The organism is Pseudomonas sp. ZT5P21 (genome assembly GCF_054897785.1).
Map to the genome: position 1 here is coordinate 5,273,768 of NZ_CM142705.1, position 57,671 is coordinate 5,331,438.

Annotated in this window: 47 protein-coding genes and 1 pseudogene (2 of these 48 running past the window's edge); 23 read left to right on the forward strand and 25 right to left on the reverse strand. The window is 60.1% G+C overall.

Translation table 11 applies throughout. From position 1 onward, the window contains the following. The 5 genes from ACYZT9_RS24585 to rloA2 all read right to left on the reverse strand — a co-directional run. A protein-coding gene (locus ACYZT9_RS24585) for a hypothetical protein (protein WP_462007786.1) crosses the window boundary here: on the reverse strand, positions 1-19 show its beginning. 173 nt of this gene lie to the left of the window's left edge; only the first 19 of its 192 coding nucleotides appear in the window; its start codon is at positions 17-19; the stop codon falls past the left edge of the window. Beyond that, on the reverse strand, positions 16-1,386 hold the full coding sequence (gene creD / locus ACYZT9_RS24590; RefSeq protein ID WP_462007787.1) for a cell envelope integrity protein CreD: 1,371 nt from the start codon (positions 1,384-1,386) through the stop codon (positions 16-18). Before creD ends, ACYZT9_RS24585 begins: the two co-directional genes overlap by 4 nt. A gap of 204 nt (positions 1,387-1,590) precedes the next feature. Next, complete coding sequence (creC, locus tag ACYZT9_RS24595; RefSeq protein ID WP_462007788.1) at positions 1,591-3,009, reverse strand: two-component system sensor histidine kinase CreC; 1,419 nt, start codon at positions 3,007-3,009, stop codon at positions 1,591-1,593. Then, positions 3,009-3,689 carry a two-component system response regulator CreB gene (gene creB / locus ACYZT9_RS24600; RefSeq protein ID WP_462007789.1) on the reverse strand — a complete coding sequence of 227 codons (681 nt, stop codon included), beginning with the start codon at positions 3,687-3,689 and terminating at the stop codon, positions 3,009-3,011. Before creB ends, creC begins: the two co-directional genes overlap by 1 nt. Positions 3,690-3,763: 74 nt before the next feature. Beyond that, positions 3,764-4,270, reverse strand: coding sequence for a retropepsin-like aspartic peptidase RloA2 (gene rloA2, locus ACYZT9_RS24605; RefSeq protein ID WP_462007790.1), 507 nt, complete (start codon positions 4,268-4,270; stop codon positions 3,764-3,766). A 312-nt stretch (positions 4,271-4,582) separates the two neighbouring features. On the opposite strand from rloA2, the pseudogene ACYZT9_RS24610 reads away from it, so the two are divergent. Then, positions 4,583-5,469: pseudogene (locus ACYZT9_RS24610) on the forward strand (acyltransferase). 1 nt (position 5,470) lies between these two features. On the opposite strand, the gene ACYZT9_RS24615 reads toward ACYZT9_RS24610, so the two are convergent. The 9 genes from ACYZT9_RS24615 to ACYZT9_RS24655 form a co-directional block, all read right to left on the reverse strand. Then, the gene (locus tag ACYZT9_RS24615) at positions 5,471-6,019 is read right to left on the reverse strand and encodes a DUF2780 domain-containing protein (RefSeq protein ID WP_462007791.1); all 549 of its coding nucleotides are present in this window, start codon (positions 6,017-6,019) and stop codon (positions 5,471-5,473) included. 184 nt (positions 6,020-6,203) lie between these two features. Then, positions 6,204-7,403, reverse strand: a complete 1,200-nt coding sequence (gene fdhA, locus ACYZT9_RS24620) for a formaldehyde dehydrogenase, glutathione-independent (RefSeq protein ID WP_007947729.1) — start codon at positions 7,401-7,403, stop codon at positions 6,204-6,206. A gap of 205 nt (positions 7,404-7,608) precedes the next feature. After that, positions 7,609-8,466, reverse strand: a complete 858-nt coding sequence (purU, locus tag ACYZT9_RS24625; RefSeq protein WP_462007792.1) for a formyltetrahydrofolate deformylase — start codon at positions 8,464-8,466, stop codon at positions 7,609-7,611. Positions 8,467-8,669: 203 nt separating this feature from the next. Then, complete coding sequence (locus tag ACYZT9_RS24630) at positions 8,670-9,302, reverse strand: sarcosine oxidase subunit gamma (RefSeq protein WP_462007793.1); 633 nt, start codon at positions 9,300-9,302, stop codon at positions 8,670-8,672. Between the two features lie 209 nt (positions 9,303-9,511). Further along, complete coding sequence (locus ACYZT9_RS24635) at positions 9,512-12,529, reverse strand: sarcosine oxidase subunit alpha (RefSeq protein ID WP_462007794.1); 3,018 nt, start codon at positions 12,527-12,529, stop codon at positions 9,512-9,514. Continuing rightward, positions 12,526-12,855, reverse strand: coding sequence for a sarcosine oxidase subunit delta (locus ACYZT9_RS24640; RefSeq protein ID WP_253432999.1), 330 nt, complete (start codon positions 12,853-12,855; stop codon positions 12,526-12,528). Before ACYZT9_RS24640 ends, ACYZT9_RS24635 begins: the two co-directional genes overlap by 4 nt. 14 nt (positions 12,856-12,869) lie before the next feature. Beyond that, a complete protein-coding gene (locus ACYZT9_RS24645) occupies positions 12,870-14,120 on the reverse strand; it encodes a sarcosine oxidase subunit beta (RefSeq protein WP_427681094.1) in 1,251 nt (416 codons plus the stop codon). Between the two features lie 23 nt (positions 14,121-14,143). Beyond that, a complete protein-coding gene (gene glyA, locus ACYZT9_RS24650) occupies positions 14,144-15,397 on the reverse strand; it encodes a serine hydroxymethyltransferase (RefSeq protein WP_462007795.1) in 1,254 nt (417 codons plus the stop codon). A 303-nt stretch (positions 15,398-15,700) separates the two neighbouring features. Then, on the reverse strand, positions 15,701-16,411 hold the full coding sequence (locus ACYZT9_RS24655; RefSeq protein ID WP_462010282.1) for a TraX family protein: 711 nt from the start codon (positions 16,409-16,411) through the stop codon (positions 15,701-15,703). A gap of 133 nt (positions 16,412-16,544) precedes the next feature. Here ACYZT9_RS24655 and ACYZT9_RS24660 point away from each other — a divergent pair, with 133 nt between their 5' ends. Both ACYZT9_RS24660 and ACYZT9_RS24665 read left to right on the forward strand, forming a co-directional pair. Beyond that, positions 16,545-17,585 carry a threonine aldolase family protein gene (locus ACYZT9_RS24660; protein ID WP_462007796.1) on the forward strand — a complete coding sequence of 347 codons (1,041 nt, stop codon included), beginning with the start codon at positions 16,545-16,547 and terminating at the stop codon, positions 17,583-17,585. A 237-nt stretch (positions 17,586-17,822) separates the two neighbouring features. Further along, on the forward strand, positions 17,823-18,647 hold the full coding sequence (locus tag ACYZT9_RS24665; RefSeq protein ID WP_462007797.1) for an SDR family oxidoreductase: 825 nt from the start codon (positions 17,823-17,825) through the stop codon (positions 18,645-18,647). 118 nt (positions 18,648-18,765) lie between these two features. Here the strand turns inward: ACYZT9_RS24665 and gbcB are convergent, their stop codons facing one another. Continuing rightward, positions 18,766-19,866: a glycine-betaine demethylase subunit GbcB gene (gene gbcB, locus ACYZT9_RS24670; RefSeq protein WP_462007798.1), complete on the reverse strand. Its 1,101-nt coding sequence runs from the start codon at positions 19,864-19,866 to the stop codon at positions 18,766-18,768. Positions 19,867-20,147: 281 nt separating this feature from the next. Here gbcB and gbcA point away from each other — a divergent pair, with 281 nt between their 5' ends. Beyond that, positions 20,148-21,443 (forward strand): glycine-betaine demethylase subunit GbcA, encoded by a 1,296-nt coding sequence (gene gbcA, locus ACYZT9_RS24675; RefSeq protein ID WP_462007799.1) that lies wholly within the window; start codon positions 20,148-20,150, stop codon positions 21,441-21,443. Positions 21,444-22,398: 955 nt separating this feature from the next. Here the strand turns inward: gbcA and etfB are convergent. The 6 genes from etfB to ACYZT9_RS24705 form a co-directional block, all read right to left on the reverse strand. After that, the gene (etfB, locus tag ACYZT9_RS24680; protein WP_462007800.1) at positions 22,399-23,169 is read right to left on the reverse strand and encodes an electron transfer flavoprotein subunit beta; all 771 of its coding nucleotides are present in this window, start codon (positions 23,167-23,169) and stop codon (positions 22,399-22,401) included. A 15-nt stretch (positions 23,170-23,184) separates the two neighbouring features. Continuing rightward, positions 23,185-24,405 carry an electron transfer flavoprotein subunit alpha gene (gene etfA / locus ACYZT9_RS24685; protein WP_462007801.1) on the reverse strand — a complete coding sequence of 407 codons (1,221 nt, stop codon included), beginning with the start codon at positions 24,403-24,405 and terminating at the stop codon, positions 23,185-23,187. After that, entirely contained in the window at positions 24,405-26,354 is a 1,950-nt protein-coding gene (dgcB, locus tag ACYZT9_RS24690; RefSeq protein ID WP_462007802.1) for a dimethylglycine demethylation protein DgcB, read from the reverse strand. Before dgcB ends, etfA begins: the two co-directional genes overlap by 1 nt. A 208-nt stretch (positions 26,355-26,562) precedes the next feature. Then, positions 26,563-28,623: a dimethylglycine demethylation protein DgcA gene (gene dgcA, locus ACYZT9_RS24695; protein ID WP_415758822.1), complete on the reverse strand. Its 2,061-nt coding sequence runs from the start codon at positions 28,621-28,623 to the stop codon at positions 26,563-26,565. Positions 28,624-28,638: 15 nt separating this feature from the next. Continuing rightward, positions 28,639-29,169 carry a DUF5943 domain-containing protein gene (locus ACYZT9_RS24700; RefSeq protein ID WP_150765259.1) on the reverse strand — a complete coding sequence of 177 codons (531 nt, stop codon included), beginning with the start codon at positions 29,167-29,169 and terminating at the stop codon, positions 28,639-28,641. Positions 29,170-29,247: 78 nt separating this feature from the next. Beyond that, on the reverse strand, positions 29,248-30,225 hold the full coding sequence (locus ACYZT9_RS24705; RefSeq protein WP_008033250.1) for a dipeptidase: 978 nt from the start codon (positions 30,223-30,225) through the stop codon (positions 29,248-29,250). 235 nt (positions 30,226-30,460) lie between these two features. Between ACYZT9_RS24705 and ACYZT9_RS24710 the strand changes: the two genes are divergently transcribed. The 3 genes from ACYZT9_RS24710 (at position 30,461) to ACYZT9_RS24720 (ending at position 31,745) form a co-directional block, all read left to right on the forward strand. Then, complete coding sequence (locus ACYZT9_RS24710; RefSeq protein ID WP_462007803.1) at positions 30,461-30,862, forward strand: lysozyme inhibitor LprI family protein; 402 nt, start codon at positions 30,461-30,463, stop codon at positions 30,860-30,862. Positions 30,863-30,972: 110 nt separating this feature from the next. After that, positions 30,973-31,296: a helix-turn-helix domain-containing protein gene (locus ACYZT9_RS24715; RefSeq protein ID WP_462007804.1), complete on the forward strand. Its 324-nt coding sequence runs from the start codon at positions 30,973-30,975 to the stop codon at positions 31,294-31,296. Positions 31,297-31,328: 32 nt separating this feature from the next. After that, complete coding sequence (locus tag ACYZT9_RS24720) at positions 31,329-31,745, forward strand: DUF3010 family protein (RefSeq protein ID WP_462007805.1); 417 nt, start codon at positions 31,329-31,331, stop codon at positions 31,743-31,745. Between the two features lie 135 nt (positions 31,746-31,880). Here the strand turns inward: ACYZT9_RS24720 and ACYZT9_RS24725 are convergent, their stop codons facing one another. Then, positions 31,881-32,840, reverse strand: a complete 960-nt coding sequence (locus ACYZT9_RS24725; protein ID WP_462007806.1) for a GlxA family transcriptional regulator — start codon at positions 32,838-32,840, stop codon at positions 31,881-31,883. Between the two features lie 193 nt (positions 32,841-33,033). Between ACYZT9_RS24725 and choX the strand changes: the two genes are divergently transcribed. From choX to ACYZT9_RS24755, 6 genes are all read left to right on the forward strand, one after another. Next, positions 33,034-33,978 (forward strand): choline ABC transporter substrate-binding protein, encoded by a 945-nt coding sequence (choX, locus tag ACYZT9_RS24730; protein WP_462007807.1) that lies wholly within the window; start codon positions 33,034-33,036, stop codon positions 33,976-33,978. 84 nt (positions 33,979-34,062) lie between these two features. Next, positions 34,063-34,950, forward strand: a complete 888-nt coding sequence (locus tag ACYZT9_RS24735) for a beta-keto acid cleavage family enzyme (RefSeq protein WP_462007808.1) — start codon at positions 34,063-34,065, stop codon at positions 34,948-34,950. Positions 34,951-35,092: 142 nt separating this feature from the next. Further along, the gene (locus ACYZT9_RS24740; protein ID WP_462007809.1) at positions 35,093-36,058 is read left to right on the forward strand and encodes an L-carnitine dehydrogenase; all 966 of its coding nucleotides are present in this window, start codon (positions 35,093-35,095) and stop codon (positions 36,056-36,058) included. Positions 36,059-36,182: 124 nt separating this feature from the next. Beyond that, positions 36,183-36,659 (forward strand): thioesterase family protein, encoded by a 477-nt coding sequence (locus ACYZT9_RS24745; protein ID WP_462007810.1) that lies wholly within the window; start codon positions 36,183-36,185, stop codon positions 36,657-36,659. A gap of 13 nt (positions 36,660-36,672) precedes the next feature. After that, positions 36,673-37,836, forward strand: coding sequence for a gamma-butyrobetaine dioxygenase (locus ACYZT9_RS24750; RefSeq protein ID WP_462007811.1), 1,164 nt, complete (start codon positions 36,673-36,675; stop codon positions 37,834-37,836). Between the two features lie 396 nt (positions 37,837-38,232). Then, positions 38,233-38,496, forward strand: coding sequence for a hypothetical protein (locus ACYZT9_RS24755; RefSeq protein ID WP_462007812.1), 264 nt, complete (start codon positions 38,233-38,235; stop codon positions 38,494-38,496). 99 nt (positions 38,497-38,595) lie between these two features. Here the strand turns inward: ACYZT9_RS24755 and gbdR are convergent, their stop codons facing one another. Both gbdR and ACYZT9_RS24765 read right to left on the reverse strand, forming a co-directional pair. After that, positions 38,596-39,699 (reverse strand): choline metabolism transcriptional regulator GbdR, encoded by a 1,104-nt coding sequence (gene gbdR / locus ACYZT9_RS24760; RefSeq protein WP_017341204.1) that lies wholly within the window; start codon positions 39,697-39,699, stop codon positions 38,596-38,598. Between the two features lie 553 nt (positions 39,700-40,252). Beyond that, positions 40,253-41,629, reverse strand: coding sequence for an L-serine ammonia-lyase (locus ACYZT9_RS24765; protein ID WP_462007813.1), 1,377 nt, complete (start codon positions 41,627-41,629; stop codon positions 40,253-40,255). Positions 41,630-42,064: 435 nt separating this feature from the next. Here ACYZT9_RS24765 and ACYZT9_RS24770 point away from each other — a divergent pair, with 435 nt between their 5' ends. The 3 genes from ACYZT9_RS24770 to choV all read left to right on the forward strand — a co-directional run bounded on the left by ACYZT9_RS24770 (position 42,065) and on the right by choV (position 45,113). Then, positions 42,065-43,015, forward strand: a complete 951-nt coding sequence (locus tag ACYZT9_RS24770; protein WP_462007814.1) for a choline ABC transporter substrate-binding protein — start codon at positions 42,065-42,067, stop codon at positions 43,013-43,015. Between the two features lie 77 nt (positions 43,016-43,092). Continuing rightward, positions 43,093-43,938 (forward strand): choline ABC transporter permease subunit, encoded by an 846-nt coding sequence (gene choW, locus ACYZT9_RS24775; protein WP_109635476.1) that lies wholly within the window; start codon positions 43,093-43,095, stop codon positions 43,936-43,938. Further along, entirely contained in the window at positions 43,935-45,113 is a 1,179-nt protein-coding gene (gene choV, locus ACYZT9_RS24780; protein WP_214379383.1) for a choline ABC transporter ATP-binding protein, read from the forward strand. The genes choW and choV overlap by 4 nt, the downstream gene beginning before the upstream one ends. A gap of 254 nt (positions 45,114-45,367) precedes the next feature. Here the strand turns inward: choV and ACYZT9_RS24785 are convergent, their stop codons facing one another. Further along, on the reverse strand, positions 45,368-47,317 hold the full coding sequence (locus ACYZT9_RS24785) for a BCCT family transporter (RefSeq protein ID WP_462010283.1): 1,950 nt from the start codon (positions 47,315-47,317) through the stop codon (positions 45,368-45,370). A gap of 378 nt (positions 47,318-47,695) precedes the next feature. On the opposite strand from ACYZT9_RS24785, the gene betI reads away from it, so the two are divergent. The 7 genes from betI to dbpA all read left to right on the forward strand — a co-directional run. Further along, positions 47,696-48,289, forward strand: a complete 594-nt coding sequence (gene betI / locus ACYZT9_RS24790; protein WP_150711219.1) for a transcriptional regulator BetI — start codon at positions 47,696-47,698, stop codon at positions 48,287-48,289. Between the two features lie 107 nt (positions 48,290-48,396). Then, the gene (betB, locus tag ACYZT9_RS24795) at positions 48,397-49,869 is read left to right on the forward strand and encodes a betaine-aldehyde dehydrogenase (protein WP_462007815.1); all 1,473 of its coding nucleotides are present in this window, start codon (positions 48,397-48,399) and stop codon (positions 49,867-49,869) included. A 233-nt stretch (positions 49,870-50,102) separates the two neighbouring features. Beyond that, entirely contained in the window at positions 50,103-51,806 is a 1,704-nt protein-coding gene (gene betA / locus ACYZT9_RS24800; protein ID WP_462007816.1) for a choline dehydrogenase, read from the forward strand. Positions 51,807-52,094: 288 nt separating this feature from the next. Further along, entirely contained in the window at positions 52,095-53,537 is a 1,443-nt protein-coding gene (locus ACYZT9_RS24805) for a TldD/PmbA family protein (protein WP_462007817.1), read from the forward strand. After that, a complete protein-coding gene (locus ACYZT9_RS24810) occupies positions 53,537-54,874 on the forward strand; it encodes a TldD/PmbA family protein (protein ID WP_462007818.1) in 1,338 nt (445 codons plus the stop codon). The genes ACYZT9_RS24805 and ACYZT9_RS24810 overlap by 1 nt, the downstream gene beginning before the upstream one ends. Before the next feature lie 175 nt (positions 54,875-55,049). After that, a complete protein-coding gene (gene mdtD / locus ACYZT9_RS24815) occupies positions 55,050-56,477 on the forward strand; it encodes a multidrug transporter subunit MdtD (protein ID WP_462007819.1) in 1,428 nt (475 codons plus the stop codon). 105 nt (positions 56,478-56,582) lie between these two features. Then, positions 56,583-57,671, forward strand: partial view of an ATP-dependent RNA helicase DbpA gene (gene dbpA, locus ACYZT9_RS24820; protein ID WP_462010284.1) — the 5' portion only. It continues 249 nt past the right edge of the window; 1,089 of the gene's 1,338 nt are visible here — the first part of the coding sequence; it begins with the start codon at positions 56,583-56,585; its stop codon lies off the right edge, out of view.

The following is a 57,671-nucleotide window of genomic DNA, read 5'->3' on the forward strand; positions in this document are numbered from 1 at the left end:
ACCCCAACAACCGGCTCATTTCACCACCCCGATATCAAACTCCAGCGGTTTGGCTGCTTTCTGCCCGATGCCGTACCAGTCCAATCTGCGGGTCAGCACCATGAACACGCCGAGCAAGCCGAACAGCAGCAGCGACCCCATCAGCAGCGCGTAATCCTCTGCACTCAACAAGCCATAAAGCAGGCCATACAGCGCCGCCAATCCCGCTGAAAAACTCAAGCCGTGACGTACGCTGCGCAGCACGTGGCAGACATAGAAACCGATCAGCAACACGCAACCGCTGGCTGACAACAGGTACGCCAGGGCAAAGCCGATGTGCTCGGACAGCGACAGCAACAGCAGGTAGAAGAACGCCAACGCCACGCCCACCAGTGCGTACTGCATGGGGTGCACCGCCAAGCTTTTCAGGACTTCGAAGAGAAAGAAACCGGCGAAGGTCAGGACGATGAACAGCAGTGCATATTTGATTGCCCGGTCGCTTTTCAGGTACTGGTCCACCGGATCGATGAAGCTCACGCCAAAGCTGCGGCCGTTGAAGGCTTCACAGTCGTTGCCGGATACACAGCGACTCAGCGCTTCTTGCAGGTTCGTGGAGAAAAACGTTGTCTGCCAGTTGGCCGTGAAGCCCTGATCGGAGACTTCACGCTGGGCCGGCAGGTAGTTGCCGATGAAGCTTGGATGCGGCCAGTTGGCGGCCAGCGAGACTTGGCTGACCTTGCCCACCGGAAGCACCTGTAACTGACCCGTGCCTTGCAGCCGCAGATCGAAACCGAAGGTCAGCTCCGTCGCTTGTTTGACATCCAGCGCTGGCAACGTCACATGCACGCCCTCGCCCAGCCAGCCCACCTGGCTGCCAGGAATGAAGTCCAGCCGCTGGTCGTTGAGCTCCAGTTTCAACGCATTCTCGATGCCACGAATGTCGCTGATTCCGACCGATAGGAACGGCTGGTCGAACTGGTAGTCGGCGAAGTCTTCCTTGATGCCCAACTGCGCCGGGATCGAGAAGTGCCCGCTGATGCGGTTATCGGCATGGAACAGCCGCGCCTCGTAAATGCCCCGGGCGCGCAGTTCGGTCTGAACCTGGCCGTCGAGTTCGAAACGTTCCGGCAGGAAATACAACCGGCCGCGTTCTTCCCCGACTTCCTGATAACGTTCGTTGGTTTTTTCGTTGAGTTTCCAGGTGCGCACCACTTTGCGATACGGCACCACCATCAACGGCCCGCTCAGTCGCTGGCTGTAGCTGGAACTGCGCGCGATGTCTTCGAGCACACCGTCGCGCAGTTGCTGACGGTCCTGGATCACGCCGTTGATCATCAACAGCGGGATCAGCAGCAACAGAATCAAAAGGGCAATGGCCCCGAGTTTTAGGATCAGATTTCGGTTCATGAGACTCTCCCTGTTTGGATGGGGAGAGTCTGGGATCGGTGTGTGGGGGTTTTGTGAGAGGAATGTGGAGTTTATGTGGTGTCTGGGCTGACCCCATCGCGAGCAAGCCCGCTCCCACATGGGTTCTGCGGTAAATACAAAACCTGAGCACCCCACAGATAAACTGTGGGAGCGAGTTTGCTCGCGATTGGCCGCGACTCGGTTCTAAGCCAGGCGCAATGTCACCTCGACACCACCCTCGACATTGCCAATGCTCAATGTCCCGCCATGCAACTTCACCACTTCCTCAACAAAGTTAAGCCCCAATCCCGTGCTCTTGCGTCCACTGTCCGGACGCGGCAAAGAATAGAAGCGCTCACTCAATCGCGGCAGCGCGTAGTCGGGAATGGCTTCTGCCTGGTTGAACAGTTTGAGTTCGGCCTGCTCCCCGATCCTCTTCGCGCTGAATCTCAGCGCGCCGTTTGCAGGTGTGAAATCCAACGCATTTTCCAGCAGATTGCCCAGCGCCTGACGCAACAGAAACGGCTCGCCAGTGATCGCCAGATCCGCTGGAATCGCCTGATGCACGCGCAACTGCTTGCCTTCGATGCGCCCGGCCTGAGCATTCAGCAGTTCATCCACCAGATCCGCTAACGGCACCGCTACCCGCTCTTCCAGCCCTTGGCGCTGTTCAACCTGAGCCAGATTCAGCAGTCGCTCGATCAACTGCTGCATCCGCACACTTTCGCTGTCGATGTTGCTGACGAAACGCTGCCGCTGGTCCGCCGGCATCTCCCCCTGCAGCAACTCCGCCGCGCCGCGAATCGCCGCCAGCGGGCTTTTCAATTCATGAGTCAGGGTATGCACGTAACGCTCGACATAGGCCTTGCCTTCGAGCTGCGTGCGCATCTGCTCAACCGCAGTCGCCAGTTGCTCCATCTCGCCGCCGCGATAGTGCGGAACCTCGACCCGCCGGCCTTCGCTCACGGCTTTGGCATAAGCGGTCAAGCGCCGCAGCGCCGCGCTCAGCCACCACGACAGCAGCGCGCCGAACAGCAGACCAAGGCCGATCAGCCCGGCGCCATACGCGAACAATCGACGCTCGGTGCGATCGACGTAAGGCTGCAACGAGCTGTTGGGTTTGGCTACGGTGACCACGCCAATGATCCGGCCGTTATCGCGAATCGGCGCGCCAACGTGCATCACCGAAGAGTTGGCATCGTTTGGATCGCTGCGACTGGAGCGGGCGCCGTACTCGCCACGCAGGGTCAGCAAAACGTCGTTCCAGCGCGAGTAATCCTGGCCCACCGCCGCACCGCTGGAATCCAGCACCACGATACCCTTCGCGTCGGTGACGTAGATACGGTGGTTGACCTGATTCTTCGCCAGCCCCCAGATGTTCGCCTTCGGTTGCCGCTCGCCATAGGCCCTGAGCAGTTCCGGCCAGCGGTTCTGGTTGAGAGTGCCGGCCTTGAAGTCGTCGCGCAGGATTTCGGCCATCAGGTTGGCAGTGTCGACCAGTGTTTCCTCGGTGGACTGACGGACGCCGGGGCGGATTTCTTCCATCACGGTGCTGAGCACGAAGTAACCGGTCAGGCCGATGAACAGCACATAGACCAGGAAAATCCGAATCCCCAATGGCATCAGCTGTGTCCCGGGCTGTAGCTGTAACCGATCCCGCGATGGGTCTGGATCGGTTCGGCGTCACCCTTCACCAGACGCAACTTGGCGCGCACGCTCTTGATGTGGCTGTCGATACTGCGCTCGTAACCGGCATCGGCGGCAACGCCTAGCGCATCGAGCAATTGCTCGCGACTGAAGACGCGTTCGGGTTGTTCGAGCAGGCACTGCAGCAGACGGAACTCGTGACGCGTCAAGGTCAGCAACTGGCCGCGGTAGCTGATCTGCACTCGCTCGCTGTCAATGCGAAACAGTACCGAACCAGCCTCGACCGCTGCGCGCGGCACCATGCGTTTGAGGATGGCCCGGACGCGCGCCGCCACTTCCCGTGGGCTGAACGGCTTGACCACGTAATCGTCGGCGCCGATTTCCAGGCCCACGACCCGATCGATTTCCGCATCCCGGGCGCTGAGGAAAATGACCGGCACTTCGCTGAAACGCCGTAGTTGTTTACAGGTTTCGAAGCCGCTGATGTCCGGCAGGCCGATGTCGAGAATGATCAGATCGGCCGGCGTCTGCCGCTGAAACTCCAGCGCGGCGGCCCCAAGACTCAGCCACGTCGTGGTGAATCCTTCGCCCTGCAAGGCGAAAATCAGGGTGTCGGCAATGGCCGCTTCGTCTTCGACAATCAGGATATGAGGCATGGCGTCCGAGCCCGGCAGTTGGGTGGGCGAACGGTGCCCCAAGCCTCACCTCACGTCAATGAGACCACTTGAAATCAGCAGTCGGGCTTGTCGGCCGTGAAACGACGCGCCGGGTTCACCGCCGCGCCGAACTCACGCAGAGCTTTCGCGCCGATCAGCAGCGGGTAGTTGAAACTGCTACGGTCGGTGAGGTTGACCTCGACCGTGCGCTTGACGTTGCCCAAGCACAGTTCCAGATCGACCACCGGGCGTTTGGTGGGCTCGATCGACTCCTTGTCATCCTCGTCCTCTTCGGAGCGCGTCTTGATCTTGCTGATCCGCGCGACCTTATGCTCGTAGACTTTGTTACTGGCGTCTTTGGTGGCGAGGCGGAAACGTACCCACTCATCGCCGTCGCGGGTGAAGGTTTCGATGTCTTTGGCCGACAGCGATGCCGTCAGGGCGCCGGTGTCCATTTTGGCCTTGAGGACTTCACCGCCGATTTCCGGCAGGGCGATGTATTCGTAGCGCCCGTAGAGAGTCGGCTCAGCGGCCAGCACCGGCAGGGCCATGAGGGAAAGCAGTGCGAGGAGGGATTTCACGTAATGGGCTTCCTGGAAAAGTGGGCAGTGAATTTTTAGACCGTCAGTGAGCCATTCGTTCGTTCTTTAGATCGCTTCGCGGGCAAGCCCGCTCCCACAGGGTATTGTGTCGTTCACCTATCTTGTGTGCACCTCCATCCACTGTGGGAGCGGGCTTGACCGCGAAGAGGCCAGATCAGCAACCCTAAAAGCGTGAGTCTTCGAGTTGGCTCAAGCATATCGCCGCAAAGGTAAAATATTCGTCAGCACCGATTTGGCCTCTCGCTTGAAGCTGCTTATCATGGCGCGCCCAAACGCTTTCAAGAGTCACTTATGCGCCGCCTGCTCACCGGCTGTTTCGTTACCCTGCTGCTGTTGCTCAACACCCTGATCCTGTTCGGGCCGCTGATGGTGTTTGCCCTGCTCAAACTGATCCTGTCCGGCCGCTTGCGTGATGATGCCTCGGGGGCGGTGATGTGGGTCGCCGAGACCTGGGCCGAGATCGACAAGCTGATCTTCCGCCTGTGCATCCCCACGCAATGGGACATTCGCGGCGGCGCTGATCTGCGTAGCGATACGTCTTATCTGGTGATCAGCAACCATCAATCCTGGGTCGACATTCCGGCGCTGATCCAGACACTCAACCGGCGTACGCCGTTTTTCAAATTCTTCCTCAAGAAAGAACTGATCTGGGTACCGTTCCTGGGTCTGGCGTGGTGGGCGCTGGATTACCCGTTCATGAAGCGATACACCAAGGCGTTTCTGGCGAAGAACCCGACGCTTGCCGGCAAGGATCTGGACATCACCAAAGCCGCGTGCGAGCTGTACAAGCGCCAGCCGGTGACGGTGGTCAATTATCTGGAAGGCACCCGCTACACCCTGGCGAAAAGTACCCAGCAGCAATCACCTTTCACGCATCTGCTCAAGCCCAAGGCGGGCGGCGTGGCGTTTGTATTGGCGGCGATGGGTGAGCAACTGGATGCCATTCTCGATGTGACAGTGGTGTATCCGCAGCGGAAGATTCCGGGGTTCTGGGATTTGATCAGCGGTAACGTGCCGAGGGTCATCATCGACATCAACACTCGCGAACTCGACCCCGCACTGTGGCAGGGCGACTACGAGAACGATCCGTTGTTTCGGCAACTGTCCAGAACTGGGTCAACCAGCTCTGGATCGAAAAGGACCGGCGCATCGACGCCTTGCGCGCCGAGCGCCATTGAATCAGCTGCCCATGCCCCAGATTCCGCCCAAGTTCTGCAGCAGCGAACCACCGACGCCCTGCTGACCGAGGTATTGCAGAATTACCGGGGCAAACTGGCCGATCATGCCGCTGTCCATGCCCAAAGCGCTGAACGCGTTGTTCAGGTCGTTGCTGTCCTTGACGTTCCCCAGCGCGTTATCCAGACCCGCGGCCTTACCGGACGAACCGAGCAAACCGGCCAGTGCACCCAGCTCACCACCGCCCGGGAGTGTGTCGATGCCGGGTACGCTTTTCGCCAGTTCCGAATAGTCGGTCGAACTCAACTGGTTCTTCGCCAACCCCAACATGGCCCCGGCACCACCGACGGCTTGCTGCGGCGTCACGTTCAATTGGCTGAGCGCACCCAGCAGATCGGCTGTTTCAGACGTCGGAGCTGCCGCTGTGGCGGCGTTATCGCCCTTCATGCCAGAGATGGCATTGGCCGCATCGTTCAGACTGAACTGGGCAAAGACCGGGCTGGCCGCCAGGGTCATGAGCGATGCCAGTGCAATACCGCGTGAAATCTTCATCCAGACATCCTCTTGCGCCATAAAAACCGCCCGGTAACGGGTGGAAAAGCTGCCGTTTTGACCGGGCTTCTGTCGGCATGTTCCTCAGCACTACGCCCATTTTTAACCCGCTCGCACACAGGGGTTGTACTAATCCCAACAAAAACGGCGACCCGAAGGTCGCCGTTTTTTATTGCGTGAAGCCTTATGCCGCACTAAACAACTTATGCGGATCGATCACAAACTTCTTCGGTACGCCCGCATCGAACTCGCCATAACCACGTGGCGCGTCATCCAGACTGATGACTTCCACGCCAACGATGTCGGCAATGTGAATGCGGTCCCACATGATCGCCTGCATCAGCTGGCGGTTGTATTTCATCACTGGTGTCTGACCAGTGTGGAAGCTGTGGGATTTGGCCCAGCCCAGACCGAAGCGAATGCTCAGGCTGCCCATTTTCGCGGCCGCGTCCACGGCACCCGGATCTTCGGTCACGTACAGGCCGGGGATACCGATTTTGCCGGCCACCCGAACCACGCCCATCAGCGAATTGAGCACCGTGGCCGGCGCCTCGTGTTTCACGCCGTCATGGCCGTGACCGCGCGCTTCGAAGCCCACGGCGTCGACGGCGCAATCCACTTCTGGTTCACCCAGCAGCGCGGCGATCTGTTCGTGCAGCGGGGTATCGAGGGACAGGTCGGCGATTTCGAAACCCTGGGCCTTGGCGTGTGCCAGGCGGACGGTGTTGACGTCACCGATGATCACCACCGCTGCACCCAACAGGCGAGCGGAAGCGGCAGCCGCCAGACCGACCGGACCGGCACCGGCGATGTACACCGTGCTGCCCGGGCCAACGCCGGCGGTCACTGCGCCGTGGTAACCGGTTGGCAGGATGTCGGAGAGACAGGTCAGGTCGCGAATCTTTTCCATCGCGCGATCGCGATCAGGCAGTTTCAGCAGGTTGAAGTCAGCGTACGGCACCATCGCGTATTCCGCCTGGCCGCCGGTCCAGTCACCCATGTCGACATAACCATAAGCACCGCCCGGACGCGCCGGGTTCACGCTGAGGCAGACACCGGTGTGCATTTCCTTGCAGGAACGGCAGCGCCCGCAAGCCACGTTGAACGGTACGGACACCAGGTCGCCGATCTGCAGGTTCTCGACGTCGCTGCCCTTCTCGATCACTTCACCGGTGATTTCGTGGCCCAGTACCAGGCCGGTTTGAGCGGTGGTACGGCCGCGCACCATGTGCTGGTCGGAACCACAGATGTTGGTGGAAACCACACGCAGGATGACAGCATGGTTAATCTTCCTGCCGCGCGGGTCCTGCATTTTCGGATAGTCGATTTTCTGTATTTCGACCTTGCCATTGCCGAGATACACCACACCACGATTGCCAGACATGCTTTCACCTCGCTTTTGTTTTTATGTAGCGGTCGCGTCGCCATGGATCAGCGGCGCGTTGATTGCTCGGGTTATTGCCTGTGTGTCATGTGTTGTCTGTTATGCCGCTATCGCGAGCAAGCGCGCTCCCACAGTGATCGGGGTGTACACAAGATCTGCAAACAACACAAAACCCTGTGGGAGCGAGCTTGCTCGCGATGGCGATCTAAAGAACGACGGTTCTGTTAGCGTTCAAAAACACTCTTCTTTCAATGTGATACCCGACGGCCCGCGCCAACGTCAGCCCTTCGATATCCCGCCCCTTGGCGATCAGATCTTCCGGGTAATGACTGTGGTCAACCGCCTCCACACCCTGGGCAATGATCGGCCCTTCGTCCAGGTCGTTGTTGATGTAGTGCGCCGTGGCGCCCACCAGTTTCACGCCCTTGTTGTAGGCCTGGTGATACGGCTTGGCGCCCTTGAAACCGGGCAGCAGGGAGTGGTGAATATTGATCGCCTTGCCGTCGAGTTTGCGGCACAGCTCGGGCGACAGAACCTGCATGTAACGCGCAAGGATCACCAGTTCGGCGCCGGACTCTTCGATCACCTGCCACACCTGACGCTCCTGCGACGGTTTGTCGTTTGGGTCGAGCGGGAAGTGGTAGTACGGAATCTGATGCCAGTCGGCCAACGGCTTGAGATCCGGGTGGTTGGAGACCACGGCGGCGACGTCCATCGATAACTGGCCGATGCGCTGGCGGTAGAGCAAATCGTTGAGGCAGTGATCGGCTTTGGAGACCATGATCACCACTTTCGGCCGGTAGTTCGGCGCGGTCAGTTCGAAGATCATGCCAAACGCTTGACCGCGCTCTTCCAGGCCTGACCGGAAGGCTTGTTCGTTAAAGCCGTCGGGTTGACGGAATTCCACGCGAATGAAGAAACGGCCCGAGAGCCGGTCATCGAACGAATGGTGCTCAGTGACGTAGCAGCCCTGCTCGAACAGAAAGCGGGTCACCGCGTCCACGGTGCCGAGGACGCTGGGGCAGTCGGCGGTCAGAATCCATGTGTCTGGGGCGCGGCTCATAGTGCGGTGACTCCTGTTCGAAAATACCTGCACAACTTCAAGGCTATGCAGGATCTTGTGGCGAGGGGATTTATCCCCGTTGGATCGCGAAGCGGTCCCAAAACCGGCAACCGCTGCGTATCAGGCAGACCGCAGGCAATGGTTTTACGACTGCTTCGCAGCCGAACGGGGATAAATCCCCTCGCCACAGGTGTGAGCGATTATTACGCCTGAACGCTCAGGCCGTACTCGGCCGCCGCATCTTGCAACCACAACCACCAGTAATTCGAGAAGCTTCGGCGGATCAGCAGTTCCCAGGTGTCTTCGGCGGTGTGGCGGATCACCAGTTGCGACTTGGCGAACACGGTGCCAACGGCCTTACCCACTGGAAAGCTGTTGGGGTGCACGTCATAGCTGGTGGATTTCATCAGCACCTGGCGCACGTTCGGGCCGCTCAGTTCGAGGATCTGCTGGCCGCCGCTGACGTTGACGATCTGGATGTGCAGGTCACCCAGCGCCTCGCGGAGTTTTTGCTCGGCGGCGAATTCTTCGCCCGTCGGCACGATCAGCAGCCATTCATCCGGGCCCATCCATTGCAGGCTGGTTTCGCCTTTGACGATGACGCTCAGGGCACCCGGCAATTCGATGCCGAGGGCTTTGTGTACGCCGGCGGAAAACGCCGCATCATGACCATCGCCTCGAAGGGTCAGGTGGCCGAGGAGTTTTTTCTCACGCACGATCACGCCGGCGTTTTTACGGCCCTTGCCCACGAGGCTGGCGAGGTCGGCATGATGCAGCGACGACTCGGCCTTGGCCCCGGTGGTTGGGCGTTGTTGGTAAACATTGGCTGCGGTCATAAAGCACCTGTTCCTGAATTCTGTTGGTTCTGGCTCTTGTGGTGGCAGTCCTGCCGCCATCGCGAGCAAGCTCGCTCCCACCGTGGATTGATGCCTGACACAAACTTTCCTGGCGACTTCAAATCCTGTGGGAGCGAGCTTGCTCCGGGCGGCGATCCGACGATGCAGACAACGCGGTTTAGCGGCGCGCCCACAGGCCCCGAGGCCACTTAAACGTTCTGGCGATCACCTTTCGGATCGAAGAACACCGAAGAAACGATTTCCGCCTCGATCACGCTGCCATCGGCCAACGGTGCGAACACCCGCTCACCGATCCGCTTCAAGCCACCCTTGACCACGCCCATGGCAAACGAATAGCCGAGGGAGTTGTGCAAGTAGCTGGAAGTAACGTGGCCGACCATGGTCATCGGAATCGTCTGCTTGGTGTTGAACACCAACTGCGCACCTTCCGGCAGCCATTTGGTCGGGTCGATCGGTTTCAGGCCCACCAGCTGTTTGCGCTGATCACGCACACAGTCTTCGCGGTTCATGCCGCGCTGGCCGATCCACGAAAACGGTTTGGTGCGACCGACACACCAGCCCATGTTCAGGTCGTCCGGGGTCATCGAGCCGTCAGTGTCCTGACCGACGATGATGAAGCCCTTCTCGGCCCGCAGGATGTGCATGGTCTCGGTGCCGTACGGCGTCAGGTTGTACGGCTTGCCGGACTCGACGATTTTCTCGAGCACGCCCATGGCGTAGTCGGCTTGCACGTTGACTTCGTACGACAGCTCACCGGTAAACGAAATCCGGAACACCCGCGCCGGCACACCGCCGACCAGGCCTTCTTTCCAGGTCATGAACGGGAAGGCTTCGTTGCTCAGGTCGATGTCGGTGACTGCGCTGAGCAGCTTGCGGCTGTTCGGCCCGGACAGGGTCATGGTTGCCCAGTGATCCGTCACGGAAGTGAAGTACACCTTGAGGTCTGGCCATTCGGTCTGCTGGTAGATTTCCAGCCATTGCAACACACGTGCAGCGCCGCCAGTGGTGGTGGTCATTACGAAGTGGTTGTCGGCGAGACAGGCGGTGACGCCGTCGTCGAAGACCATGCCATCTTCTTTGCACATCAGGCCGTAACGGGCCTTGCCCACGTCGAGCTTAGTCCAGGCGTTGGTGTAGATGCGGTTGAGGAACTCACGCGCATCCGGGCCTTGAATGTCGATCTTGCCGAGGGTCGAAGCGTCGAGCAGGCCGACGCTGTCACGCACGGCTTTGCATTCGCGTGTCACGGCGGCGTGAATGTCTTCACCGTTTTTCGGGAAGTACCATGGACGCTTCCACTGACCGACGTCTTCAAACTCGGCGCCGTTCTTCACGTGCCAGTGATGCAGCGCGGTGAAGCGTACAGGTTCGAAAATGTGCCCACAGTGACGACCGGCCACAGCGCCAAAAGTCACGGGCGTGTAGTTCGGACGGAACATGGTGGTGCCCATCTGCGGGATGGTCACGTTCAGCGAACGGGCGGCGATGGCCAGACCGTTGACGTTGCCGAGCTTGCCCTGATCGGTGCCGAAGCCCAGCGCGGTGTAGCGCTTGACGTGCTCGACCGACTCGAAGCCTTCGCGGGTCGCCAGTTCGATACCACCGGCGGTGACGTCGTTCTGGAAGTCGACGAACTGCTTTGGCGCACGGGCGGAGTTTTTCTCGTGCGGCACCTGGAACAGCGCCAGGGTCGGTTCTTCGAGACGGCTCAGGGCTTTCGGCAAGGTGCCTTCGACCACACTGAAACCGGCTTCGCTGGCGGCACGGGCACCGCCTTCAAAACCATCGGCCAACGAATCGCCGAGGCCGTAGACGCCGTTGATACCACCAACGCACACGCGTTTCTGCGGTGCTTCACCCGGTACGAAACCGAGGATGTCTTCACGCCAGATCGGCTTGCCACCGAGGTGCGAAGCCAGGTGAACCACTGGGCTGTAACCGCCGGAACTGGCGATCAGATCGCATTCGAGCCACTCGCCAGGACTGGTCACGGCGTGGGCCTTCACATCGATTGCGGCAACGCGGGCGGCGGTCACACGCTTGGTGCCACGAGCCTCGATCACGGAGCTGCCGGTCAGGATGCGAATGCCTTTGGCGCGGGCTTCTTCCACCAGCGCCCCGCGCGGATTGCTGCGAGCGTCGGCAATCGCCACCACTTGCAGGCTGGCATCGAGCCAATCCAGCGCTACGCGATAAGCGTGATCGTTGTTGGTCGACAGCACCAGTTTCTTGCCCGGTGCCACACCGTAGCGACGAACGTATGTCGAGACAGCGCCGGCGAGCATGTTGCCCGGTACGTCGTTGTTGCCGTAAACCAGCGGACGCTCATGAGCGCCGGTCGCCAGCACCACACGCTTGGCGCGAACCCGGTGAATGCGCTGACGAACCTGGCCAATCGGTGCACGGTCGCCGAGGTGATCGGTGAGGCGCTCGTGAATGGTCAGGAAGTTATGGTCGTGGTAACCGTTGACCGTGGCGCGCGGCAACAGCAACACGTCCGGGGTGTCTTTGAGCTCGGCGATGACGCTGGCGACCCACTCGCTGGCAGGTTTGCCGTCGAGGCTTTCGCGGGAGTCGAGCAGGCTACCGCCGAATTCTTCCTGCTCATCGGCCAGGATCACCCGGGCACCGCTGCGCGCGGCGGCCAATGCAGCGGCCAGGCCAGCCGGGCCGCCGCCGACGATCAGCACGTCACAATGCTGGTTCATGTAGTCGTAGGTGTCCGGATCGTTCTCAGTCGGCGAGCGGCCAAGACCGGCAGCCTTACGAATGTACTTCTCGTAGGTCATCCAGAACGATTGCGGGTACATGAAGGTTTTGTAGTAAAAACCCGGCGGCATCAGCTTGCCGCCGACCTTGCCGAGAATCCCCATCATGTCGTTGTTGACGCTCGGCCAGCCGTTGGTGCTGGTCGCGACAAGGCCTTGGTACAGCGCTTGTTGCGTGGCGCGAACGTTCGGGATTTGCGTGGCTTCAGTCGCGCCGATCTGCAGCACCGCGTTCGGCTCTTCGGAGCCGGCGGCGAAAATGCCGCGCGGACGGGAATACTTGAAGCTGCGACCGATGATGTCGACGCCGTTGGCAATCAGGGCTGCTGCCAGGGAGTCGCCTTCAAAGCCTTTGTAGGTCTGGCCGTTGAAGGTGAAGCTCAGCACTTTGTTGCGGTCGATCCGTCCGCCGTTGGACAGGCGATTGATCTGGCTCATACCTTCTCTCCCAGAGCCGTGGCGGCCGCTTTCGGGCTGTCGGTCTTGTCGGTGAATTGTGGCTTGGTGCCGATCTTGTAGGTTTCGAGAATCTCGTAGGTCACGGTGTCACGGGTCGCGTTGAAGTACTGGCGGCAACCGGCGGCGTGAATCCACAACTCGTGGTGCAGACCGCGAGGGTTATCGCGGAAGAACATGTAGTCGCCCCACTCCTCGTCGGTGCAGGTGTTCGGGTCCAGTGGGCGCGGGATGTGCGCCTGGCCGGATGCGTGGAATTCCTCTTCGGAGCGCAACTCGCCGCAGTGAGGACAGAAGATATGCAACATGGGGATTTCTCCTGTTAGTGGGCAACCGCAGCAGCGCCGTGTTCGTCGATCAACGCACCGTTGTGGAAACGGTCGATGGAGAAAGGTGCGGCCAATGGGTGCATTTCACCCTTGGCCAGGCTCGCGGCAAATACGTTGCCCGAGCCAGGAGTTGCCTTGAAGCCACCGGTGCCCCAACCGCAGTTGAAGAACATGTTCGGGACCGGGGTTTTCGAGATGATCGGGCAGGCATCCGGCGTGGTGTCGACGATGCCGCCCCACTGGCGGTTCATGCGTACACGCGACAGGATCGGGAACATCTCGACGATGGCCTGGATGGTGTGTTCGATCACCGGGTACGAACCACGCTGGCCGTAGCCGTTGTAGCCATCGATGCCGGCGCCGATCACCAGGTCGCCCTTGTCGGACTGGCTGATGTAACCGTGCACGGCGTTGGACATGATCACGCTGTCGATAATCGGCTTGATCGGCTCGGACACCAGCGCTTGCAGCGGGTGGGATTCGATCGGCAGACGGAAACCGGCGAGTTTGGCCATGTGCCCGGAGTTACCGGCAGTGACCACACCGACGCGCTTGGCGCCGATGAAGCCCTTGTTGGTTTCAACACCGATGCACACGCCGTTTTCCTTGCGGAAGCCGATCACTTCGGTCTGCTGGATCAGGTCTACACCAAGTGCATCGGCGGCACGGGCAAAACCCCAGGCCACGGCATCGTGACGGGCCACACCGCCGCGACGCTGGACGGTTGCACCCATCACCGGGTAGCGGGTGTTCTTCGAGCAGTCGAGATATGGAATCTCGTCGGCCACTTGCTTGGCATCGAGCAGCTCGCCGTCCACACCGTTGAGACGGTTGGCGCTGACCCGACGCTCGGAATCACGAATGTCCTGCAGGGTGTGGCACAGGTTGTAGACGCCGCGCTGGGAGAACATCACGTTGTAGTTCAGGTCCTGGGACAGACCCTCCCACAGTTTCATCGCGTGTTCGTACAGATGCGCCGATTCGTCCCACAGGTAGTTGGAGCGAACGATGGTGGTATTGCGCGCGGTGTTACCGCCACCCAGCCAGCCTTTTTCGACCACGGCCACGTTGGTGATGCCGTGTTCCTTGGCCAGGTAGTAGGCGGTCGCCAGACCGTGCCCGCCACCGCCGACGATGACCACGTCATAGACCTTTTTAGGGGTCGGCGTGCGCCACATTTTCTGCCAGTTTTCGTGATGGCTGAGGGAGTGTTTGAAGAGGCCGAAGCCCGAGTAGCGTTGCATAGTCATTTACTCCAAAACCGCGCTCAGCGATAAACCGGGAAGTCCGCGCACAGGGCTGTCACTTGCTGGGCGACATTGGCCTCGACATCGGCATCGCCGAGGTTGTCGAGGATGTCGCAGATCCAGCCGGCCAGCGTGACGCATTGGGTGACCTTGAAGCCGCGCGTGGTCACCGCCGGGGTGCCGATACGCAGACCAGAGGTCACGAACGGCGACTGTGGATCATTCGGGACAGCGTTCTTGTTCACGGTGATGTGCGCGCGACCGAGTGCTGCATCCGCCTCTTTGCCGGTGAGGCCCTGACGGATCAGGCTAACCAGGAACAGATGGTTGTCAGTGCCGCCGGACACTACATCGTAGCCGCGTTTGATAAATACGCCGGCCATGGCCTGGGCGTTGTCGATCACTTGCCGCTGGTAGGTCTTGAAGCCAGGCTCGAGCGCTTCCTTGAAGCACACTGCCTTACCGGCGATCACGTGCATCAGCGGGCCGCCTTGGGCACCCGGGAAGACTGCCGCGTTGAGCTTTTTCTCGATTTCTTCGTTGGCCTTGGCCAGGATCAGGCCGCCACGCGGACCGCGCAGGGTCTTGTGAGTGGTGGTGGTCACAACATCAGCGTAAGGCAGCGGATTCGGGTACAGGCCGGCAGCGACCAGACCGGCGACGTGAGCCATGTCGACGAACAGCAGCGCACCGACCTTGTCGGCGATCTGACGGAAGCGTGGAAAGTCGAGGGTCTTGGAGTAGGCCGAGAAGCCGGCGACGATCATCTTCGGCTTGCATTCCACGGCAATGCGCTCGACTTCGTCGTAGTCGATCAGCCCGGTCTTGGTGTCGATGCCGTACTGCACGGCGTTGTACAGTTTGCCCGAGGACGATACCTTGGCGCCGTGGGTCAGGTGACCACCATGGGCCAGGCTCATGCCCAGAATGGTGTCGCCGGCTTGCAGCAGGGCCAGGTACACGGCGCTGTTGGCCGAGGAGCCGGAGTGCGGCTGGACGTTGGCGTAATCGGCGCCGAACAGTTGTTTGGCGCGTTCGATGGCCAGCGCTTCAACCTTGTCGACGTGCTCGCAGCCACCGTAGTAGCGCTTGCCCGGATAGCCTTCGGCGTATTTGTTGGTCAGGCCGCTGCCCTGCGCTTCCATGACGCGTTTGCTGGTGTAGTTCTCTGACGCGATCAGCTCGATGTGATCTTCCTGGCGTTGCTCTTCGGCATTCATCGCCGCCAGCAGTGCATCGTCGTAACCCTGGATCTGGTCTTGCTTGCTGAACATCGCGTCTCTCCCAGCGGCGGCGGTGCGCCATTCGTCTCGGTAAGGCACGTACCTGTCGGCAGTGCCCTTTGACGTGATGGTATGACCGGCGCAGACAGGTCAAATGCCTACGGACGCCACGCAAAGGTGCGTTTACGACATGGGCTGAAATGGCCGGAAGAAGGAAGCCCTTTTGTGGCGAGGGGATTTATCCCCGTTGGGCCGCGAAGCGGCCCCCTGCATTCTTTCAGGGATACCCCGCGAGCAGTTATTGCGACAGCTTCGCCGCCGAACGGGGATAAATCCCCTCGCCACAGGGGCGGGTCAGGCCAGGAGTTGGCGCAGGGCCAGAAGCACGAGGAAATGCGCGGGATAAAGGGCATACGCCCAGCGTCGCATCGGCGGCGGTTTGAATTGGCTGGCATGTCGCAACAAGACCAGCCCCAGCAATGGCGCGATCAGACAAACGGCAATGCCTAGGACGGCCGCACTGTTACCAAACCAGGCGGAGTAATACAGCACTTCCCATTGATTGGCGGCCACGCAGACCAATCCCGGCAACAGGCTGAAATACCAGGGACGCCTGATCACCAGCAGCATCGCCAGCGGCAGCAAAACACCAAAGAAGCCGAACATCAGACGTTCCGGGAACAGCGCCGCCAGGAGGAGTGCGCCAACCGCGAGCAGGCGCGATGGCAGCGTCTTTTGCTGCCAGCCCCGCGCGACCAGCAGCCCAAGCGCCAGCGTAGGCAATACGTTCAAGGTGTCGGGATCAGGAATGAATATCCGGTAAGGGATTTCGCTTAACGCACTGAACAGCAACAGCCAGCCCAAATACCGCCACTGATGTGTGACTTCCCGTGCCCGCGAAACATTCACCGCCATCGCCAGACAGAACCACGGAAAGGCCAACCGGCCTGGGACATACAGAATATCGACGGAATAACCGACATATCGCAGGTGATCGAGCACCATGCTCAGCAGCGCCAGCCACTTGAGCAGATCCAGTGCCCCATCCCTTTGTGTCATGTGCATAATTGCCCGTCGTCTTCGTAATTTTTTGTCAGACGCATCTTGTGCGCTCGCCGGATGATCTTCGGTACAGTGCGCACCATCATTGACCACGAGGCGCTTCACCATAAGCGGCTCGATCACGGAAAGCAGGGCCATGACCGATAAGAGCCAACAATTCGCCAGCGACAACTATTCCGGTATCTGCCCTGAAGCCTGGGCGGCGATGGAACAGGCCAACCACGGCCACCAGCGCGCCTACGGCGACGATGAATGGACCGCCCGCGCGTCCGATCAATTCCGCAAATTGTTCGACACCGACTGCGAAGTGTTCTTCGCGTTCAACGGCACTGCGGCCAACTCATTGGCCCTGTCGTCTCTGTGCCAGAGTTACCACAGCGTAATCTGCTCGGAAACCGCCCACGTCGAAACCGACGAATGCGGCGCTCCGGAATTCTTTTCCAACGGTTCCAAACTGCTGGTCGCTCGCACCGAGAACGGCAAGTTGACCCCGGAATCGATCCGCGAAGTGGCCCTCAAGCGCCAGGACATCCACTACCCGAAACCGCGCGTCGTGACCCTGACCCAGGCCACCGAAGTCGGCAGTGTCTACACCCCGGAAGAAATCCGCGCCATCAGCGCCACCTGCAAAGAGCTGGGTCTGAACCTGCACATGGACGGCGCACGTTTTTCCAACGCCTGCGCGTACCTCGGCTGCACGCCGGCCGACCTGACCTGGAAGGCCGGCGTCGACGTGCTGTGCTTCGGCGGCACCAAAAACGGCATGGCGGTAGGCGAGGCGATTCTGTTCTTCAACCACAAACTGGCCGAAGACTTCGATTACCGCTGCAAACAGGCCGGCCAACTGGCCTCGAAGATGCGCTTCCTCTCGGCGCCATGGGTCGGCATTCTGGAAAACGACGCCTGGCTCAAATACGCCCGCCACGCCAACCATTGCGCGCAGTTGCTGGCGGAACTGGTCAGTGACATTCCAGGCGTGGAACTGATGTTCCCGGTGCAAGCCAATGGCGTGTTCCTGCAACTCTCGGAACCGGCCATCGCCGCGCTGACCGCCAAGGGCTGGCGCTTCTACACCTTCATCGGCAACGGCGGCGCACGTTTCATGTGCTCGTGGGACACCGAAGAAGAACGCGTGCGGGAATTGGCGGCGGATATTCGCGAAGTCATGTCCCGCTGATCCCCGACATGAAATGAAACCCTGTGGGAGCGGGCTTGCTCGCGAATGCGGTTTGTCATCCGCCATTGATGCTGACTGATATGACGCATTCGCGAGCAAGCCCGCTCCCACAGGATCGCGGTTTACAAGTCCTGACTGACTGGCCTTAAGGCATGCCCTCCTTGCCACAAATACTTGGTCTACATTGACTGGCGAGCCGTTCCACTCGCTCAGACAATAATAATCAGGAGCCTACACATGTCATTACAAGGCAAAACCCTGTTCATTACCGGCGCCAGCCGCGGGATTGGTCGTGAGATCGCGCTGCGGGCCGCGCGCGATGGGGCCAACATTGTGATTGCGGCCAAAAGCGCCGAACCGCATCCGAAGTTACCGGGCACGATTTTCAGTGTTGCGAAGGAAGTTGAAGCCGCAGGCGCAAAGGCGCTGGCCTTGCAGGTTGATGTACGCGATGAGGTCGCGGTGCGAGACGCACTTGCCCAGGCCAACGAGCATTTCGGCGGTATTGATGCGCTGATCAACAACGCCGGCGCAATCAAGCTGACCGGCGTTCAACACATCGAGCTCAAGCGCTTTGACCTGATGCACCAGATCAACACCCGCGCCGTGTTGCTGTGCAGTCAGGCTGCCTTGCCCTACCTGAAGAAGAGCAGCGGCCACATCCTCAACCTGTCTCCGCCGCTCAACCTGGCGACCCAGTGGTTCGCCCAATACAGCCCGTACACCGTGACCAAATATGGCATGAGCATGCTCACATTGGGCATGAGCGAGGAATTCAAAAACTACGGCATCAGCGTCAACTCGCTGTGGCCGCAGACCATGATCGCCACCGCCGCCATCGAGTTTCAGCTGGGTTCTCGCGAGTCCTTCAAGCATGCGCGCACACCCGCGATCATGGCGGACGCCGCCCACGTGATTCTGGACAGCAGCGGTCGCAGCATCAGCGGGCGGTTGCTGATTGATGAGGAAATACTTCGGGAGAACGGCATAACCGAGTTCGACCACTATCGGTTCGACCCCGACAGCAACGACAAGCTGATGCCGGACCTGTTTGTCGATTGAAACACGAACCATTGTGGGAGCGGGCTTGCTCGCGAAAGCGTCGGATCAGTCAATATTGATTTGAATGACACACCACATTCGCGAGCAAGCCCGCTCCCACCCGGTTCCATGGTGTGTATCAAAACTCGATGCGCACGTCGCCCTTCGGCACGCTGCAGCACGACAGGATGAACCCTTCGGCTTCGTCTTCTTCAGTGATCCCGCCGTTGTGCTCCATTTCGACCTCGCCACCCAGCTTCATCACCTTGCATGTCCCGCAAATCCCCATGCCGCAGGCTTTTGGAATCAACAGACCCAGCTTGGCAGCAGCGGCGTGGACGGTTTCACCCGGTGCCACACGAATACTCTTGCCGGAGGCGGTGAACTCCACCTGATGCAGATCCGCCACGTCGACTTCCGGTGCATCCGCCGCTTGTTCGGCTTGTTCTACCGCATCGGCACGGGCTTCCGGTGGAGTCGCGCCGAAGGATTCCTCGTGATACCGCTTCATGTCAAAACCAGCGGCTTCGAGCATGCGCTTGACCGCATTCATGTACGGCGTCGGGCCGCAGCAGAAGACTTCGCGCTCGAGAAAGTCCGGTGCCATCAGTTCGAGCATCTTGTGGTTTAGGTAGCCGCGATAACCGGCCCATGGCTCGCCCAAGCCGTGTTTCTCACAGATCAGGTGCAGGCTGAAGTTGTCGATCCGCGACGCCATGTGTTCCAGCTCGCGGTGATAAATAATGTCTTTGGGTGAGCGGGCGCTGTGGATAAACACCATGTCGACGTTGCCGTTGGTGTCATAGAACCAGCGCGTCATGGACATGACCGGCGTGATACCGACACCGCCACTGAGGTAGAGCACTTTCGGCGCAGTGAAGTCCATGGCGTTGAACAGCCCGACCGGCCCGTGGACCGCCAGCTCCTGGCCTTCGTGCAGGGTGTCGTGCAGCCAGTTGGAAACCTTGCCACCCGGCACGCGCTTGATCGTTACCGAAAAGCTGTAAGGCACCGATGGCGAGCTGGAAATGGTATAGGAACGCATGACCGGCACGCCCTCGATTTCCAGTTCCAGGGTGACGAACTGACCCGGCTTGAAGAAGAACAGAATCGGCTGGTCGGCCATGAAGCAGAAGGTGCGCACATCCCAGGTTTCCTGGATGACTTTGACGCAACGGACGATGTGTCGACCATTGGCCCAGGTCTGGGTGGTTACCGGATTCAGGAAGCTGTTGGACATGCTGTTCTCCACCGCCGATAGTCGGCCTTATGTTGGCGATTCTGCGTATAGCGCAGGCCACCCATTTACCTATCTGCGACATTCACATACTTATCGCGACCAGCCCCCAACTACCGGGGGTTGCGCGTCGGGAACAGATTGGGCCATGTCGCCCATGGATAAGGTTCCGGGCAACGCCGGCCCCACACTCGCCCCATACCAATACACAACCTTTACACCTTGCGTTGCAAACCTGATCAGCCACTTTCGCGGCCACGCAGATGGCCTTGAGGAAACACACGATGGACGTCACCGCAAAAATCAGCCTGGGCGATCCGCTGGAACCCGCACGCAAGGCCACCGCGCAGATGCTGCAAGAGCGTGAACGCACGTTCTCGCTGCCGCAGCCGTTCTACTCTGACGAGCGGCTGTTTGATATCGACATGCAGGAAATCTTCCAGAAAGAGTGGTTGATCGCTGGCATGACCTGCGAGATCCCGACCAAGGGCAACTACCTGACCCTGCAAATCGGCAAAAACCCGATCATCGTGATTCGCGGTGCCGAGGGCGTGGTGCATGCGTTCCACAACGTCTGCCGTCACCGTGGCTCGCGGCTGTGCACCAGCGACAAGGGCAAGGTGGCCAAGCTGGTCTGCCACTATCACCAATGGACCTACGAACTGGACGGTCGCCTGCTGTTCGCCGGCACCGAAATGGGCGCCGACTTCGATATGAAGCAGTACGGCTTGAAACCGGTGAATGTGAAGACGGCCGGCGGCTACATCTTCATCAGCCTCGCGGACAACCCGCCGGCCATTGATGACTTCCTGTCGACGCTCAGCCATTACATGGAACCGTACGACATGGAGAACACCAAGGTGGCGGTGCAAACCACCTTGATGGAAAAGGCCAACTGGAAACTGGTGCTGGAGAACAACCGCGAGTGCTACCACTGCAACGCGTCGCACCCGGAACTGTTGAAGACCCTGCTGGAATGGGACGACGTCACCGATCCGCGCGCCGACCAGGCGTTCAAGGACCACGTCGCCGCCTCCGCCGCCTCCTGGGAAGCCGAGAAGATTCCTTACGCCCACGCCAGCTTCGGCCTGCGTAACCGCATCGTGCGCATGCCGCTGCTCAAGGGCACCGTGTCAATGACCCTGGACGGCAAACAGGGCTGCGCCAAACTCATGGGCCGCATCAAGAACCCGGACCTGGGCTCGATGCGCATCCTGCACCTGCCGCACTCGTGGAACCACTGCATGGGCGATCACATCATCGTGTTCACCGTGTGGCCGATCAGCGCTCAGGAAACCATGGTCACCACCAAGTGGATCGTGCACAAGGACGCGGTCGAGGGCGTGGACTACGACGTGGAGCGCATGCGCCAGGTCTGGGATGCGACGAACGATCAGGACCGTCGTCTGGCCGAAGAGAACCAGCGCGGGATCAACTCCAGCGCTTACCAGCCTGGGCCTTACTCCAAGACCTATGAGTTTGGTGTGGTGAACTTTGTGGACTGGTACAGCGAGCGTCTGTTGAACAACCTGGGGGCTGAGCCTGCGCCTTATCTTAAAGGGGTACCGGTCCAAGGCTAACCGCCCACAGTAGGAGCGAGCTCGCTCGCGAAAAACCCGAGTGCGCCGTTGGCCACATGGTTCTACGCGTTATCGTTCACGCCCATCGCGAGCAAGCTCGCTCCTACAAGGGCCCCTCTTTTAAGACTGTACGAAATATGATCTATTACGTTCAGCGCTATACCCTCCGTGGCTTCCAGCCTTCAGCAAACAAGTTATCCACACCTCCACCCACAGCTAATGGGGACAAGTGCGAGATGACGAATAAATTTCTCCATAGAAACCGAAGAAAATCCGTGACTTATCCAGAACCAGGGTGTTCAACAACGATTGGTTGTTTTTTGATCTAACGCTTCTAAGCCGCACAATACATGACCTGTAGCGGATGACGAACACGTTATCCACAGAAGCGCCAACAGACTTTGGGGGCAACTTCAGCGCATCTGTGGAAAACCGCCAGAAGCCGCGATAAATCTGGGCTATCAACTACTTTATCCCTCCAAAGCGGCAAATTGATCATTTTTTAATCATGCACTTGGAAGGCCCGGTTCGTATGGCCTGTAGCGGACAGCGAACACCTTATCCACAGATGCGCCAACAGAGATTGTGGGCAAGTATGACTGCGCCAGCAAAGTTATTCTGGAGAAAAACCTCGAAAAAACCGTGAGTTAGGCTGGTTGTTTCTTGTACGAAGGCTTGCAGGGCTTGATTTGTATGGCGTTCAGCGATGGGCGAACACGTTATCCACAGAAGCGCTCACAGGGATTGTGAGTAACATCGGTAAAATCTGAAACAAGCGAGCAATTTCCCGCGCATCACTGCGCTGGGCCGAACGAAATTCAACGGTCTTTACTTTTTCCTTGTGGGAGCGGGCTTGCTCGCGAAGGCGGTGTGTCAGGCGATATTAATGTCGACTGTCACACCGCCTTCGCGAGCAAGCCCGCTCCCACATTTTTAGATCTGCGCTGGTGATCCGCTAGCGGACCACGCCTTCTTCGATCAACAACTTGAGAATCGCCTCGGCGCCAGCCTCGGCACTCAGCCCTTTAAGCACCTGGCCGCCACCACCACTGGCCTTGGCCGTCGCGGCTTTCATCCGGTCCGCACCGCTTTTGGCTTTGATCACCTTCAAGCGTTTAGGCCTTGGCTTGGCCGGTTGCAGCGTCGCGACGGACAGCAGTTCATCCTCGATCACTTCGACTTCATCCGCCTGCAACACACCGCGCCGAGCCGGACCGTAAGCGCTCTGACGAGGTTTCGGTGCCGCGTTATCCACCGTCGCGAGAAACGGCAGCCGCACCTTCAAACGACGACGCTGGCCACGGGGCAAGGCTTGCAGCACCAGCGCCGAACTGCCGTCGATGGATTCCACTTGAGCCAGCCCTACCACCAGCGGCCAGCCAAGGCTTTCCGCCAGCAGAAACGGCAACATGCCCGAGCCTTCCCCGGTTTCGGCCTGGCTGCCGGTCAGCACGACTTGCACGCCGGCATCGCGCAAATACGCGGTCAACGCCGGCAAGGCATCGGCACCTGAAGGCTGTTCCAGCACATGCAACTGCTCCAGACCCATGCCCAGATACGCGCGCAATGCAGGCTCCGCGACATTGCCGGCATGCAGCACTTGCAGGTTATCCCCAGCCAGCTGCAGACCCAGTTCCACCGCTCGCGCATCCTGCTCCGCGCGACGTGGCCGGCCGGAGGTCGGGTGGGCGCCGATGGACACCAGGCTGATGATTTTTGTACTCATAACCCTTTCCTTCCCTTAAGCCGCATCGCGCTTGGCGTCGTTGCGGTAAGCCTCTACCGCCGCGATCAAGGCTTGAAGAATCTCGGCGCTCTCGCCGATTACCGACAGGTCGGCCCGTTTGATCATGTCGCAGCCAGGGTCAAGATTGACCGCCACCACCCTGTCGCAAGCACCGATGCCTTGCAGGTGCTGGATCGCCCCGGAAATCCCCACCGCCACGTAGACCCGTGCGGTGACCCAGGTGCCGGACGCGCCGACCTGACGGTCACGGGCCATGAAACCATCGTCCACTGCCACTCGGGATGCGCCTTCGGTGGCGCCGAGCGCTTCGGCGGTCCTGTGGAAAAGTCCCCAGTCTTTGACCCCGTTGCCGCCGGAGAAGATGAACTCGGCTTCGGCCATTGGAATTGCCGCCGGATCCACCGCCACCGCACCCAAATCTTCAATGCGCGACAAGCTGCGCGCGACCGCTGTGGATAACTCCACCGGCAAGGCTTCGTGACGGGTTTCGCTGACCGGTTCGGCACATTCGGCAGTGGCCAGAATCAGGCGTGCGACCGGACGTGCAAGGTCTTGCAACCCGGCGCCAGCGCGACCGATGCATTCCTGATCCTTGACCTGCCAGACCCGCGTAGCCGGGCGTTCACCCAGCGCTGCGGCAAAGCGCCGACCGAGTTCGCCGCCTCCGCTGCGACTGTCCGGTAGCAGCCAGTGCCGCGGGCTGAACTGGTTATCCACAGCCCGCAGGCCCTGGACCCGTTGTTCTGGTGCATAACCGCTGAATTCATCGCCTTCCAGTACCAGCAGGCGATCGACGCCTGCGGTGGCGAAGGCATTCTCTTTATGTTCGCCGAAGACCACGGCCAACACCGCGCCGTCCTTGCCCGCCAACTGATGCGCCAGGCCGAGCAAATCGCGGTCGTGGCTGCTCAAGCGCCCGCCGACCATGTCCGGCACCACGCTGATGTAAAACGCAGGTGCAGGCACTTGATGCAGCGGCAATTGCACTTCAATAGCAGCCGAACGTTTGGTCGCCCCTCCCTGCTGCGCGCCACTGCGGTCAATCCGTTTGATGCCGTTGGGGCCGATAAATCCGACGCCATGGGGGTTCTTGCGGATGACGCCATTCGGGCCCATCCAGCTGTGTTGCGCCGGCTGCATGGCCGCATGCAGCGGGTGCAGGCGGTTACGGGCAATCCATTCGGCGCGGGGATCGCGGCGGATAATGTCGCTCATCAGTGGGCCTCCGCAGGTTCACGTTGGACCGGTGTGGCCGGTTTGCTTGGGGCTGTGTCTTCAAGCAACGCGTCGGCCACCAGTTCGGCGATGTCCTTGATCAGCGGACGCGGTTCGACCACGCCTTCAAGCATCGCGGTGCATTGTGGGCAACCCACGGCCACCAGTTCGGCGCCGGTTTCGCGGATGTCTTCCATGCGCATGTCGGGAATCCGCTGCTTGCCCGGAATGTCGGTGATCGGTGCGCCGCCACCGCCGCCGCAGCAGCGTGAGCGGAAGCCGGATCGTTGCATCTCTTTCACTTCGATACCGAGAGCGCGCAATACCTCGCGCGGTGCTTCGTATTCACCGTTGTAGCGACCGAGGTAGCACGGGTCGTGATAGGTCACGCTGCTGCCTTTGTGCTGGCCGAGATTCAGCGCGCCAGCGCCGATGATTTCGGCCATGTAGGTGCTGTGGTGTTGCACGAGGTAGTTGCCGTCGAAGGCGCCGTATTCGTTTTTCAGCACATGAAAGCTGTGCGGGTCGCAGGTGACGATGCGGTTGAAGCTGTATTTGGCTAAGGTCTGGATATTGCGTTTGGCCAACAGCTGGAAGGTCGCTTCGTCGCCCAGACGTCGGGCCACGTCACCGCTGTCGCGCTCTTCAAGACCCAGCACGGCGAAGTCGATTTTCGCCGCCTTCAGCACTTTGACGAAGGCGCGCAAGGTGCGCTGGTTGCGCATGTCGAAGGCGCCGTCGCCGACCCAGAACAATACGTCGGTGGATTTCTTCTCGCTGAGCAGAGTCAGGTTCAAGTCCGCCGCCCAGTTCATCCGCCCGCCCGGTGCGAAACCGCCCGGGTTGTCGGTGGCGATCAGGTTTTCGAGGACTTCGGCGCCCTTGTTCGGGGTCGCGCCTTTTTCCAAAGTCAGATGGCGGCGCATGTCGACGATGGCGTCGACGTGCTCGATCATCATCGGGCATTCCTCGACGCAGGCACGGCAGGTGGTGCAGGACCACAAGGTTTCGGCATCCACCAGACCGTTGACGATCGGTTGATGCGGATTGCCGGCGTGTAAACCGACTTCTTTACCAGGATACGGACTGCCAGCGAATTTGGCATCGGTGCCGCCAGCCAGGCCGACGACCATGTCCTGAATCAGTTTTTTCGGATTCAGTGGTTGGCCGGCGGCGAATGCCGGGCAGGCTGCTTCACATTTACCGCACTGCACGCAGGCGTCGAAACCGAGCAGCTGGTTCCAGGTGAAATCCTTGGGCTTTTCTACGCCCAGCGGTGCGGTTGGATCGTTGAGGTCCAGCGGTTTCAAACCGGTGGAACGACCACCGCCAAAACGTTCGGCGCGACGGTGCCAGGCGAGGTGCAGCGCACCGGCGAAGGCGTGCTTCATCGGCCCGCCCCAAGTCATGCCGAAGAACAATTCCGAGACGCCCCACAGCACGCCGATCCCGAGGATCACCGCCAACACCCAGCCTCCGAAGTCTTGCGGAAGGATCCCCGCTACCGGCAGGGTCACCAGGAAGAACGACACCGAGAACGCCAACAGGCTTTTCGGCAGACGCATCCAAGGGCCTTTGGACAACCGTGCCGGTGGATTGCGTCGACGCAGGTACACAAAGATCGCACCGACGAACATCACCGCCGTCATCAGCAACAGCGCATAACCGAGGAAACGGTTATGCAAGCCGAACCCGTGAACCAGAATCGCCAGCACCGCAGACGCCACCGCCCCACCCGCCGTGGCGACGTGGGTGTTGGCGATGTATTTGTCCCGCGCGACGACGTGGTGCAAATCGACCATGTAACGCTTGGGCATGGCGAACAGGCCGCCGATCAGGTCGACCTTGGAGACTCGACCTCGGCGCCACATAGCCACCCGCCGCAACGCGCCGAGGACCGCAAGGCCCAGGGCTGCGAACAACAGGATTGGAAGTAGGGTGTTCAACATGGTGGAGCTCCCAGAGACCTCGGGGTCATGTGCGCGCCGATGAGAGCGACGCACCTACTTGTGGCGAGGGAGCTTGCTCCCGCTGGAGCGCGAAGCGCTCCCAAAACAGCCTAGGTGCACACCTGAGGCACCTCGACTGCAGGTTTTGGGGCTGCTTCGCAGCCCATCGGGAGCAAGCTCCCTCGCCACAGGTGATGGTGGTAATCCTTTAGAAATCCTTGCACAACCGCAGCGCGTCATAGATCGCCGCGTGGGTGTTGCGTTGCGCCACGCAGTCGCCGATGCGGAACAGCAAGTAACCGTCGCCCGGCTGGCTCAACGAAGGTTGTGGCTTGATCGCGAACAAAGCTTCGATGTCCATCTGGCCTTTGTTGCGCGAGCCTTCCTTCATGGCGTAGTAGATTTCTTCGTCCGGGCGCACGCCGTTTTCGACGACCACTTGATCCACCACCCGCTCCTCTTTGGCGCCGGTGTATTCGTTTTCCAGCACCGCCACCAGCTTGTCGCCTTCGCGGTAGACCTTCTCCAGCATCATGTCGCCGGTCATGATCACTTCTTTCGGGTACATGCTGCGGTAATACGTCGGGAACGATGTACCGCCAATCGCCACGCCCGGTTTGATGTCGTCGGTGACGATCTCGACCTGGCTGCCCTTGTCGGCGAGGAAGTCGGCGGTCGACATCCCGGTGAACTCGCAAATGGTGTCGTAGACCAGCACGTTCTTGCCCGGTGCGACCTTGCCATCGAGGATGTCCCAGCTGCTGACCACCAGGCCTTCCGCCGCGCCCCAGTGTTCGTTCTGCTCCAGGAATGGATGGCCGCCGACGGCGAGCACCACCACGTCCGGACGCAGGTCGAGAATGGTCGCTGCATCGGCTGCCACGCCCAGGCGCAGGTCGACTTTCAGACGCGCCAGCTCCAGTTGGAACCAGCGCGTGATACCGGCGATCTGGTCCCGTTGCGGGGCTTTCGAAGCCGTCGTGATCTGCCCGCCGATGAATTCTTTCTTCTCGAACAAGGTCACGTCGTGGCCACGTTCGGCCGACACGCGAGCCGCTTCCATCCCGGCAGGACCGGCACCGACCACCACAACCTTGCGCTTCACACCGGTCGACTTCTCGATGATGTGCGGCACGCCCATGTATTCACGGGACGTCGCGGCGTTCTGGATGCACAGCACGTCCAAACCCTGGTACTGACGGTCGATGCAGTAGTTGGCGCCGACGCACTGTTTGATCTGGTCGACCTGGCCCATTTTGATCTTGGCGATAAGGTGCGGGTCGGCGATGTGGGCGCGGGTCATGCCGACCATGTCCACGTAACCGCCTTCAAGAATACGGGTCGCCTGGTTCGGGTCCTTAATGTTCTGCGCGTGCAAAACAGGGGCCTTCACCACTTCCTTGATACCGGCCGCCAGATGCAGGAACGGCTCCGGTGGATAACTCATGTTCGGGATAACGTTGGCCAGGGTGTTGTGGGTGTCGCAACCCGAGCCGACGACGCCGATGAAATCGATCATGCCGGTGTCGTCGTAATACTTGGCGATCTGCTTCATGTCCTCGTGGGACAAGCCGTCCGGGTGGAACTCGTCACCGCACAGACGGATGCCGACGCAGAAATCCGGGCCGACTTCGGCCCGCACAGCCTTGATCACTTCGAGGCCGAAACGCATGCGGTTCTCGAAGCTGCCGCCCCACTCGTCAGTGCGTTTGTTGACGCGCGGGCTCCAGAACTGGTCGATCATGTGCTGGTGCACGGCGGACAGTTCGACGCCGTCCAGGCCACCGGCCTTGGCGCGTGCGGCGGCGCTGGCGTAGTTGCCGATCACCCGCCAGATTTCTTCCGGCTCGATGGTTTTGCAGGTCGCACGGTGCACCGGTTCCCGGATGCCCGACGGTGACAGCAGGGTTGGCCAATGCTCGCCGTCCCAACGGGAGCGACGGCCCATGTGGGTAATCTGGATCATGATCTTGGCGCCATGCTTGTGCATGGCATCGGCCAGGTTCTGGAAGTGCGGAATGATCCGGTCGTCGGCCAGGTTGACCGACTTCCACCAGCCTTGCGGGCTGTCGATGGCCACGCTGGAGGAACCGCCGCAAATCGCCAGGCCGATCCCGCCCTTGGCTTTCTCTTCGTAATACTTGACGTACCGGTCGGTGGTCATGCCGCCGTCGGTCGCGTAGACCTCGGCGTGCGCGGTGCTGAGCACGCGGTTACGGATGGTCAGTTTGCCGATCTGGATCGGCTGGAACATTGCTTCGAAAGCCATGGCGGGTTCCTCGACTTACAACGGCTTGACGGTGAACAAACCGTCGTCGTGGCCTTCTTCGGAGCCACCGTAGACTTGCTCGGCAACGGTGCGAATCTGGCTGCCGCGGGCTTGCAGAATCTGGTCCATGGCACCGGCAAACCAGCCGGTGAACATGTAGTCGACCTTGCGCCCGACCTTGCCGTACACGTAGACGAACGCCGAGTGTTCGAGCTTGACGCTGGCGGTGCCTTTGTCGAGGTCGATGTCCTGGATCTTGAACAGGCCCCAGCCGCGTTGCGACAGGCGCTTCATGTAGTGCTCGAACACCGCGACGCCTTCCAGGCCATGGCATTCGGCTTCTTTTTCACACCAGTGCCAGGCGGATTTGTAGCCGGCCTTGTAGAGAATGTCGGCGTAGGCTTCGGCGCCCAGCACTTCCTCGATGCCCATGTGGTTGTTGACGAAGAAATGACGCGGCACATACAGCATCGGCAGGGCGTCGGAGGTCCAGACACCGGTTTCGCTGTCGACTTCGATTGGCAATTGCGGGGCGATCTTGGCCATGGAAACTTAACTCCAGAAAATTCGTGGTGTTGCCCCCGGCGCGGACGGCCGGAGGAAAGGATTCAGAAATGCGGTGGCTTATTCGCCCCAGACGTCTTTCAAGACGTTGACCCAGTTCTCGCCCATGATTTTGCGGACCACACGCTCGGAATGGCCGCGCTTGAGCAGGGTTTCGGTCAGGTTCGGGAACTCGCCGACAGTGCGAATGCCCAGCGGGTTGATGATCTTGCCGAAGCTGGTCAGGCGGCGGGCGTAGCCCTTGTCATGGGTCAGGTATTCGAAGAAGTCCTGGCCATGGCCCTGGGTGAAGTCGGTGCCGATGCCGATGGCGTCTTCGCCGACGATGTTCATGGTGTATTCGATGGCTTCGGCGTAATCGTCGATGGTCGAATCGATGCCCTTGGCCAGGAACGGCGCGAACATGGTCACGCCGACGAACCCGCCGTGATCGGCGATGAACTTCAGCTCTTCATCGGATTTGTTGCGCGGGTGAATTTTCAGACCCGACGGCAGGCAGTGGGAGTAGCAGACCGGCTTCTTCGACTCGAGGATGACTTCTTCGGAAGTTTTCGAGCCAACGTGGGACAGGTCGCACATGACGCCGACGCGGTTCATCTCGGCGACGATTTCGCGACCGAAGCCCGACAGGCCGCCATCGCGCTCGTAGCAGCCGGTGCCCACGAGGTTCTGGGTGTTGTAGCACATCTGAACGATACCGACGCCGAGCTGTTTGAACACCTCGACATAGCCGATCTGGTCTTCAAAGGCGTGAGCATTCTGGAAACCGAACAGGATGCCAGTCTTGCCCTGCTCCTTGGCTTTACGGATGTCCGCGGTGGTGCGCACCGGAATCACCAGGTCGCTGTTCTCGCGGATCAGCTTCTGGCTCGCGGCGATGTTGTTGACGGTGGCCTGAAAGCCCTCCCACACCGACACGGTGCAGTTGGCCGCGGTCAGACCGCCCTTGCGCATGTCTTCGAACAGCTCACGGTTCCACTTGGCAATAATCAGCCCGTCGATAACGATGCTGTCGGCGTGCAATTCGGCTGGGCTCATCAGGCTGTCCCCTATTAGCGATTCATACGCCGAATCGTGTGTCGGCGCTTTGGGGCCAGCATATGCCTGAGGACCGGTGCAGCCGGGTGCAAAAACGACAGAGGGTTTGCCGAAAGCGTCAATCCGCGACAAAGGGTCGTCGCCGCACGTCATGGGCCACCTGTTCAAGGGCCTCCGCTTGGGCCAGAATTCGCCGCATTACGGAATATGCACTTAAAAAAGGGGCCGAGGAGCAATGAAATCGATCTTACTGGCAATGGCACTGATAGCGACCGGCGTACAGGCGGCTGAAGAGTCCGACAACAACCCCTGCGATGCGGTCGAAAACGACGTCCAGACCCTTGAATGCTCGGTCTACAGCCGAACCGCCGCCGAAGACCTGCTCAAAGAAAACTACCAAAGCCTGACCGAACGCATGCAAACGCTCTACGGCAAGAGCCCGACGCAACTGGCCGACATCACCGCCAAAATCAAGGCTGCCCACCAGCAATGGCTGAAAACCCGCGACGCGGATTGCGCGGTTGAAGCGTTTCCGGCGACCAGCGGCAGCAAGGCGTTCACCATTGCGCAGAATGATTGCGTAGCGCGGATGAGTGATGAGCGGTCGGAGTTTTTGGAGTCGATTGGGCAGGAGTGAGCCTGGGCACGGCAACATGCCGACTTTATTCGTTGATTGGACGTTGTAGAAATATAAGTAAGAATTCTAGATTCTTATAAAAGACTTATATTTTTAAAGTACTAAACACAATGAACAAACCTGCTGACATTCAATTTATCAACGATGCAGACGGAAACCCCGCGTTCGTGGTCATTCCCTACGCGCAATATGTGGCGCAGAAGATTGAACTCGACCTGATTCCCCATGAAGTGGTGAGTCGCATCGTTGATGGCGCAACACCGATTCGCGCCTGGCGCGAACACCTGAACCTTACCCAGGATGAAGTGGCCAAACGCATGGGTATTTCCCAGCCGGCCTTCGCCCAGCAAGAGACGGTTGCGAAGCCGCGCAAAGCCACCCGCGAGAAAATCGCCACGGCGTTTGGCATCACAGCCAATCAACTTGAGCTATAGGCTGCACACAACCATTTGTGAAAGGGATTGAAATGAAAATCTGCGGCATTGAAATCAAAGGCAGCGAAGCGATCATCGCCGTGGCCTCTCTCGACGATCAGGTGCTGAGCCACGTCGCCCTGGCCACCAAGAAAATCGCCCTCGACGATGACGACGAGGCGGCGAACGTCAAGGTCTTTGCCGCTCAGGTCGCATCGTTTGTTCGTGAGAATTCCATCGACCGGATCGCGATCAAGAAGCGCAGCAAGAAAGGCGAATTCGCCGGTGGACCGACGACGTTCAAGATCGAGGGCGTTTTTCAGTTGCTGGAGAGTTGCGAGGTGACGCTACTATCACCGCAGACGATCAATGCGCAGAACAAGAAGTTTGATTTTGCGCTGCCGGCGACGCTGAACAAGTATCAGCACGAGGCTTACAAAGCGGCGTGCTCGGCACTGATGAAGAAGTAACCCGGTCTTCCAGACGAAAAGGATCACCTGTGGGAGCGAGCTTGCTCGCGAAGAGGCCGGCACATTCAAGAGAGATGTTGGCTGACACACCGCCATCGCGAGCAAGCTCGCTCCCACATTTGTTTTGCGTTTGGCTCAGACCAGTTCTCGCCCATCCCCCAACCGCCGTCGATCCTCCCGCGGACACCGCTCAAACTTCGCCCGATAACTCCGGGTGAAGTACGACGGTGATTCAAACCCGCACGCGATACTCACTTCCAGCACACTCATATCGGTTTGCCTCAACAGCTTCCGCGCTTTCTCCAGCCGCAAGCGCAGGTAGAAATTACTCGGCGTGTCGTTCAGATGCAGCCGAAACAAGCGCTCCAGCTGCCGCCGCGTGACCTTGATCGACTCCGCCAGCTCCAGCGTCGTCAGCGGCGGTTCGCTGTGCTGTTCCATCTCACCGATAACGTGAACGAGCTTCTTGTTGCTGATGCCATAGCGCGTGGCGACTTCCATGCGCTGGTGGTCTTTGCGCGGGCGGATGCGGCCGAGTACGAATTGTTCGCTGACCTGGATCGCCAGTTCCGGGCCGTGGGCCTGGGCGATGAGGTCGAGCATCAGGTCGATGGAAGCGGTGCCGCCCGCGGAGGTGATGCGGCGACGGTCGATCTCGAACAGCTCCTGGGTGACGCTAAGCTGTGGATAAGATTCCTTGAACGCGTCGATGGCTTCCCAGTGCAGGGTCAGGCGATGGCCGTCGAGCAAACCGGCTTCGGCGAGGACGAAGCTGCCGGTGTCGATGGCGCCGAGGATCACGCCTTCGTTGTCCAGTCGGCGCAGCCAGTGTTCCAGCGCCGGGGTGGCGAATTTCAGCGGTTCGAATCCGGCGACCACCAACAACGTCGCACCTTTTTTCAGCGGTTCCAGTGCGGCGTCAGCGTTGACCGACATGCCGTTGCTGGCCAAAACCGCGCCACCATCGGCACTCAGCACATGCCAGCGATACAGCTCGCCGCGAAAACGATTGGCGACCCGCAAAGGCTCGATGGCCGAAATAAAACCGATGGCCGAGAAACCCGGCATCAACAAGAAATAGAAATCCTGGGACATGGAGCGCACTCGGTTGGCGGGTAGCGTGTGGACGTTGATACGCCACTTGTCGGCGGCATTCAAGAGGACAGGTCGCTGCAGTGCAAGAGCTGGTCGCCGCTGTGCGCTTTCCCCAGGCCTTAGCTGCGTAACTTGGCATCACCGGCGCACAGACACCGGAATTCACAATAACGAACTGCCGAGGAAACCTGAGATGAAACGACTGATCAGCAGCTGTGTTCTTGCACTCAGCGGTACCGCTTTCCTGAGCACCAGCGTCATGGCGGCCGAACCCGCGTCGTGCCAGAACGTGCGCATGGGCGTCGTGAACTGGACCGACGTGATCGCCACTAGCGCGATGACCCAGGTCCTGCTCGACGGCCTCGGCTACAACACCAAACAAACCAGCGCCTCCCAGCAAATCATCTTCGCCGGGATTCGCGACCAGCGCCTGGACTTGTTCCTGGGCTACTGGAACCCGCTGATGACCCAGACCATCACGCCGTTTGTGGACGCCAATCAGGTCAAGGTCCTTGAAGCGCCCAGCCTGAAAGACGCCCGCGCCACCCTCGCGGTTCCGACGTACCTTGCCGACAAGGGCCTGAAAACCTTTGCCGACATTGCCAAATTCGAGAAAGAGCTGGGCGGCAAGATTTATGGCATCGAGCCGGGCTCGGGCGCCAACACCCAGATCAAGGCAATGATCACCAAGAACCAGTTTGGCCTCGGCAAGTTTCAGTTGGTCGAATCCAGCGAGGCCGGGATGCTCTCGGCGGTGGATCGCGCCGTGCGCCGCAAAGAAGCCGTGGTGTTCTTCGGTTGGGCGCCGCACCCGATGAACGTCAACGTGCAGATGACCTACCTCACCGGCAGCGAAGACGCGCTGGGCCCGAACGAAGGCATGGCCACGGTCTGGACCGTCACCGCGCCGAACTACACGCAACAATGCCCGAACATCGGCCGCCTGCTGAGCAACCTGACGTACACCGCCGAAGACGAGAGCCGGATGATGCAGCCGCTGCTCGATCACAAGGACGCGTTCGAATCGGCCAAACAATGGCTGAAAGATCATCCGCAAGATAAACAACGCTGGCTCGAAGGCGTGACCACCTTCGATGGCAAACCGGCGGCTGACAATCTGAATCTCACCAGCAAATAGCTCTTCAGCAAACAGACCCGAACCACCGTTTCGCAGCCCGACCGGGCTGCGAACGGCACCACCACGCCTGCAAGGAACTCCCTCATGAACCACGACGTCATCATCACCTGCGCACTCACCGGTGCTGGCGACACGACCGCCAAAAGCCCACACGTGCCGGTCACCCCGAAACAAATCGCCGCCGCCGCCGTGGAAGCCGCCAAGGCTGGCGCCACCGTGGTCCACTGCCACGTGCGCAACCCCGAAACCGGTAAATTCAGCCGTGACGTGGCGCTGTACCGCGAAGTGATGGAGCGCATTCGCGAAGCGGACGTCGACATCATCGTTAACCTCACCGCCGGCATGGGCGGGGACCTGGAAATCGGCGCTGGCGAGAACCCGATGGCGTTCGGCCCGAACACCGATCTGGTCGGCCCGCTGACCCGACTGGCCCACGTCGAAGAACTGCTGCCGGAAATCTGCACCCTCGATTGCGGCACCCTGAACTTCGGCGACGGCGACACCATTTACGTGTCCACCCCGGCGCAACTCCGTGCCGGCGCCAAACGCATTCAAGAGCTGGGCGTGAAGGCCGAGCTGGAAATTTTCGACACCGGTCACCTGTGGTTCGCCAAACAGATGATCAAGGAAGGCCTGCTCGACGACCCGCTGTTCCAGCTCTGTCTCGGCATCCCATGGGGCGCGCCGGCTGACACCACCACCATGAAAGCCATGGTGGACAACCTACCGGCCAACGCCGTGTGGGCCGGTTTCGGCATCGGTCGCATGCAGATGCCGATGGCGGCGCAAGCGGTGCTGCTCGGCGGCAACGTGCGAGTCGGTCTGGAAGACAACATCTGGCTGGACAAGGGTGTACTGGCGAACAACGGCCAACTGGTCGAACGCGCTTCGGAAATCCTCAGCCGCCTTGGCGCGCGGGTTCTGACGCCGGCGCAAGGTCGGGCAAAAATGGGCCTGACCAAGCGCGGTTAATCACCAACAACTCTTCACCCTGTGGGAGCGAGCTTGCTCGCGATGACGTCAGTACATCCAAAGCATTTTCTGCGGCAGGACTACCGCCATCGCGAGCAAGCTCGCTCCCACAGGGAATCGTCGAATTCTTTAGGACGTCGCCATGACTTTTATCACCGAAATCAAAACCTTCGCCGCTCTAGGCAGCGGTGTCATCGGCAGCGGCTGGGTGTCCCGCGCCCTCGCCCATGGCCTCGATGTGGTGGCCTGGGACCCGGCGCCCGGCGCCGAAGCGGCGCTGCGCAAACGCGTCGCCAACGCCTGGGGCGCACTGGAAAAACAAGGGCTGGCGCCTGGCGCATCGCAGGGTCGGCTGCGCTTTGTCGCGACGATTGAAGAGTGTGTTCGCGATGCCGATTTCATTCAGGAAAGCGCCCCGGAACGCCTCGATCTGAAACTGGAACTGCACAGCAAAATCAGCGCGGCGGCCAAGCCCGATGCACTGATCGGCTCCAGCACTTCGGGCCTGTTGCCGAGCGAGTTCTACGAGAGCTCGACCCACCCGGAACGGTGCGTGGTCGGTCACCCGTTCAACCCGGTTTACCTGCTGCCCCTGGTGGAAGTGGTCGGCGGCAAGAATACAGCGCCAGAAGCGGTTCAAGCGGCCATGAAAGTCTACGAATCCTTGGGGATGCGTCCGCTGCACGTGCGTAAGGAAGTGCCGGGCTTTATCGCCGACCGTTTGCTCGAAGCGCTGTGGCGTGAGGCGCTGCACCTGGTGAACGACGGTGTGGCGACGACCGGTGAAATCGATGACGCGATCCGTTTTGGCGCGGGCCTGCGCTGGTCGTTCATGGGCACCTTTTTGACCTACACCCTGGCCGGAGGCGATGCTGGCATGCGCCACTTCATGGCCCAGTTCGGCCCGGCGTTGCAGTTGCCATGGACCTACCTGCCCGCACCGGAACTGACCGATAAATTAATCGATGATGTGGTGGACGGGACCAGTGACCAGCTGGGAAAACACAGCATTTCGGCGCTGGAGCGCTATCGTGATGATTGCCTGCTGGCGGTGCTGGATGCGGTAAAAACCACCAAAGAGAAGCATGGGATGGCGTTCAGCGAGTAAGCAGTCCGCAGGTCCGGCCCCATCGCGAGCAAGCTCGCTCCCACAGGTTTTGCACTTTCCTTGTGGGAGCGAGCTTGCTCGCGATGGCGGCAGTCCAGTCACCACTCATGTTGGAACCTATACCATGCCCACCCTCACCACCTACCAAACCAGAATCATCCCCGACTGGGTCGACTACAACGGCCACCTGCGCGACGCGTTTTATCTGCTGATTTTCAGCTACGCCACCGACGCACTGATGGACCGACTGGGCATGGACAGCAACAACCGCGAAGCCAGCGGCAACTCGCTGTTCACCCTCGAACTGCACCTCAATTACCTGCACGAAGTGAAGCTCGACGCTGACGTTGAAGTGCACACCCAGATCATCGCCCACGACAGCAAACGCCTGCACCTCTATCACAGCCTGCACCTGGCCGGTGACGACAAAGCGCTGGCGGGCAACGAGCAAATGCTGCTTCACGTCGACCTCGCCGGGCCGCGTTCCGCGCCATTCAGCGAAGTCACGCTGGGCAAGTTGCAAGCCATCGTCGCCGAACAAACCGACCTGCCTGCCCCTGACTACATTGGCCGAGTGATCGCTCTCCCCGCAAAAAAATAACAAGGAGATCCCCATGAATACCGCCGCTGCGTTCGCCGACTTTCGTACTTATCCGTTGATCAGCGCGCTGAGTGGCGTGCAGGCATTGGCAGACTGCGTTTTGGTGACGTGGGCCGATGACCGCATCAGCCCCTTCCATCATCAATGGCTGCGGGACAATTGCCCGTGCTCGCAATGCGTCTACACGGTGACCCGTGAGCAGGTGCTGGAAATCGTCGACGTTGCAGAGGACCTGGCGCTGGCAAATGCCGGTGTCGATGCTGAAGGTTGCCTGTGCGTCGATTGGCAGGACGGCCATCAGAGTCGCTTCGATCCCGGCTGGTTGCGGGCCCACGCCTATGACGACGCGTCCCGCGCCGAACGCCGGGCCGGCAAGCCACAATCCAGGCTGTGGAAAAGCGACTTGCAGTTGCCGGTGTTCGATTATCAGGCGCTAATGAACAATAACGATGCCCTGTTGCAGTGGCTGTTGGCGGTGCGTGACATCGGCCTCACCCAGGTCCGCGGTGTGCCTACCGAACCCGGTTCATTGAAGTTGATCGCCCAGCGGATTTCCTTCATCCGCGAGAGCAACTTTGGCGTGCTGTTCAACGTGCAATCCAAGTCCGATGCCGACAGCAATGCCTACACCGCTTTCAACCTGCCATTACACAGCGACCTGCCGACCCGAGAGTTGCAACCGGGCCTGCAATTTCTGCATTGCCTGGTCAATGACGCCGACGGTGGCGAGAGCATTTTCGTCGACGGTTTCGCCATCGCCCAAGCGTTGCGCGAGGAAGATCCCGAGTCGTTCAAAGCACTGTGTGAAATCCCCGTGGAATTCCGCAACAAGGACCGCCACAGCGACTACCGCTGCCTCGCACCGATCATCGCGCTGGATGCGCTGGGGCAGGTGTCGGAAATCCGTATGGCGAACTTTCTGCGGGGGCCGTTCGATGCATCGGTGGATGAAATGCCCAGGCTGTATCGGGCTTATCACCGTTTTATCGCCATGACCCGCGAGGCGCGGTTCAGGCTGATGCAAAGGCTCAACCCCGGTGAACTCTGGTGCTTCGACAATCGCCGTACCCTCCACGCCCGCAATGCTTTCGACCCCGCCACGGGAGCACGGCATTTCCAGGGCTGCTACGTCGACCGGGATGAGTTGTTGTCACGGATCCTCGTGTTGCAACGCTAGACCGCGTCAGTCGAGTGCGACCCCGGCGTCTTCGCGAGCAAGCTCGCTCCCACATTGGTTTTGCGTCGTGCATAAATCAACTGTGGGAGCGAGCTTGCTCGCGATGGCGTCAGCCCATACACCTCATATCCGCCTGACGCACAGGCAAAAAAAACCCCGATCAAGCCGTGACAGGATCGGGGCAGAGGTGGGTACTGTTGAGGAGCCGTTGCGCGAGGGTGACCAAACCTTCGTGAAGCCAGCTGAATCCAGTGTGCCCATTCCTCTCCTTCGCAAGTTAGCCGAAAACGACCTGTTCATAGGTATTGCGGCCATTGCGACAATTCGTCCTTGCCGCCACCCCGTACCGCTATGAGAATCGAACCACGACACCGTTCCCTGAAGAAGGATTGCGTCATGATGCACGCCGATTTGATAGACCAGGAAGACCTGTTGGGCCAACTGAAGTCGTTGGGTTTTCAAGTGCCGAGCGGCGCCACGGCCGAGCAAGCTTGCGAGTGTGCGGTGCGAGGTTTGAACGATGAGCGAGCGATGACGCTGCGGACCATGGTCAAGCAGATGTACACCAGCAGCGCGACCATTTTGCCGGCTGTGCGTCAGGCGATTGATAAGCAGTTGTTACCGGCTTTGGCGGCGTATCAGCAGAACCGTAGCGCCTGACAAATCGCCTTCGCGAGCAAGCCCGCTCGCACATTTAATCTGTTTACGACGCAGATCCAGTGTGGGAGCGGGCTTGCTCGCGAAGGCAGGCGCCTCGGTCTAAAGCCTCACGCTAGCGAAAGTCGACTCATTGCGCGCCTGACTCAACGCCGACAGCGGCCCGGACAACGGCGACAGCACCAGCGCTTGCGGCAGCGGCATCATCGCCACCTGTTGCGTGGTGTTGGAACCCACGCGCTCGTCACGCGGCGGAATGCCAAAGTATTCGCGGTAGCACTTGGAGAAGTGCGGCGTGGATACGAACCCACACACCGACGCCACTTCGATGATCGACATCGGCGTTTGCTTGAGCAATTGGCGGGCACGGATCAGGCGCAGCTTGAGGTAGTAACGCGACGGCGAGCAGTGCAGGTATTTCTGGAACAGCCGCTCGAGCTGACGACGGGATACGGCGACGTATACCGCCAGTTCGTCAAGGTCGATCGGCTCTTCGAGATTGGCTTCCATCAGCGCGACGATTTCCTGCAACTTCGGCTGGTTGGTGCCCAGCATGTGCTTGAGTGGCACGCGCTGGTGATCCTGTTCGTTGCGAATGCGCTCGTAGACAAACATTTCCGAGATCGCAGCGGACAGTTCACGGCCGTGATCGCGACTGATCAGGTGCAGCATCATGTCCAGTGGCGCGGTGCCGCCGGAGCTGGTGAAACGGTTACGGTCGAGGGTGAACAGGCGAGTGCTCATCGCCACGCGTGGAAACGCTTCCTGCATCGCGGCCAGGCATTCCCAGTGCACGCTGCAATCAAAACCGTCCAGCAGGCCGGCGCAGGCCAGGGCCCAGCTGCCGGTGCAGACGGCACCGAGACGCTTGGATTGACGCGCCTGGCTTTGCAGCCATGAGACGTGCTCGCGGGTCACCGTGCGTTGAATGCCGATACCGCCGCAGACAATGATGGTGTCCATGGAAGGTGCTTTGTGCATGGAGGCGTCGGGAGTGATCTGCAGACCGTCACTGGCCCAGACCTGACCGCCATCGACGGTGAGCGTGGTCCAGCGATACAGCTCGCGACCAGACAATTGGTTGGCCATGCGCAGGGGTTCGACTGCGGAGGCCAGAGAAATAAGCGTGAAATTGTCCAGCAGCAGAAAGCCGATGGATTGAGGCGCACGGTTCTGGGGTTGGGCCCCGGAGTTGAACGTCGTCATCGCGGTATCTCCTCACACAAAGCGGGTGATGGCCTCAGGCGGAGGCTCTTGTTATTGCCATCGTTCTCGCGTGGGAGACGGGCTTTGTAATGACAGAGCAATTGCCATGCCTAAAGTTGAATGCGCGTTCAATAACTCCTGAAAACGACGTCGCGATGTGTCTAAATATGACGCGAATGGAGTGTTGGATTTAAGTGCCGACCATGGCTGTAAGCGCTCTGCTCCGTTGCATGTGAGCAAATCGGTAGCACTTGTGGGAACAGGGCTGCGGCGGCTCCGGAAGAGTGTCACCGCTGGCACGGGGGACGGGTGGTCAGGGCCGGGTTGGATCCCTGATTCACTGTAATGGCTTATCTGTAAGCGACGCGCCAAAACGTGGCGCGCTTTGGATCGGGTGTTCATTAAGCGCGCAGTTTTGACTGGATGGGGGATCTGTTGGGATCTGGTGTGGCGAGGGGATTTATCCCCGTTCGGCTGCGCAGCAGTCGTAAAGATTTTGGGGCCGCTTCGCGACCCAACGGGGATAAATCCCCTCGCCACAGGTCAACTCGGCTCAACACTCTACCGCGCTCACCGCTAACCCACCCCGCGATGTCTCTTTGTATTTGTCGTGCATATCGGCACCGGTATCACGCATGGTGCGGATCACCCGGTCCAGCGAGATAAAGTGCTGACCATCACCCCGCAACGCCATCTGCGCCGCGTTGATCGCTTTCACCGCCGCAATCGCGTTGCGTTCGATGCACGGCACCTGCACCAGCCCGCCGACCGGGTCGCAGGTCAGACCGAGGTTGTGCTCCAGGCCGATCTCCGCCGCATTACATAATTGCTCAGGCGTGGCGCCAAGGATCTCCGCCAAACCCGCCGCCGCCATGGCGCAAGCCGAACCGACTTCGCCCTGGCAACCCACTTCCGCACCGGAGATCGACGCGTTCTTCTTGCATAGAATCCCCACCGCTGCGGCACTGAGGAAATAGTCGACCACGTTGGCGTCGGTCACCGCTTCGCTGAACTTCATAAAGTAGTGCAACACCGCCGGGATGATCCCCGCCGCGCCATTGGTCGGCGCCGTGACCATGCGCCCGCCGGCGGCGTTTTCTTCGTTGACCGCCAGGGCGAACAGGTTGACCCATTCCATCGCGCTCAGTGTCGAACCGATCACGTTAGGCTTGTTCAACTCCTGCAGGCTACGGTGCAATTTGGCCGCGCGACGACGTACGTTCAGGCCACCGGGCAGGATGCCTTCGTGCTTGAGGCCTTGCTCGACGCAATCCTGCATGGCCCGCCAGAGTTTCATCAGGCCGGCACGGATTTCGTCTTCGCTGCGCCAGACCTTCTCGTTGGCCATCATCAATTCGGCGACGCGCAGCTTGTGCTGCTTGCAGAGGCTGAGCAGCTCGACGGCGCTGGAGAAATCGTACGGCAATTCGGTGCGATCCAGGTCCACCACGCCGCTGGAAGCTTGGGCCTCATCAACGACAAAGCCGCCGCCGATGGAATAGTAGGTGTCGCGATGCAACTCACCGTCATCGCCCTCGGCGATCAGGGTCATGGCGTTGGGGTGGAACGGCAGGTTTTCGTCGATCAGACGCATGTCCCGGGCCCACATGAACGGCACCGATAAACGGCCATCGAGCAGCAGCGTCTGGGTTTCACGCAGAGTTTCAATGCGAATGCCGATTTGCGACGGGTCGATCGCGTCCGGCCACTCACCCATCAGGCCCATGATCACGGCGTTATCGCTGCCGTGACCGATGCCGGTGGCGGACAACGAACCATAGAGCTGAACTTCGACGCGTCGCACTTGCTCCAAAAGTCCCTTCTCACGCAACACTTGCACGAATAGCGCTGCGGCGCGCATTGGCCCCACGGTGTGCGAACTCGAAGGGCCGATGCCGATTTTGAACAGGTCGAAAACGCTGATAGCCATTACTGCCGAACTCCTGGATGTGCCAACTCCAGGCGCAGAAGCGCCCGGTGACGGAGCTGCTACGCTCAAGCTGCAATCCGCCGGGATGGCCGCATCATCAGGCTTTTGCGGTATCGCTCGACGTCTCACACCGACCCACTCATGCCCACCAACGCCGCGAGCCATCCGCGCTACGCTTTCACGGTTTTTTTACGGTTCAAAGGAGCAGAAAGGGCTGAAAATAGCTGTAAACGACCTCACCGACACTGGATGCGACCATCCCTGTACTGGATACGACGCACCCTGTAGGCGTCAGATTTTCACTGGTACATGATCGTATCGACTCGATTGCACGGCGCCGTGGTAGAGCTGTCTCCAAAACGCCATCCAACCGCAACCTATAAGTGCGGTGGTCCAGTCGGAACACTGCCAAAAAAAACACCAAGGAGTCCATCCATGAAAGGTTCCCCGTCGTTGTTGTTGGCCGCCATGCTGAGTCTGCCGTTACTGGCTCAAGCCGCAGAACCCGCTCAGTGCAGTACCGTAAACTTCTCCGATGTCGGCTGGACCGACATTACAGTTACCACCGCCACCACCAGCGTCGTCCTCGATGCCTTGGGCTACAAAACCAAAACCACCATGATTTCCGTGCCGGTGACCTACAAGTCGCTGGCCGACGGCAAGAACATGGACGTCTTCCTGGGCAACTGGATGCCGACCATGGAAAACGACATCAAGGCCTACCGCGAGGCCGGTACCGTGGAGACGGTGCGCGCTAACCTGGAAAACGCAAAATACACACTCGCCGTCCCGGAAGAGTTGTATAACAAGGGTCTGAAAGATTTCGCCGACATCGCCAAGTTCAAGAAAGAACTCGACGGCAAGATCTACGGCATCGAACCGGGTAACGACGGCAACCGCCTGATCCAGAGCATGATCGACAAGGACGCCTTCGGCTTGAAAGCCGCCGGCTTCAAGGTGGTCGAGTCCAGCGAAGCCGGCATGCTCTCGCAAGTCGATCGCGCCCAGCGCCGCAACACCGCCGTGGTGTTCCTGGGCTGGGAACCACACCCGATGAACACGCGTTTCAAGATGAAGTACCTGACCGGCGGCGACGAGTATTTCGGCCCGAACTTCGGCCAGGCGACCATCTACACCAACACCCGCAAGGGCTACGCCCAGGAATGCAGCAATGTGGGTCAGTTGCTGAAAAACCTGGCGTTCACCCTCGACATGGAAAGCACGCTGATGGGCAACGTCCTGGACGACAAAATGAAGCCTGACGCGGCCGCCAAGGCCTGGCTGAAAAAGAATCCACAGGTGCTCGATACCTGGCTCGCTGGCGTAACCACCATTGACGGTAAACCAGGCCTGGAGGCCGTGAAAGCCAAGCTCGCACAGCCTTAAATCAAGGGGCATCGCTTACGCCGGGCGGGTTCGCCTGCCCGGGCTGTTTACTTCCTTGCATGCGGACGTTCACTACCATGCTGATTGATCAGAAAATACCTCTAGGCCAGTACATCGCGGGCTTCGTTGAATGGTTGACGCAACACGGCGCCAACACCTTCGACGCCATCGCCGTGTCGCTCGAAACGATGATCCACGGCGTGACTTTCGCGCTGACCTGGTTCAACCCGCTGGCATTGATCGGCCTCATCGCGCTACTGGCACACTTCATTCAACGAAAGTGGGGGCTGACCGTTTTCGTCATTGCCTCTTTTCTGCTGATCCTCAACCTGGGGTATTGGCAGGAAACCATGGAAACCCTCGCCCAGGTGTTGTTCGCCACCCTGGTGTGCGTGGTCATCGGCGTGCCGCTGGGCATCGTCGCCGCGCACAAGCCGATGTTCTACACCCTGATGCGTCCGGTGCTCGATCTGATGCAGACCGTACCGACCTTCGTTTACCTCATTCCTACCCTGACCCTCTTCGGGCTGGGTGTGGTCCCGGGCCTGATTTCCACGGTAGTGTTCGCGATTGCCGCGCCTATCCGCCTGACCTACCTGGGTATCCGTGATGTTCCCGCAGAATTGATGGACGCCGGCAAAGCCTTCGGCTGTTCGCGCCGTCAACTGCTCGCACGCATCGAACTGCCCTACGCCATGCCAAGCATCGCGGCCGGTATCACCCAGTGCATCATGCTGTCGTTGTCGATGGTGGTGATCGCGGCACTGGTGGGCGCCGATGGCCTGGGCAAACCCGTGGTCAACGCACTGAACACTGCTGATATCGCCCTGGGCTTCGAAGCCGGCCTGGCGATCGTATTGCTGGCGATCATGCTCGACCGTATCTGCAAACAACCCGACGCTAAAGTAGGGGGTGACGCATGAGCATTATTCGCTTCGAAGACGTCGACGTAATCTTTTCCAAAGACCCGCGCGAGGCGCTGAAACTCCTCGACCAGGGCATGACCCGCGACCAGATCCTGAAAAAAACCGGGCAGATTGTCGGCGTTGAAAAGGCCAGCCTGGACGTCGAAAAGGGTGAAATCTGCGTATTGATGGGCTTGTCCGGCTCCGGTAAATCCAGCCTGTTGCGCTGCATCAACGGCCTCAACACCGTCAGCCGCGGCAAGCTGTTCGTCGAGCACGAAGGCAAGCAGATCGACATCGCCTCCTGTACCCCGGCAGAACTGAAAATGATGCGCACCAAGCGCATCGCGATGGTGTTCCAGAAATTCGCCCTGATGCCCTGGCTGACGGTGCGCGAGAACATCAGCTTCGGTCTGGAGATGCAGGGCCGTCCCGAAAAAGAACGCCGCAAACTGGTGGACGAAAAGCTTGAGCTGGTGGGCCTGACCCAGTGGCGCAACAAGAAGCCCGACGAGCTCTCCGGCGGCATGCAGCAGCGTGTCGGGCTGGCCCGCGCCCTGGCGATGGACGCCGACATTCTGCTGATGGACGAACCCTTCTCGGCCCTCGACCCGTTGATCCGCCAGGGTTTGCAGGACGAACTGCTGGAGCTGCAAAGCAAACTGAACAAAACAATCGTTTTCGTAAGCCATGATCTGGATGAAGCGCTGAAACTGGGCAGTCGTATCGCGATCATGAAAGACGGCCGGATCGTCCAGTACAGCAAGCCTGAAGAAATCGTGCTGAACCCGGCGGACGACTACGTGCGCACCTTCGTCGCGCACACCAACCCGTTGAACGTGTTGTGCGGTCGCAGCCTGATGCGCACGCTGGACAACTGCAAACGCATCAACGGTTCGGTCTGCCTCGATCCGGGCGGCGATTCGTGGCTGGACCTGGCCGAAGGCAACACCATCAAAGGTGCACGCCAGAATGGTTCAGCCCTGGATCTGCAGAACTGGGTACCGGGTCAAGCCGTAGAAGGCCTGGGTCGTCGACCTACCCTGGTGGATTCGAACATCGGCATGCGCGATGCGCTGCAGATTCGATATCAGACCGGCAACAAACTTGTGCTGCACGACAACAACCATGTCGTCGGGATTCTCGGCGACAGCGAGCTGTATCACGCGTTGCTCGGCAAGAACCTGGGTTAAGGCCGCCGACACAAAAACGCCGCGAGAGGATCGCGGCGTTTTTGTTAGTGCACAAATTTGAATGTGAATACGAAACACTGTGGCGAGGGGATTTATCCCCGTTGGGCAGCGAAGCGGCCCCAAAACCAGACACCGCGGAACATCAGATGAATCGTGCTGGCCGGTTTTACGCCTGCTGCGCAGCCGAACGGGGATAAATCCCCTCGCCACAATGGATCTGCGGTGCAGCTATTTGCACCGCATCACCTCAAGTTTTAGCTATAGACCCGGCCAAGGAGCTGCCGATGGCTTTCAAACTGATCGAGCACATCACGGGTGATCTGATCGTGAGTGAAGCCCATCAGGTCGTAGTCCTGGCTGCCGTTGTGCAGGTACACCTCGGCGCGGTAGTAACGTGCGCGCGGCTCGTCAGCGCTTTCAGCCGACACCGTGTCGCTTGCCGCAGCCAGATAACCATCCAGGCTCACCTCATAGACAAAAGGGTTGCCCTCTTCCATCTCGATCCGCACCCCCATGCATCGCTTCGATTTGCCCAGCAACGTTTGCACTTCCAGGCCTTGACCCCGCAGCAACACGGCCGCCTCTTCCAGCGCCGGAGTGACTTGCTTGTCCATGAAACGCTGAACGATCGACTGGTTCGGTTGCAGGTCCAACTGCGTCAACCGCTCGCTGAAACCACGACGGCCGCGCGCAGCCAGTTCCGCTTGCTCCTGTTCGATCTGCACGTCCTGACGCATGGCCTTGTGCAATCCGAACATGAAGAACACCAATACCAACGAGAACGGCAACCCGGCCAGCACCACCATGGTCTGCATCGCTTCGAAGTTACCGGCGAACAACAGGCCGATGGTCACCAGCGTGATCACCGCCGACCAGAAAATCCGCAGCCAGTGCGGGGCATCTTCATCGACGTTGCCGCCCTTGCACGAAAGGTTGGCCATCATTACCGCGCCGGAATCCGCCGGGGTCAGGAACAGTACGAAACCGACGAAAATCGACACACCGATCACCACTTTCGACGCCGGGTAATGCTCCAGCAACTGGTAAATCGCCATCGACGGCTGTTCCAGCGCCGTCTTTCCGAGCTCCACCGCCCCGTGGTTCATCACCAGGTCCAGGGCCGAGTTACCAAAGATCGACAGCCACGCCAGGGTGAAACCCAGCGGGATCAGCAGCACGCCGGCCACCAGTTCACGCACCGTGCGACCACGGGAAATACGCGCGATGAACATACCTACGAATGGCGCCCAGGAAATCCACCAGGCCCAGTAGAACAGGGTCCACAGGCCCAACCAGCGATCGGATTTCTCACTGTCGCCTTCGTACACATAGAGGTCGAAAGTCTTCAGCACCACGCTATTGAGGTAGTCCCCCACGTTCTGAACGAAACCGTTGAGCAGGTGCAACGTCGGCCCAAACAGCAGCACGAAAATCAACAGACCGCTGAACAGCACGATGTTCAGGTTGGACAGACGACGAATGCCGTTTTCCACACCGGACACGGCGGCGATGGTCGCTACGGTGCTCATTACGATGATCACGATCAGCAGGTTGGTGTTGCTGTGCTCCATGCCGAACAGGTTTTCAAGTCCCGACGACACTTGCAGCGAACCAATCCCCAGGTTCGTCACCAGCCCCAGCAGGGTCACGAACATGCCGAAGCCGTCCACCGCATGACCGGCCGCGCCTTTGACCCAACGCTCGCCGACCAGCGGATACAACGCCGAACGCAACGCCAGCGGCTGGTTATGACGGTAGGCAAAGTACGCAACGGCCAGACCGACCAGTGCGTAGATCGCCCAGCCATGCAGGCCCCAGTGCAGAAAGGTCAGCTGAACCGCCTGACGTGCCGCGAGGTTGCTGCCCGCCACGCCTTCCGGCGGATTGAAGTAGTGGTCCAGCGGCTCGGATGCACCGAAGTACAACAGCGAGATGCCGATACCCGACGAGAACAGCATCCCCGCCCAGGCGCCGTAGCTGAAGTCCGGGGTGTCGTCCTTGCTGCCCAGCTTGAGCTTGCCGTAGGACGAAAACGCCAGGCCGACCACGAAAACCAGGTAAGCGGCGATCACCACCATGTAGTACCAGCCGAAGCTGCGGGACAACCAAGCCTGAGCCACTCCGAGCATTCTGCCGGCCTCTTGCGGGGCGATGATCAGAATGGCGGTCAACAGCAGGATCAGCGCGGTAGAGGTGTAGAACACCCAACCGTTGACCGTCACCTTCTCGGGCGGGGTCTTTATTAGAGAGGCAGAACTCATGGCACAGATGCTCCGGCAGTGCGAGAGAAGAACACAAGGCAACGCGATACCCGACCAATCGGTTAGTGGGCAGCCGACCGGCGGGTGATATAAAGACACCCCGAAAAAAGCCCGAAACCCGAGAGCGCCAGTGCGCAGGGGTTTCGAGCATTTTCAGAGGTCGTTTTTCCGCCAACTACGTGTAGGAAAAACCTGTAGGCAGCGACGAATTGTCGCAGATCTTATTCTTTGTTGATTGAACGTTCAATCAAAACAAAATAGACTGGCCCTCAATCCGATCGACGTTTTGCGTCTGCCGGAAGGCCTAAGGAGATGTGCAAGATGCCCAAGGTCGGTATGCAACCCATCCGCCGCCAGCAATTGATCGAAGCCACATTGCAGGCCGTCGATCAGGTCGGGATGGGGGACGCCAGCATTGCGCTGATCGCCCGTTTGGCCGGTGTCTCGAATGGCATCATCAGTCACTATTTTCAGGACAAGAACGGCCTGATCGCTGCCACCGCGCAGTATCTGATGAGTGTCCTCAGCGAGAACGTCACCGCGCGCCGTCAGGCGCTGACAGATGACAGCCCGCGGGCGCATCTGCAGGTGATCATCGAAGGCAACTTCGACGCCAGCCAGGTCAATGGCCCGGCAATGAAAACTTGGCTGGCCTTCTGGGCCACCAGCATGCACCACCCGTCTTTGCACAGGTTGCAGCGGATCAACGATCACCGTCTGTATTCCAACCTGTGTTGCCAGTTCCGCCGTGTATTGCCGCTCGATGACGCGCGCAGTGCAGCCCGAGGCCTGGCGGCGTTGATTGACGGTTTGTGGTTGCGCGGCGCGCTGTCGGGAGATGCTTTCGACACGGAACAGGCGCACCGGATTGCTTACGAATACATGGATTTCCAATTGGCCAAGCAGGTGAGTTAGAGCACACATAAAACGCTCAACCCCTGAACGCTACCGAAGGCGATGCCAACTGCGTAACGGCACGCCCGGTAGTCAACGCCAACCACTTATGCACTTGCGAGGACACTATGGCCCGTTTCGAACTGCAAAAACTCTACATCGATGGCGGTTACTCCGACGCCAGCAGCGACGCCACTTTCGAAGCCATCAACCCGGCTAACGGTGAAGTCCTCGCAAACGTACAGCGTGCAACCAAGGAAGACGTCGAGCGCGCTGTAGTCAGCGCCGAAAAGGGCCAGAAAATCTGGGCCGCGATGACCGCCATGGAGCGTTCGCGCATCCTGCGTCGTGCCGTGGACATCCTGCGCGAGCGCAACGATGAACTGGCCGCCCTGGAAACCCTGGACACCGGCAAGTCTTACTCCGAGACCCGCTACGTCGATATCGTCACCGGTGCTGACGTACTGGAATACTACGCAGGCCTGGTCCCGGCCATCGAAGGCGAGCAGATTCCGCTGCGCACCACTTCGTTCGTCTACACCCGTCGCGAGCCGCTGGGCGTCGTGGCCGGTATCGGCGCGTGGAACTACCCGATCCAGATCGCCCTGTGGAAATCCGCTCCTGCCCTGGCGGCCGGTAACGCGATGATCTTCAAGCCAAGCGAAGTCACTTCCCTGACCACGCTGAAACTGGCCGAAATCTACACTGAAGCCGGCGTACCGGCGGGCGTGTTCAACGTCCTTACCGGCAGCGGCCGTGAAGTCGGCACCTGGCTGACCGAGCACCCACGCATCGAAAAAATCTCCTTCACCGGCGGCACCGATACCGGCAAGAAGGTCATGGCCAGCGCTTCCGGCTCGTCCTTGAAAGACGTGACTATGGAACTGGGCGGCAAGTCCCCGCTGATCATTTTCGACGACGCCGACCTCGATCGCGCCGCCGACACGGCGATGATGGCCAACTTCTACAGTTCCGGTCAGGTCTGCACCAACGGCACTCGCGTGTTCGTACCGAGCCACCTGAAAGCCGCGTTCGAAGCCAAAATCGCCGAGCGCGTCGCGCGCATCCGCGTCGGCAACCCGGAAGACGAGAACACCAACTTCGGCCCGCTGGTCAGCTTCGCCCACATGGAAAGCGTGCTGGGTTACATCGCCAAGGGCAAGGAAGAAGGCGCTCGCGTACTGTGCGGCGGCAGCCGTCTGACCGAAGGCGAATTCGCCAAAGGCGCTTTCGTGGCCCCGACGGTGTTCACCGACTGCACCGACGAGATGACTATTGTGCGTGAAGAAATCTTCGGCCCGGTGATGGCGATCCTCACCTACGAAACCGAAGAAGAAGTGATCCGTCGTGCCAACGACACCGACTTCGGCCTGGCTGCCGGCATCGTTACCAAGGACCTGAACCGCGCTCACCGCGTGATTCATCAACTGGAAGCCGGTATCTGCTGGATCAACGCCTGGGGCGAGTCCGACGCCAAGATGCCGGTCGGCGGCTACAAGCAGTCGGGCGTGGGCCGTGAGAACGGCATCAGCTCGCTGAACAACTTCACCCGCATCAAATCGGTACAGGTTGAGCTGGGCGATTACGCCTCGGTGTTCTGATCTGACGCGGTTCTGGCGTTGTGGCCCTTTGTGGCGAGGGAGCTTGTCGGATCGCCGCACCGTCCCGCTGGGCTGCGAAGCGGCCCCAACTCCAGGCACCGCATTCATTCAGAAAGAACACAGTCGCTGATTTTGCGACTGCTGCGCAGCCGAGCGGGAGCAAGCTCCCTCGCCACAAGTAAGTGGTAGCTCGGCGACCGCGACCTGAACCAACTTCAAAGAGGGTGCATTCAATGTCCCAAGAATTCGATTACATCATCATCGGTGCCGGCTCCGCCGGTAACACCCTGGCGACCCGTCTGACTGAAGACGAAGGCGTCACCGTTCTGCTGCTCGAAGCCGGTGGCCCGGACTATCGCCTGGACTTCCGCACGCAAATGCCGGCTGCCCTGGCGTTCCCGCTGCAAGGCCGTCGCTACAACTGGGCCTACGAAACCGATCCAGAACCACACATGGACGGCCGACGGATGGAATGCGGTCGCGGCAAGGGCCTGGGCGGTTCTTCGCTGATCAACGGCATGTGCTACATACGTGGCAATGCGATGGACTACGACAACTGGGCCAAGCTGCCAGGTCTTGAAGACTGGGATTACCTGAACTGCCTGCCGTATTTCCGCAAGGCGGAAACCCGTGATATCGGCCCGAACGACTACCACGGTGGCGACGGTCCGGTCAGCGTGACCACGCCGAAGGCAGGCAACAACCCGTTGTTCCACGCCATGGTTGAAGCTGGCGTGCAAGCCGGCTACCCGCGCACCGAAGACTTGAACGGTTACCAGCAAGAAGGCTTCGGCCCGATGGACCGTACGGTGACGCCGAACGGCCGTCGCGCCAGCACCGCGCGCGGTTACCTGGACGTCGCCAAGAAGCGTTCGACCCTGACCATCGTCACCCACGCCCTGACCGACAAGATCCTTTTCGAAGGCAAGCGTGCAGTCGGTGTGCGTTACCTGATCGGCGCCGCTGAAGAACGCGTTGACGCCCGCGCCCGCAAGGAAGTGCTGTTGTGCTCCGGCGCCATCGCTTCGCCGCAGATCCTGCAACGTTCGGGTGTAGGCCCGGCCGAACTGCTGAACAAGCTCGACATCCCGGTGGTCCACGACCTGCCAGGCGTCGGCGAAAACCTGCAGGACCACCTTGAGTTGTACCTGCAATACGCTTGCACCCAACCGGTCTCGCTTTACCCGTCGCTGCTCTGGTACAACCAGCCGGCCATCGGTGCCGAATGGCTGTTCAACGGCACCGGCATCGGCGCCAGCAACCAGTTCGAAGCTGGTGGTTTTATCCGCACCCGTGAAGAATTCGACTGGCCGAACATTCAATATCACTTTCTGCCGGTCGCGATTAACTACAACGGCAGCAACGGCGTGAAAGAGCACGGCTTCCAGGCGCACATGGGTTCCATGCGTTCGCCGAGCCGTGGTCGCATCCAGGCGAAGTCCAAGGATCCACGCGAGTACCCGAGCATCCTGTTCAACTACATGGCCACCGAGCAGGACTGGCAGGAATTCCGTGACGGCATCCGCCTGACCCGTGAAATCATGCAACAGCCGGCACTGGACGCTTTCCGCGGCCGCGAAATCAGTCCGGGCATCGACGTGCAAACCGATGAGCAGCTCGACAAGTTCATTCGCGAACACGCCGAAACCGCGTTCCACCCGTCCTGCTCGTGCAAGATGGGCACCGACGAGATGGCCGTGGTCGATGGCGAAGGTCGTGTGCACGGCATGCAAGCCCTGCGCGTGGTCGATGCCTCGATCATGCCGATCATCACCACTGGCAACCTGAACGCGCCAACGATCATGATCGCCGAGAAAATCGCCGACAAGATCCGTGGTCGCCAGCCGCTGCCGCGTAGCAAGGCGGATTACTACGTGGCCGGCGATGCACCGGTACGCGGCAAGCCGTTGCGGGATGTGAGCCCTACAGCGCAGTAAGACAGCTGCACCGCGTCACGGCCAATCGCGAGCAAGCTCGCTCCCACAGGTTTCCGGTTGGATTACAGATTTGTGATCAACCCCGGCCCCCTGTGGGAGCGAGCTTGCTCGCGAAAGGGCCCGACCAAACAATACATCTCCCCCTGACCCACCTCGGGTAAACCTTTCCTACACCGATCCAAGCTTGATCCAACCCCCCACGCAGGCCTAATCTAGCGCCACGCAAACGTTTCACCTCTCCCTTCGCAGTACCGCTACATCGCCACTCCATACCAAGGAGGTTCCCGAATGTTCGATTTCCACCCTCAGCTCAAGCAGCGCTTCGCTGCCTTGCGCACGGGCGCTGAATTCTTTTCGCTGCGTTATGTGCGCGAGTCCGGCCAGTACCTGTCGGTGCGCAAGAACGTCGCCGAACCTCCGAGCCTGAGCCGTGACGAAGGCGCGATGTTGACCGTGCGCGTCAACGGCGTCGAAGCCTATGCCGCGACCAACGACCTGTCCCAATCCGGCCTGCAAGCCGCGCTGGAAAGAGCCGAGCAACAAGCCCGCCGACTCAAGCCCCACGCGCTGCTCGACCTGCGCGAGCAAGCCGTTTCCAGCGATTGCGCCGACTACCTTTCGCCGAACCTCGACCAGTCCTTCCCGTCCCTGTGCGATTGCTATCAACTGCTCGGCGCTGAATCCGCTTCTGTGCCCAAGGACGAGCGCCTGGTGAACTGGCAGGTGAGCATCGGCATCACCCATGTCGAACAGATTTACCTCAACAGCGCCGGCGCTGAACTGCGCCAGGCCCAGCGTTTTATCTACCCGAGCCTGGAAGTCACCGCCTACGACGGCAGCGACAGCCAGACCCGAACACTCGGCCGCGAAAATTTTGGCCAACAAGGCGGCTTTGATGTGATCACACGCTGCGGCCTGGTGGGTGCAGGCCCGAAAATCGCCGATCAGGCGCTGCGACTGCTGCTGGCACCGAACACCCCGCAAGGCCCGCGCGACCTGCTGTTGATGCCCGACCAGATGATGCTTCAGATTCACGAATCCATCGGTCACCCGTTGGAACTGGACCGCATCCTCGGTGACGAGCGCAATTACGCCGGCACCAGCTTCGTCAAGGCAGAAGACTTCGGCCATCTGCAATACGGTTCGAAACTGCTCAACGTGACCTTCGACCCGGACATCCCTGAGCAACTCGCCAGCTACGGCCATGACGACGACGGCAGCGCCGCGAGCAGGCAGTTTCTGATCAAGGAAGGCTTGCTGCTGCGTCCATTGGGCGGTGCACTGTCGCAATTCCGTGCCGGCATGGACGGCGTCGCTAACAGCCGCGCCTGCGGCTGGAACCGGCCGCCAATCGACCGCATGGCCAATCTGAACATCGAGCCTGGCGATCAACCGCTGGAGCAACTGATCGGCGACATCGAGCACGGCATTCTGATGAGCACCAACCGTTCCTGGTCGATCGACGATGCGCGCAACAAGTTCCAGTTCGGTTGCGAATGGGCTCAGTTGATCGAAAACGGAGAGCTCAAAGGCGTGGTGAAAAACCCGAACTACCGGGCGATTTCCGCGCAGTTCTGGAAGAGCCTCAGCGCCGTCGGCGACGCCAGCACCTTCAAGGTCCTTGGCACACCAAACTGCGGCAAGGGCGAACCGAATCAGGTGATCCGTGTCGGCCATGCGTCGCCGGCCTGTGTATTCAGCAACGTGGATGTGTTTGGGGGAGACGCCTGATGAGTACGCCAAACAATCAGTCCGATGCATTCAAGGCCTTGGTCCATTGGCTGCGCGATGCGATTCGCGAACCGGAGCAATTCACCCTCAGCTACGCCGCCGAGTCGTCGGCCTTCGTGCGTTTCAACCATGCGAAGGTGCGTCAGGCCGGTCAGGTGCAACAGGCGAGCGTCGGTTTCAAACTGATCAACGAGGGCCGGCATGCCGACCTCGACATTACGCTGTCGGGCGATGTGGAAGTCGACACCCAGCGCCTGGCCGAAGGGCTGCAACAACTGCGCGACACCTTGCCGCTGCTGCCGCAGGATCCGTACCTGCTGCTCAACCACAACGGCTGGCAGAGCAAAAACGTGCAAGAGCATCCCCTGCCGGACACCGAGCGAGTGGTCGCGGAAATTGCCCAGGCTGCCGAGGGGCTGGACTTGGTGGGCTTCTATGCGGCTGGCCCGATCAGTCGCGGTTTCGCCAGTTCCTCGGGCGCGTTCGGCTGGCATCAGGCCAACAGCTTCAACTTCGACTTCAGCCTGTTTCATGCCAACGGGCAGGCGGTGAAGGCCAGTTACGCCGGGCATGACTGGAACAGCGAAGGGTTTGCCAAACGCTTTGCACAGGCACGCGAGCAGTTGGCGTTTCTCGGCAGGCCGCAACGCACTTTGGCACCCGGGCAATATCGCGCCTATCTCGCCCCTGCAGCCCTGGGAGAAATCATGGACATGCTGGGCTGGGGCGGTTTCTCGGCGCAGTCGATCGCCAGTAAAAACAGTCCGCTGCAAAAGCTTTACGCAGGTGACAGTTCGTTCAGCCCATTGGTCTCTGTCGATGAAAAAGTCAGCGGTTCGTTGAGTCCGGCGTTTTCCGGCGAAGGTTATCCGCGCAGCGATCTCAAGTTGATTGTCGAGGGCAACGCCGGTGCACAAATGGTCAGTTCCCGAAGTGCGGCCGAGTATGGCTTGACCGCCAATGGCGCCAGCGCTGGTGAAATGCCGAGCGCGGTGAACATGATGGCCGGGGCGTTGCCCGATGCAGAGATTCTCAAACAACTCGGCACGGGTTTGTACATCAGCAATCTTTGGTACCTGAACTACTCGGACCAGCCGGCGGCACGCCTGACCGGCATGACGCGCTTTGCGACCTTCTGGGTCGAGAACGGCAAGATTCAGGCGCCGGTCAGCACCATGCGTTTTGATGACAGCGTCTACAGTTTGCTTGGATCGCAGCTGGAAGCGTTGACCGAAGAGCGGGAGTTGTTGTTGTCGGCGAGCACCTACAGTCAACGGGCGACGGCTTCGGCGTTGTTGCCGGGGGCGTTGATCAGCCGACTGACGCTAACCCTGTAAATACAAAACCCCTGTGGCGAGGGGATTTATCCCCGTTCGACTGCGAAGCAGTCGCAAACCCGGTGAATGCGGTGTGCCTGAAACTCCGCGATTAGAGGTTCTGGGGTCGCTTCGCGACCCAACGGGGATAAATCCCCTCGCCACATTGGTTCGTTGCCAACCTAAAAGAGGTCCCATGCCTAACCGCCCGCCTCTCGACGCTGTCACCGCCCGCTGGGTGCCGTGGGTCGTCGCCATTGCCTTCTTCATGCAGTCCCTCGACGGCACCATCCTCAACACCGCCCTGCCGGCCATGGCCCGCGACCTCGCGGAAGATCCGCTGCGTATGCAGGGTGTGATCATCGCCTACATGCTTACCGTCGCCTTGCTGATCCCCGCCTCGGGCTGGATCGCCGACCGCTTCGGCACCAAGAAAATCTTCTTCGGCGCGATCCTGTTGTTCAGCATCGGCTCGTTGCTCTGCGCTCTGTCGAGCAGCCTGAGCATGCTGATCGGCGCCCGGGTGATTCAGGGCCTGGGCGGTGCGCTGATGCTGCCGGTCGGGCGGCTCGTGGTGCTGCGCGCTTACCCGCGCTCGGAACTGGTGCGGATCATGGGCTTCATTACCATTCCCGGCCTGCTCGGCCCGTTGATCGGCCCGACCATGGGCGGCTGGATGGTCGAATACCTGACCTGGCACTGGATCTTTCTGATCAATCTGCCGGTCGGCGCCGTCGGTTGCTACGCGGTGTGGAAATTCATCCCCGACCTGCGCGGTTCTGAGCGCACGCGTTTCGACAGCCTCGGCTTCTTGCTGTTTGGCGCAGCGATGATACTGATCACCATCGCCATGGAAGGCCTCGGCGAACTGCACCTGCCGCACTTGCGCGTGATGTTGTTGCTGTTCGGCGGCATGGCGTGCCTGGCGGCGTACTGGTTGCGGGCCGGGCACATCGAAAATCCGCTGTTCGCGCCGTCCCTGTTCAAGACCCGGACGTTTGCCGTGGGCATTCTCGGCAACCTGTTCGCGCGTCTGGGCAGTGGCGCCCTGCCGTTTCTCGTGCCGTTGCTGCTGCAAGTGGCGCTGGGTTACTCGCCGTCCCAGGCCGGAATGAGCATGTTGCCGCTCGCCGCTGCGGCGATGGTCGCCAAGTCGGTGGCGCGACCGCTGATCGAACGCCTGGGCTATCGCATCGTGCTGACCGGCAACACGTTGGCGCTGGGACTGATGCTGGCAAGCATGGGGCTAGTCAGCGAACAGACGCCGTACTGGTTGTTGCTGGGCATGCTGGCGATCCTTGGCGCGATCAACTCCTTGCAGTTCACCGCGATGAACACCGTGACCCTGATCGACCTCGACGACGCCAGCGCCAGTAGCGGCAACAGCTTGTTGTCGGTGGTGGCGCAATTGTCCCTGAGTCTCGGTGTGGCGTGCGCCGGCGCCTTGCTCGGCGGGTTCACGGCGCAAGTCGGTAATGACGGCGCAGACACCGTTCTGGGCGCATTCCAGCTGACTTTCGTAACGGTCGGAATCATGGCGATGCTGGCCGCAACGATCTTCTCGCAGCTGTCAAAGGATGACGGACGGCGTGTCAAACGTCCGGAAGAACACATCGAGCCTTAGGGCGAATGGCCACTGGGCTGGTACACTGCGCGACATTTTGTTTTGCAGGCCAGTCCCGTGACCACCATCGCCACCGCTTTTAATACTTTGCCGCTGTCCGCCGCCATGCTGGCTAACCTCGACTCCCTCGGTTATGCCCAGATGACGCCGATCCAGGCGCAAAGCTTGCCGGTGATCCTCAAGGGGATGGACCTGATCGCCCAGGCCAAGACCGGCAGCGGCAAGACCGCCGCCTTCGGTATCGGCCTGCTGAACCCGATCAATCCGCGCTTCTTCGGTTGCCAGGCGCTGGTCATTTGCCCGACGCGCGAGCTGGCTGACCAGGTCGCCAAGGAAATCCGTCGTCTGGCCCGCTCTGAAGACAACATCAAGGTTCTGACCCTGTGCGGCGGCGTGTCGTTCGGCCCGCAGATCGGCTCGCTGGAGCATGGCGCGCACATCATTGTTGGCACCCCGGGTCGTATTCAGCAGCATCTGCGCAAAGGCTCGCTGGTCCTTCATGGCTTGAACACCCTGATCCTCGACGAAGCCGACCGCATGCTCGACATGGGTTTCTACGATTCCATCGAAGAAATCATCGCCCAGTGTCCGGAACGTCGTCAGACCCTGCTGTTCTCCGCCACCTACCCGGTGGGCATCAAGCAGCTCGCATCAAAGTTCATGCGCAACCCGCAGCAAGTGAAGGCCGAGGCGTTCCACGACGACACGCAGATCGAGCAGCGCTTCTACGAGATTTCCCCGGAAGACCGCATGGACGCGGTGGTCAAAGTCCTTGCGCATCACCGTCCGGCCTCTTGCGTGGCCTTCTGCTTCACCAAGCAGCAGGTTCAGGAAACCGTTGATCACCTGACCGCCAAAGGCATTTCCGCTGTCGGCCTGCACGGCGACCTGGAACAGCGTGACCGTGATCAGGTCCTGGCGATGTTCGCCAACCGCAGCACTTCGGTGCTGGTGGCCACCGACGTCGCCGCACGCGGTCTGGACATCGATGCGCTGGACATGGTGATCAACGTCGAACTGGCCCGTGATTCGGAAATCCACATTCACCGCGTTGGCCGTACCGGTCGTGCTGGCGAGAAAGGCATTGCGATCAGCCTGGTCGCCCCGTCCGAAGCGCACCGTGCCCAGGCTATCGAGCAACTGCAGAAGTCGCCGTTGAGCTGGGATCAACTGGACAACCTCAAGTCTCAGGGC

Excerpts from the sequence above, each read along its gene's own strand:
- creD (WP_462007787.1), bottom strand. The coding sequence starts at position 1,386 with ATGAACCGAAATCTGATCCTAAAACTCGGGGCCATTGCCCTTTTGATT.
- creC (WP_462007788.1), bottom strand. The coding sequence starts at position 3,009 with ATGCCATTGGGGATTCGGATTTTCCTGGTCTATGTGCTGTTCATCGGC.
- creB (WP_462007789.1), bottom strand. The coding sequence starts at position 3,689 with ATGCCTCATATCCTGATTGTCGAAGACGAAGCGGCCATTGCCGACACC.
- ACYZT9_RS24615 (WP_462007791.1), bottom strand. The coding sequence starts at position 6,019 with ATGAAGATTTCACGCGGTATTGCACTGGCATCGCTCATGACCCTGGCG.
- fdhA (WP_007947729.1), bottom strand. The coding sequence starts at position 7,403 with ATGTCTGGCAATCGTGGTGTGGTGTATCTCGGCAATGGCAAGGTCGAA.
- purU (WP_462007792.1), bottom strand. The coding sequence starts at position 8,466 with ATGAGCCGCGCCCCAGACACATGGATTCTGACCGCCGACTGCCCCAGC.
- ACYZT9_RS24630 (WP_462007793.1), bottom strand. The coding sequence starts at position 9,302 with ATGACCGCAGCCAATGTTTACCAACAACGCCCAACCACCGGGGCCAAG.
- ACYZT9_RS24635 (WP_462007794.1), bottom strand. The coding sequence starts at position 12,529 with ATGAGCCAGATCAATCGCCTGTCCAACGGCGGACGGATCGACCGCAAC.
- ACYZT9_RS24640 (WP_253432999.1), bottom strand. The coding sequence starts at position 12,855 with ATGTTGCATATCTTCTGTCCTCACTGCGGCGAGTTGCGCTCCGAAGAG.
- ACYZT9_RS24645 (WP_427681094.1), bottom strand. The coding sequence starts at position 14,120 with ATGCAACGCTACTCGGGCTTCGGCCTCTTCAAACACTCCCTCAGCCAT.
- glyA (WP_462007795.1), bottom strand. The coding sequence starts at position 15,397 with ATGTTCAGCAAGCAAGACCAGATCCAGGGTTACGACGATGCACTGCTG.
- ACYZT9_RS24655 (WP_462010282.1), bottom strand. The coding sequence starts at position 16,411 with ATGCACATGACACAAAGGGATGGGGCACTGGATCTGCTCAAGTGGCTG.
- ACYZT9_RS24660 (WP_462007796.1), top strand. The coding sequence starts at position 16,545 with ATGACCGATAAGAGCCAACAATTCGCCAGCGACAACTATTCCGGTATC.
- ACYZT9_RS24665 (WP_462007797.1), top strand. The coding sequence starts at position 17,823 with ATGTCATTACAAGGCAAAACCCTGTTCATTACCGGCGCCAGCCGCGGG.
- gbcB (WP_462007798.1), bottom strand. The coding sequence starts at position 19,866 with ATGTCCAACAGCTTCCTGAATCCGGTAACCACCCAGACCTGGGCCAAT.
- gbcA (WP_462007799.1), top strand. The coding sequence starts at position 20,148 with ATGGACGTCACCGCAAAAATCAGCCTGGGCGATCCGCTGGAACCCGCA.
- etfB (WP_462007800.1), bottom strand. The coding sequence starts at position 23,169 with ATGAGTACAAAAATCATCAGCCTGGTGTCCATCGGCGCCCACCCGACC.
- etfA (WP_462007801.1), bottom strand. The coding sequence starts at position 24,405 with ATGAGCGACATTATCCGCCGCGATCCCCGCGCCGAATGGATTGCCCGT.
- dgcB (WP_462007802.1), bottom strand. The coding sequence starts at position 26,354 with ATGTTGAACACCCTACTTCCAATCCTGTTGTTCGCAGCCCTGGGCCTT.
- dgcA (WP_415758822.1), bottom strand. The coding sequence starts at position 28,623 with ATGGCTTTCGAAGCAATGTTCCAGCCGATCCAGATCGGCAAACTGACC.
- ACYZT9_RS24700 (WP_150765259.1), bottom strand. The coding sequence starts at position 29,169 with ATGGCCAAGATCGCCCCGCAATTGCCAATCGAAGTCGACAGCGAAACC.
- ACYZT9_RS24705 (WP_008033250.1), bottom strand. The coding sequence starts at position 30,225 with ATGAGCCCAGCCGAATTGCACGCCGACAGCATCGTTATCGACGGGCTG.
- ACYZT9_RS24710 (WP_462007803.1), top strand. The coding sequence starts at position 30,461 with ATGAAATCGATCTTACTGGCAATGGCACTGATAGCGACCGGCGTACAG.
- ACYZT9_RS24715 (WP_462007804.1), top strand. The coding sequence starts at position 30,973 with ATGAACAAACCTGCTGACATTCAATTTATCAACGATGCAGACGGAAAC.
- ACYZT9_RS24720 (WP_462007805.1), top strand. The coding sequence starts at position 31,329 with ATGAAAATCTGCGGCATTGAAATCAAAGGCAGCGAAGCGATCATCGCC.
- ACYZT9_RS24725 (WP_462007806.1), bottom strand. The coding sequence starts at position 32,840 with ATGTCCCAGGATTTCTATTTCTTGTTGATGCCGGGTTTCTCGGCCATC.
- choX (WP_462007807.1), top strand. The coding sequence starts at position 33,034 with ATGAAACGACTGATCAGCAGCTGTGTTCTTGCACTCAGCGGTACCGCT.
- ACYZT9_RS24735 (WP_462007808.1), top strand. The coding sequence starts at position 34,063 with ATGAACCACGACGTCATCATCACCTGCGCACTCACCGGTGCTGGCGAC.
- ACYZT9_RS24740 (WP_462007809.1), top strand. The coding sequence starts at position 35,093 with ATGACTTTTATCACCGAAATCAAAACCTTCGCCGCTCTAGGCAGCGGT.
- ACYZT9_RS24745 (WP_462007810.1), top strand. The coding sequence starts at position 36,183 with ATGCCCACCCTCACCACCTACCAAACCAGAATCATCCCCGACTGGGTC.
- ACYZT9_RS24750 (WP_462007811.1), top strand. The coding sequence starts at position 36,673 with ATGAATACCGCCGCTGCGTTCGCCGACTTTCGTACTTATCCGTTGATC.
- ACYZT9_RS24755 (WP_462007812.1), top strand. The coding sequence starts at position 38,233 with ATGATGCACGCCGATTTGATAGACCAGGAAGACCTGTTGGGCCAACTG.
- gbdR (WP_017341204.1), bottom strand. The coding sequence starts at position 39,699 with ATGACGACGTTCAACTCCGGGGCCCAACCCCAGAACCGTGCGCCTCAA.
- ACYZT9_RS24765 (WP_462007813.1), bottom strand. The coding sequence starts at position 41,629 with ATGGCTATCAGCGTTTTCGACCTGTTCAAAATCGGCATCGGCCCTTCG.
- ACYZT9_RS24770 (WP_462007814.1), top strand. The coding sequence starts at position 42,065 with ATGAAAGGTTCCCCGTCGTTGTTGTTGGCCGCCATGCTGAGTCTGCCG.
- choW (WP_109635476.1), top strand. The coding sequence starts at position 43,093 with ATGCTGATTGATCAGAAAATACCTCTAGGCCAGTACATCGCGGGCTTC.
- choV (WP_214379383.1), top strand. The coding sequence starts at position 43,935 with ATGAGCATTATTCGCTTCGAAGACGTCGACGTAATCTTTTCCAAAGAC.
- betI (WP_150711219.1), top strand. The coding sequence starts at position 47,696 with ATGCCCAAGGTCGGTATGCAACCCATCCGCCGCCAGCAATTGATCGAA.
- betB (WP_462007815.1), top strand. The coding sequence starts at position 48,397 with ATGGCCCGTTTCGAACTGCAAAAACTCTACATCGATGGCGGTTACTCC.
- betA (WP_462007816.1), top strand. The coding sequence starts at position 50,103 with ATGTCCCAAGAATTCGATTACATCATCATCGGTGCCGGCTCCGCCGGT.
- ACYZT9_RS24805 (WP_462007817.1), top strand. The coding sequence starts at position 52,095 with ATGTTCGATTTCCACCCTCAGCTCAAGCAGCGCTTCGCTGCCTTGCGC.
- ACYZT9_RS24810 (WP_462007818.1), top strand. The coding sequence starts at position 53,537 with ATGAGTACGCCAAACAATCAGTCCGATGCATTCAAGGCCTTGGTCCAT.
- mdtD (WP_462007819.1), top strand. The coding sequence starts at position 55,050 with ATGCCTAACCGCCCGCCTCTCGACGCTGTCACCGCCCGCTGGGTGCCG.